Source organism: Anabaena sp. 54, assembly GCF_017355725.1.
Classification (GTDB): domain Bacteria; phylum Cyanobacteriota; class Cyanobacteriia; order Cyanobacteriales; family Nostocaceae; genus Dolichospermum; species Dolichospermum heterosporum.
Genome location: NZ_JAAVWA010000004.1, coordinates 173,015 through 230,685, shown reverse-complemented (window position 1 = coordinate 230,685; position 57,671 = coordinate 173,015). Strand labels below are relative to the sequence as shown.

The 57,671-nt window shown below is 38.2% G+C and carries 54 protein-coding genes and 2 pseudogenes (2 of these 56 running past the window's edge); 25 read left to right on the top strand and 31 right to left on the bottom strand.

Annotated features, from left to right (window positions below; genetic code table 11):
• The 5 genes and pseudogenes from HEQ36_RS07250 to HEQ36_RS07230 form a co-directional block, all read right to left on the bottom strand.
• Window positions 1-141: the start of a hypothetical protein gene (locus HEQ36_RS07250; protein WP_205748472.1), read on the bottom strand. It extends 1,521 nt beyond the left edge of the window; only the first 141 of its 1,662 coding nucleotides appear in the window; the start codon lies at window positions 139-141; its stop codon lies beyond the left edge, outside the window.
• Window positions 142-266: 125 nt separating this feature from the next.
• Entirely contained in the window at window positions 267-1,949 is a 1,683-nt protein-coding gene (locus tag HEQ36_RS07245) for an NACHT domain-containing NTPase (protein WP_205748471.1), read from the bottom strand.
• Between the two features lie 108 nt (window positions 1,950-2,057).
• A complete protein-coding gene (locus HEQ36_RS07240; protein WP_233455434.1) occupies window positions 2,058-2,480 on the bottom strand; it encodes a TniQ family protein in 423 nt (140 codons plus the stop codon).
• 99 nt (window positions 2,481-2,579) lie between these two features.
• Window positions 2,580-2,696, bottom strand: a pseudogene (locus HEQ36_RS07235) (helix-turn-helix domain-containing protein); the annotation flags it as partial.
• Window positions 2,697-2,699: 3 nt separating this feature from the next.
• Window positions 2,700-2,846 (bottom strand): hypothetical protein, encoded by a 147-nt coding sequence (locus HEQ36_RS07230; protein WP_168635599.1) that lies wholly within the window; start codon window positions 2,844-2,846, stop codon window positions 2,700-2,702.
• Window positions 2,847-3,099: 253 nt separating this feature from the next.
• Between HEQ36_RS07230 and HEQ36_RS07225 the strand changes: the two genes are divergently transcribed.
• The 6 genes from HEQ36_RS07225 (at window position 3,100) to HEQ36_RS07200 (ending at window position 5,593) form a co-directional block, all read left to right on the top strand.
• Window positions 3,100-3,264 (top strand): hypothetical protein, encoded by a 165-nt coding sequence (locus HEQ36_RS07225; protein ID WP_168635598.1) that lies wholly within the window; start codon window positions 3,100-3,102, stop codon window positions 3,262-3,264.
• Window positions 3,265-3,445: 181 nt separating this feature from the next.
• Window positions 3,446-3,721, top strand: coding sequence for a DUF2281 domain-containing protein (locus HEQ36_RS07220; RefSeq protein WP_168635597.1), 276 nt, complete (start codon window positions 3,446-3,448; stop codon window positions 3,719-3,721).
• Window positions 3,711-4,172, top strand: a complete 462-nt coding sequence (locus HEQ36_RS07215) for a PIN domain-containing protein (protein WP_053540466.1) — start codon at window positions 3,711-3,713, stop codon at window positions 4,170-4,172. The genes HEQ36_RS07220 and HEQ36_RS07215 overlap by 11 nt, the downstream gene beginning before the upstream one ends.
• Window positions 4,173-4,213: 41 nt before the next feature.
• On the top strand, window positions 4,214-4,624 hold the full coding sequence (locus HEQ36_RS07210; RefSeq protein WP_096663203.1) for a type I restriction-modification system subunit M N-terminal domain-containing protein: 411 nt from the start codon (window positions 4,214-4,216) through the stop codon (window positions 4,622-4,624).
• Window positions 4,625-4,749: 125 nt separating this feature from the next.
• Window positions 4,750-5,346 carry a hypothetical protein gene (locus tag HEQ36_RS07205; RefSeq protein WP_053540464.1) on the top strand — a complete coding sequence of 199 codons (597 nt, stop codon included), beginning with the start codon at window positions 4,750-4,752 and terminating at the stop codon, window positions 5,344-5,346.
• A 25-nt stretch (window positions 5,347-5,371) separates the two neighbouring features.
• Entirely contained in the window at window positions 5,372-5,593 is a 222-nt protein-coding gene (locus HEQ36_RS07200; protein ID WP_168635596.1) for a hypothetical protein, read from the top strand.
• Window positions 5,594-5,857: 264 nt separating this feature from the next.
• On the opposite strand, the gene HEQ36_RS07195 is transcribed toward HEQ36_RS07200, so the two are convergent.
• Window positions 5,858-6,307 carry a hypothetical protein gene (locus HEQ36_RS07195; RefSeq protein ID WP_290707176.1) on the bottom strand — a complete coding sequence of 150 codons (450 nt, stop codon included), beginning with the start codon at window positions 6,305-6,307 and terminating at the stop codon, window positions 5,858-5,860.
• A 329-nt stretch (window positions 6,308-6,636) separates the two neighbouring features.
• Here HEQ36_RS07195 and HEQ36_RS07190 point away from each other — a divergent pair, with 329 nt between their 5' ends.
• Together HEQ36_RS07190 and HEQ36_RS07185 are read left to right on the top strand one after the other, a co-directional pair.
• On the top strand, window positions 6,637-6,837 hold the full coding sequence (locus HEQ36_RS07190) for a type II toxin-antitoxin system HicB family antitoxin (protein WP_053540461.1): 201 nt from the start codon (window positions 6,637-6,639) through the stop codon (window positions 6,835-6,837).
• A 53-nt stretch (window positions 6,838-6,890) separates the two neighbouring features.
• Window positions 6,891-7,040, top strand: a pseudogene (locus HEQ36_RS07185) (type II toxin-antitoxin system HicA family toxin); the annotation flags it as partial.
• Window positions 7,041-7,109: 69 nt separating this feature from the next.
• Here the strand turns inward: HEQ36_RS07185 and HEQ36_RS07180 are convergent.
• Window positions 7,110-9,464: an arylsulfatase gene (locus tag HEQ36_RS07180; protein ID WP_168635595.1), complete on the bottom strand. Its 2,355-nt coding sequence runs from the start codon at window positions 9,462-9,464 to the stop codon at window positions 7,110-7,112.
• A 364-nt stretch (window positions 9,465-9,828) separates the two neighbouring features.
• Between HEQ36_RS07180 and HEQ36_RS07175 the strand changes: the two genes are divergently transcribed.
• The gene (locus HEQ36_RS07175) at window positions 9,829-9,957 is read left to right on the top strand and encodes a hypothetical protein (protein WP_267902167.1); all 129 of its coding nucleotides are present in this window, start codon (window positions 9,829-9,831) and stop codon (window positions 9,955-9,957) included.
• 40 nt (window positions 9,958-9,997) lie between these two features.
• Window positions 9,998-10,165: a hypothetical protein gene (locus HEQ36_RS07170; protein ID WP_168635594.1), complete on the top strand. Its 168-nt coding sequence runs from the start codon at window positions 9,998-10,000 to the stop codon at window positions 10,163-10,165.
• A 15-nt stretch (window positions 10,166-10,180) separates the two neighbouring features.
• Here the strand turns inward: HEQ36_RS07170 and HEQ36_RS07165 are convergent, their stop codons facing one another.
• The 7 genes from HEQ36_RS07165 to rimO all read right to left on the bottom strand — a co-directional run bounded on the left by HEQ36_RS07165 (window position 10,181) and on the right by rimO (window position 17,330).
• Window positions 10,181-10,426: a DUF4926 domain-containing protein gene (locus HEQ36_RS07165; protein WP_168635593.1), complete on the bottom strand. Its 246-nt coding sequence runs from the start codon at window positions 10,424-10,426 to the stop codon at window positions 10,181-10,183.
• A 33-nt stretch (window positions 10,427-10,459) separates the two neighbouring features.
• Window positions 10,460-11,527, bottom strand: a complete 1,068-nt coding sequence (locus tag HEQ36_RS07160; RefSeq protein ID WP_233455433.1) for a hypothetical protein — start codon at window positions 11,525-11,527, stop codon at window positions 10,460-10,462.
• 190 nt (window positions 11,528-11,717) lie between these two features.
• Complete coding sequence (locus tag HEQ36_RS07155; protein WP_168635590.1) at window positions 11,718-12,155, bottom strand: DUF202 domain-containing protein; 438 nt, start codon at window positions 12,153-12,155, stop codon at window positions 11,718-11,720.
• A gap of 42 nt (window positions 12,156-12,197) precedes the next feature.
• Window positions 12,198-12,539 (bottom strand): DUF1622 domain-containing protein, encoded by a 342-nt coding sequence (locus tag HEQ36_RS07150; RefSeq protein ID WP_053540456.1) that lies wholly within the window; start codon window positions 12,537-12,539, stop codon window positions 12,198-12,200.
• Window positions 12,540-12,762: 223 nt separating this feature from the next.
• Window positions 12,763-13,617, bottom strand: a complete 855-nt coding sequence (locus HEQ36_RS07145) for a bile acid:sodium symporter (protein ID WP_168635589.1) — start codon at window positions 13,615-13,617, stop codon at window positions 12,763-12,765.
• Window positions 13,618-14,349: 732 nt separating this feature from the next.
• Entirely contained in the window at window positions 14,350-15,909 is a 1,560-nt protein-coding gene (locus tag HEQ36_RS07140) for a DEAD/DEAH box helicase (RefSeq protein ID WP_053540454.1), read from the bottom strand.
• A 65-nt stretch (window positions 15,910-15,974) separates the two neighbouring features.
• The gene (gene rimO, locus HEQ36_RS07135) at window positions 15,975-17,330 is read right to left on the bottom strand and encodes a 30S ribosomal protein S12 methylthiotransferase RimO (protein ID WP_168635588.1); all 1,356 of its coding nucleotides are present in this window, start codon (window positions 17,328-17,330) and stop codon (window positions 15,975-15,977) included.
• 921 nt (window positions 17,331-18,251) lie between these two features.
• Between rimO and btpA the strand changes: the two genes are divergently transcribed.
• Both btpA and HEQ36_RS07125 read left to right on the top strand, forming a co-directional pair.
• Window positions 18,252-19,064 carry a photosystem I biogenesis protein BtpA gene (btpA, locus tag HEQ36_RS07130; protein WP_053540452.1) on the top strand — a complete coding sequence of 271 codons (813 nt, stop codon included), beginning with the start codon at window positions 18,252-18,254 and terminating at the stop codon, window positions 19,062-19,064.
• A gap of 190 nt (window positions 19,065-19,254) precedes the next feature.
• On the top strand, window positions 19,255-20,244 hold the full coding sequence (locus HEQ36_RS07125) for a vitamin K epoxide reductase family protein (RefSeq protein WP_168635719.1): 990 nt from the start codon (window positions 19,255-19,257) through the stop codon (window positions 20,242-20,244).
• Window positions 20,245-20,827: 583 nt separating this feature from the next.
• Here HEQ36_RS07125 and HEQ36_RS07120 read toward each other — a convergent pair.
• On the bottom strand, window positions 20,828-23,257 hold the full coding sequence (locus HEQ36_RS07120; RefSeq protein ID WP_168635587.1) for a tetratricopeptide repeat protein: 2,430 nt from the start codon (window positions 23,255-23,257) through the stop codon (window positions 20,828-20,830).
• 511 nt (window positions 23,258-23,768) lie between these two features.
• Here HEQ36_RS07120 and HEQ36_RS07115 point away from each other — a divergent pair.
• From HEQ36_RS07115 to HEQ36_RS07090, 6 genes are all read left to right on the top strand, one after another.
• Window positions 23,769-24,347 (top strand): hypothetical protein, encoded by a 579-nt coding sequence (locus HEQ36_RS07115; RefSeq protein ID WP_168635586.1) that lies wholly within the window; start codon window positions 23,769-23,771, stop codon window positions 24,345-24,347.
• 305 nt (window positions 24,348-24,652) lie between these two features.
• Complete coding sequence (locus HEQ36_RS07110; protein WP_015081144.1) at window positions 24,653-25,102, top strand: hypothetical protein; 450 nt, start codon at window positions 24,653-24,655, stop codon at window positions 25,100-25,102.
• Window positions 25,103-25,123: 21 nt separating this feature from the next.
• Window positions 25,124-25,930, top strand: coding sequence for a hypothetical protein (locus tag HEQ36_RS07105; RefSeq protein WP_168635585.1), 807 nt, complete (start codon window positions 25,124-25,126; stop codon window positions 25,928-25,930).
• A 270-nt stretch (window positions 25,931-26,200) separates the two neighbouring features.
• Window positions 26,201-26,764 (top strand): hypothetical protein, encoded by a 564-nt coding sequence (locus tag HEQ36_RS07100; protein WP_015081142.1) that lies wholly within the window; start codon window positions 26,201-26,203, stop codon window positions 26,762-26,764.
• Window positions 26,765-26,912: 148 nt separating this feature from the next.
• Entirely contained in the window at window positions 26,913-27,266 is a 354-nt protein-coding gene (locus HEQ36_RS07095) for a hypothetical protein (protein ID WP_051155206.1), read from the top strand.
• Between the two features lie 104 nt (window positions 27,267-27,370).
• Complete coding sequence (locus tag HEQ36_RS07090; RefSeq protein WP_234413233.1) at window positions 27,371-29,998, top strand: carboxypeptidase-like regulatory domain-containing protein; 2,628 nt, start codon at window positions 27,371-27,373, stop codon at window positions 29,996-29,998.
• A 182-nt stretch (window positions 29,999-30,180) separates the two neighbouring features.
• Here the strand turns inward: HEQ36_RS07090 and nadB are convergent, their stop codons facing one another.
• From nadB to HEQ36_RS07075, 3 genes are all read right to left on the bottom strand, one after another.
• Window positions 30,181-31,857 carry an L-aspartate oxidase gene (nadB, locus tag HEQ36_RS07085; RefSeq protein WP_053540444.1) on the bottom strand — a complete coding sequence of 559 codons (1,677 nt, stop codon included), beginning with the start codon at window positions 31,855-31,857 and terminating at the stop codon, window positions 30,181-30,183.
• A gap of 207 nt (window positions 31,858-32,064) precedes the next feature.
• Window positions 32,065-32,493 (bottom strand): photosystem II complex extrinsic protein PsbU, encoded by a 429-nt coding sequence (gene psbU / locus HEQ36_RS07080; RefSeq protein WP_168635583.1) that lies wholly within the window; start codon window positions 32,491-32,493, stop codon window positions 32,065-32,067.
• Between the two features lie 293 nt (window positions 32,494-32,786).
• On the bottom strand, window positions 32,787-33,518 hold the full coding sequence (locus tag HEQ36_RS07075; RefSeq protein ID WP_168635582.1) for a DUF3120 domain-containing protein: 732 nt from the start codon (window positions 33,516-33,518) through the stop codon (window positions 32,787-32,789).
• A gap of 1,047 nt (window positions 33,519-34,565) precedes the next feature.
• Here HEQ36_RS07075 and HEQ36_RS07070 point away from each other — a divergent pair.
• The 4 genes from HEQ36_RS07070 to HEQ36_RS07055 all read left to right on the top strand — a co-directional run bounded on the left by HEQ36_RS07070 (window position 34,566) and on the right by HEQ36_RS07055 (window position 41,275).
• On the top strand, window positions 34,566-35,474 hold the full coding sequence (locus tag HEQ36_RS07070) for an Rpn family recombination-promoting nuclease/putative transposase (RefSeq protein WP_168635581.1): 909 nt from the start codon (window positions 34,566-34,568) through the stop codon (window positions 35,472-35,474).
• A gap of 244 nt (window positions 35,475-35,718) precedes the next feature.
• On the top strand, window positions 35,719-36,630 hold the full coding sequence (locus tag HEQ36_RS07065; RefSeq protein WP_168635580.1) for an undecaprenyl-diphosphate phosphatase: 912 nt from the start codon (window positions 35,719-35,721) through the stop codon (window positions 36,628-36,630).
• Window positions 36,631-36,734: 104 nt separating this feature from the next.
• Window positions 36,735-38,066 (top strand): TIGR03279 family radical SAM protein, encoded by a 1,332-nt coding sequence (locus HEQ36_RS07060; RefSeq protein WP_039204619.1) that lies wholly within the window; start codon window positions 36,735-36,737, stop codon window positions 38,064-38,066.
• 299 nt (window positions 38,067-38,365) lie between these two features.
• Window positions 38,366-41,275 carry a family 10 glycosylhydrolase gene (locus HEQ36_RS07055; RefSeq protein WP_168635579.1) on the top strand — a complete coding sequence of 970 codons (2,910 nt, stop codon included), beginning with the start codon at window positions 38,366-38,368 and terminating at the stop codon, window positions 41,273-41,275.
• Window position 41,276: 1 nt separating this feature from the next.
• On the opposite strand, the gene HEQ36_RS07050 is transcribed toward HEQ36_RS07055, so the two are convergent.
• The 9 genes from HEQ36_RS07050 to dndC all read right to left on the bottom strand — a co-directional run bounded on the left by HEQ36_RS07050 (window position 41,277) and on the right by dndC (window position 49,486).
• Window positions 41,277-42,035 (bottom strand): HEAT repeat domain-containing protein, encoded by a 759-nt coding sequence (locus HEQ36_RS07050; protein WP_039204618.1) that lies wholly within the window; start codon window positions 42,033-42,035, stop codon window positions 41,277-41,279.
• A gap of 35 nt (window positions 42,036-42,070) precedes the next feature.
• The gene (locus tag HEQ36_RS07045) at window positions 42,071-42,673 is read right to left on the bottom strand and encodes an N-acetyltransferase (protein ID WP_290707151.1); all 603 of its coding nucleotides are present in this window, start codon (window positions 42,671-42,673) and stop codon (window positions 42,071-42,073) included.
• An 18-nt stretch (window positions 42,674-42,691) separates the two neighbouring features.
• Window positions 42,692-42,829, bottom strand: coding sequence for a hypothetical protein (locus HEQ36_RS07040; protein ID WP_168466401.1), 138 nt, complete (start codon window positions 42,827-42,829; stop codon window positions 42,692-42,694).
• Window positions 42,830-42,937: 108 nt separating this feature from the next.
• Window positions 42,938-43,339: an ABC transporter permease gene (locus HEQ36_RS07035; protein ID WP_168635578.1), complete on the bottom strand. Its 402-nt coding sequence runs from the start codon at window positions 43,337-43,339 to the stop codon at window positions 42,938-42,940.
• Entirely contained in the window at window positions 43,324-44,829 is a 1,506-nt protein-coding gene (locus tag HEQ36_RS07030) for an AmpG family muropeptide MFS transporter (RefSeq protein ID WP_168635577.1), read from the bottom strand. The genes HEQ36_RS07035 and HEQ36_RS07030 overlap by 16 nt, the downstream gene beginning before the upstream one ends.
• A 36-nt stretch (window positions 44,830-44,865) precedes the next feature.
• On the bottom strand, window positions 44,866-45,261 hold the full coding sequence (dndE, locus tag HEQ36_RS07025) for a DNA sulfur modification protein DndE (protein ID WP_168635576.1): 396 nt from the start codon (window positions 45,259-45,261) through the stop codon (window positions 44,866-44,868).
• Between the two features lie 91 nt (window positions 45,262-45,352).
• Window positions 45,353-45,631: a hypothetical protein gene (locus tag HEQ36_RS07020; RefSeq protein ID WP_168635575.1), complete on the bottom strand. Its 279-nt coding sequence runs from the start codon at window positions 45,629-45,631 to the stop codon at window positions 45,353-45,355.
• A gap of 30 nt (window positions 45,632-45,661) precedes the next feature.
• A complete protein-coding gene (dndD, locus tag HEQ36_RS07015; protein ID WP_168635717.1) occupies window positions 45,662-47,650 on the bottom strand; it encodes a DNA sulfur modification protein DndD in 1,989 nt (662 codons plus the stop codon).
• Window positions 47,651-47,860: 210 nt separating this feature from the next.
• Window positions 47,861-49,486, bottom strand: coding sequence for a DNA phosphorothioation system sulfurtransferase DndC (gene dndC / locus HEQ36_RS07010; protein WP_168635574.1), 1,626 nt, complete (start codon window positions 49,484-49,486; stop codon window positions 47,861-47,863).
• Window positions 49,487-49,666: 180 nt separating this feature from the next.
• Between dndC and HEQ36_RS07005 the strand changes: the two genes are divergently transcribed.
• Together HEQ36_RS07005 and HEQ36_RS07000 are read left to right on the top strand one after the other, a co-directional pair.
• A complete protein-coding gene (locus tag HEQ36_RS07005; RefSeq protein ID WP_168635573.1) occupies window positions 49,667-51,268 on the top strand; it encodes a DGQHR domain-containing protein in 1,602 nt (533 codons plus the stop codon).
• A gap of 102 nt (window positions 51,269-51,370) precedes the next feature.
• A complete protein-coding gene (locus tag HEQ36_RS07000) occupies window positions 51,371-52,561 on the top strand; it encodes a DNA sulfur modification protein DndB (RefSeq protein ID WP_168635572.1) in 1,191 nt (396 codons plus the stop codon).
• 28 nt (window positions 52,562-52,589) lie between these two features.
• On the opposite strand, the gene HEQ36_RS06995 is transcribed toward HEQ36_RS07000, so the two are convergent.
• From HEQ36_RS06995 to HEQ36_RS06980, 4 genes are all read right to left on the bottom strand, one after another.
• On the bottom strand, window positions 52,590-53,051 hold the full coding sequence (locus HEQ36_RS06995; protein WP_168635571.1) for a DNA phosphorothioation-associated protein 4: 462 nt from the start codon (window positions 53,049-53,051) through the stop codon (window positions 52,590-52,592).
• A 113-nt stretch (window positions 53,052-53,164) separates the two neighbouring features.
• Window positions 53,165-53,725 (bottom strand): Uma2 family endonuclease, encoded by a 561-nt coding sequence (locus tag HEQ36_RS06990; RefSeq protein WP_168635570.1) that lies wholly within the window; start codon window positions 53,723-53,725, stop codon window positions 53,165-53,167.
• Between the two features lie 56 nt (window positions 53,726-53,781).
• Entirely contained in the window at window positions 53,782-55,848 is a 2,067-nt protein-coding gene (locus HEQ36_RS06985) for an AAA family ATPase (protein ID WP_168635569.1), read from the bottom strand.
• On the bottom strand, window positions 55,845-56,018 hold the full coding sequence (locus tag HEQ36_RS06980; protein ID WP_015079891.1) for a hypothetical protein: 174 nt from the start codon (window positions 56,016-56,018) through the stop codon (window positions 55,845-55,847). Before HEQ36_RS06980 ends, HEQ36_RS06985 begins: the two co-directional genes overlap by 4 nt.
• A 442-nt stretch (window positions 56,019-56,460) precedes the next feature.
• On the opposite strand from HEQ36_RS06980, the gene uvrB reads away from it, so the two are divergent.
• Window positions 56,461-57,671 carry the 5' portion of an excinuclease ABC subunit UvrB gene (gene uvrB, locus HEQ36_RS06975; RefSeq protein WP_041457899.1) on the top strand. The gene runs 787 nt beyond the window's last position, so 1,211 of the gene's 1,998 nt are visible here — the first part of the coding sequence; the start codon lies at window positions 56,461-56,463; the stop codon falls past the right edge of the window.

The following is a 57,671-nucleotide window of genomic DNA, read 5'->3' as shown; positions in this document are numbered from 1 at the left end:
AAGTACCAACGGATTACCTGAACCAAGCCTACGACTATTTGAGGTTAGTAAGTATCTTAATCCAATACCATCTAAAATTACTTCTATAACTCTACGTACAGATTTAGGATGCTGGGTAAAAACCCAGTCTGAGAGTAACATAGCCGCTAATAGTCTTGGATAGCTAATAAGAGAATATCCTTCTTCTGAAATCAGTTCTTCAATACGATCAATTAAATCTGCCAGTTCTCCCTTGCTATAACATCCAGCATAAAACCTTGTAACATTTAGCCAGTAAAAATCACGCGCAATTGCATCAAATCGGTCTGGTTTTGTTCCTGACTTTTCATTGCCTGGTGGTGATTGTGGTGCGGTATCGTAGAGATATTTTGCAGCAAAATATTCCCGAAGAGGTTGAACCTCAAACTCATAAGTACCTTAATTTGTTGTGGATCTAGCTTTCGAGCTTTCATCCACTTTTGTGAATATTCATCAATAAGTGGACGAGTAACTGGACCTAAATGGTAGTAAGGAAATGAATCCTCTGGAAAACTTGGTGAATCTGCAAATGCAGCCGGACGGCTAGTTACTATAACTTGTAGAGAAGCTGCATTTACTCTAATGCGTTTAATTCCGGCAGTAATTTCTTTAACTACATCTTTTCTTGTTTCTATATCAGCGACTTCATCCAACCCATCAAAAACAAAAAGAATAGAACTTACTTTTGCTACAGCGTGCAAATCAGCTACATCAAATTCAAAGCCACCAGAATCATTTTCTATCTGAGCAGCAAGAAAAGACTCTAAAGATTTATTCCATTTGGGATGTGGTTCATTATAGTTTTCGGCTGAGAAAGGATTTTGTTTTGCCAGCCAAGAAGCTAAATCTCGAAGATCAACTCTAAATGGTAACCGGACAGATGAAAACCTATGCTCCTTTGGTAGTTTTTCAAAAGTTTCATCTCCTCTGTACTGCTCTGGAATTAGTTGATCTATCTGCTCTTTACCAAGGACTTGCATCCTATGTACTTGACAAACATACTGGGTTATAGTGGATTTTCCTTGTCCAGGTGCGCCTTCAATTACTATATAAGGAATATGCTCTTGCAAAAGTGGGTGAAGCAACATGGAGGCTGAACCTACAAGCATTTGCTCATCTCTTATCCCATTAACTAGGTCAAAGGGGGAAGATAAATCTTCAGGAAAAACAACTTTTTTACTGGCTTGGCGGCGATTGTAAATTGTATCACGAGCTATAGACCTATGAATAAATTGGTAAAGATAAAGTTGTTTTTTTGTAGTTGCGGTATTGGGTGGTACAACAGGTACATCTATAAATAAATCAAGAAGCCTATTATCAAGCTCAACCTGTTTAAATTTAACTTTTTGATCTATATCAAATTGATGTGTTATGTAAGCTCGAATTGCTGAAGCTCTTCTCTCCTTATTTTCTGATAGTCCAGACTCAAGGACAGACCTAATTAAATCTTGACCTATCATCAATTGAGGATATACCCACTTGAGATCCCAAGCATTATCTAAACGTCGATTTAAATCATCACGCCACCAACATTGTGATGGAACACCAAGTTCGCTATTCAATAATTGATTTACTTGATCAATTGAGCCAGAATCAGGATGTGCTGTTCCTTTAATATTTGTAAGTAGAATATATTTTTTTGCTCCCTTTGGAATTTGCTTTTTAAGTTTTACTGCTTCCCCTTTTTCGCCCTTGAGAGTGTCTAATAACCATTTATGGGGGTCAGGTACTGCCAAAGGATCTCTTACGAACTTAACTTGATACATAATGAACCCACGCTCATCATCATCACTTATGGGACTTAGTGCATCTCTACCACCATCAGGCTGTCCCACTGGGAAACATTGAACACCAGAAAATTCTTTCGTAAGTAAAGCTTGGCAGAATTTTTGAAAGGTTTCTGGATCTAGATTCTCAAAGGGATAATTCATATGTTTTCCTTATGCTGGCTTATTTACACAACAACTAAAAAATTTTGTTCAATATTTAACATTTTTAAGGTAATTATACAATTTTTGAAAAAAAATATACAACCGCACTTAATATAGCTTCTGGAAGTCAATCATCTCCCCAAAGATTGTAAAACACCGATGACACCAACCATCAACCCACAAAGCCGGAACTTTAAACCTAGCCCCACAATTAGGACACTCAGACAACAAACTTAAATGATGATGCTGACACCCCTGAGTTACCTTAAACTGCCACTCAATCCGGTGACAAGGGGAATCCACATAACAAGCAGCACAAAGCCGAATAGGTTCAAGATTCATTCCCACCCCGGCAGGTGCTAACATCTGCTCTAACCTATCAGCATCAACCCCCACAACCTTAGCCAAAGCCTCCAACTGTTGCCCAGAAGGAGGGGGATTAAAACGAAATTTTTCCCAACGAGCGATCGCACCCCCAACCCCAGCAGCCTTGCTAATTTCTTTACCTGCTTGGCGAATCCTGCGACTCATGGCTTTAGCCTCATCCAGAGATAATTCCTCTGTCTCCAAATCTTGAGCATAAGCACGAGCTAAAAATTCTTCGCGGTGTTTACCTTTGTCAGCACGTTGAGTGGTTTGAAGTCCGGCTAAACCTTGTTCTTCCCATTTTTTAACCAGTCTGCGGACTGTTCGGACTGATTTACCTAGTTTTGCTGCTACCTCCCTTTGTCTTTCTCCATAGGTAATGCGTTAGCGAAGCTTACCGAAGGTATCGCATGGTTCAAGTAATTTCTGGATTAGTTCCAATAGTTCTTTATCACCTGTGGATAGTTGAGTGATAATCTCGCTATCTTCTACTTCATCGTTATTGGGTTTATCATCTTGTGTTTCTAGCATATATGTTTATTACAAACATAGTTGAATTATACTCTATCGGAGGACAATTAATTTGTCAAGTAAAGTAAAGATTGGAAAAATAGAGATTTTCAATAGAGGACAATTAATTTGTCAAGTATTTAAACTCGGACAGCTATTTTGTCAATTGATGTTGAAGAGGCTAAATATAGGCTAAAATAGCAAAACCCTTACTATATAAGGGTTTAGGGTTTAATATTTTTGTGGACATTAATTTGTCAAGTGGTCATTTAATTTGGCAAGCGACATTAGTCCTTCCCCATTTGTAGATATTAGTGAGAAGTTTGTACATCGTGAAATTGGTGATATTTTAGCAGATTTAGCAGCAGCAAGACAAGCGAGGGAATGGGCTGATAAGGATTTAGATGAGGTTTTGGTTAAGTTGAATTTAGGTAAATGATTTAATCATATCTCGTTCCCAGTCTTCGACTGGGAATGTTCTACAGAGGCTCTGCCTCTAATGTCATTGAAGGCAGAGCCTTCTAGAATTCATTCCCATACAGAGTATGGGAACGAGAAAGATTTTGGGAAGTTTATCCAGTGGTGTAAAATAATTTTAGGAGTTATGAGGTTTTTTAGTTATGACTCAAGCTGTGGAAAAACAAGAATCTATTTTAGATAGAGTCCAGAATTTAACACCGGAACAACGGGAAGAGGTATTAAATTTTATTGATTTTTTGCAATTTAAGAGACAAAAGCAGGATGTAGAGCCAAAAAAACGCCGTAAATGGGGAGATATTAAAGGTAAAGCACCTTATCGTTTAGTTGGTGAAGATGCTCAAATTTGGGTGTCAAGAAATAGAAGAGAGGAGACGGAAAATAGAGAATTACATTTAAGAAGTAACTATGAAGATTGAAGATTATTTAATTCAGGGTAAAAAGTTATTTCTGGATACTGCACCAGTAATTTATTATGTTGAGAATAATCCTCAATATCAATCGTTAGTTAATTATGTATTTGAGAATCTTGATTCAGGTTTGCTGAGTGCTGTTACTTCTCCTATCACTTTATCTGAGTGTTTAGTTTATCCTTATCGTTTAGGATTAACTGAACTAAAAGAGGATTTTATTGATTTGATTGTTTCTGGTGTAAATGTTGAGTTTATTCAAATTGATGAATTAATTGCTAAACAAGCCTCTCAATTACGAGCTAAATATAATTTGGCTTTATTAGATTCTTTACAAATTTCTGTGGCTATTGTGGCTAAGTGTGATGTATTTTTAACGAATGATATTCAATTGAAACGAGTAACAGAATTACCAATTTTAGTTTTGAGTGATTTTTTGGCAGGTGGTAAAAATGGATAAAATAGAATTACCTCCTGGTTGGAAATCTACGGCGTAAGTGAATGAACCATTTTCAAGCCTTGCAATCTATCAAATTTTCGGAGCTTTTAATGGTCATGTCATTTACGCCAACCTGTACTAGATACTATATTCCTCAACAATATAATTGGGAGAAAATTCGTTTTCATCCTAAAGAGGGTTTAGGAGAATTTATAACTACAGCTATGCGAAAAATAGCTGGTTTTAATAAGAATTTATCGGGTATATTGACCCTAAAAGACTACAACGAAAAACAACATGATCAGCGTGTTTTAGATGATGATAGATTATCGGATTTAATTGAAGTTATCAGTCCTCATCATTTGGGGTTGAAAAATGCCAATGCTGATCGTGAAATTGGTGATATTTTAGCAGATTTAGCAGGTAACTGTTCACCCCCCCTATCTTTAACGAGAGATCAAGGGTTTCGATAATTTTAGAGGGGGGAGTGAATAACTACTTTAGCAGCAGTAAGACAAGCAAGAGAATGGGCTGATAAGGATTTAGATGAGGTTTTGGTTAAGTTGAATTTAGGTTATTAAGTTGAGGAGGACAATATATGTCTTATAGTGATTTTACTTTAGAAACTGTTAAGAAAAATCTACATCTGAATATTTCTAGCAGAGACAATATTTTTTCTGAAGTTGCACCATTACCAGTTAGTGAATATTTACAGGAAACTTTAGCCTATAATGTACCGGTTGCTTTGGCTAGTAATACGGAAAAATCTCGTTCTGAGATGATTATTACCCCGATTTTATTAGAATTAACTAAAAAGTTTGCTAATCAAATTAGTTTGTTTTCGGGTGTGGAATTTAATATTGAACCTAGTCAGGGTTTAAATGGAAATTGTGATTTTTTAATTAGTCGTTCTCCTGAGTTTTTATTGATTAATACACCTGTGATTATTATTGTGGAAGCGAAGAAGGAAAATATTAAAGGAGGTTTGGGACAATGTATCGCTGAAATGTATGCAGCTAGGTTATTTAATGAACGGGAGGAAAATCAAATTACAGAAATTTATGGGGTGGTAACTACAGGAGAAATTTGGAAGTTTTTAAGGTTATCAGGTGAATTGGTGCAGATTGATTTGGCTGAATATTTTTTAAATGATGTCAATAAGATTTTGGGAATTTTGTCTAGTGGTGTAAAATAATTTTAGCAAAGCATTATTTAAAGATGTGGAGGATAAAAGTCGAAAATCACTTTTTTTAATTTTCATAGGCGATCGCGCTGAAAAAATTCGCCAGCAGTTTGAAGATAGGCAAATTGAAGCAACAGAAGCATTAGCGAAACTCGAAGAAATTGCCAAGGAACGTATTCAAGCGGAAAGAGAACGGGAAAATCTCCAAATTGATGAAAATACCTATGCTATTTATACTCAAAACTGCTTGATTGTTTGATTCTAAACGAGGGGTAAAGCAAGAGGTTCATTGGTGTCAACTTAAGGTAAAACATCTATCCCGCAAAGAACTCAAGTCGTCTCATTCCCAGTCTCAGACTGGGAATGAATTCTAGAAGGCTCTGCCTTCAATGATATTAGAAGCAGAGCCTCATCAACTGCATTCCTAGTCAGAGACTAGGAACGAGATGTGGTAGGGATTTGATTTTATTGAATTCTATCCCGCCTTGCGCTCGGACACAAAGATATAAGTCTATTGTCTTTGTTAACCTTTCAAGTGTTTCTTTTTGATTTCATATGCAATTATCACACCAATGTAAAAGACAATATCTGCAGTAATTTTACCAGCCATAATTCCTAATACAAAATTATCTAGTGCTTTTGGAAAAAAATACATACAGAATGGTCTGATTAGGCTACTATCGAGCCACTCAGGAATACCAAACTCAAGAACCAAATTTCGGATATTTATGAAGCATGAAGTGATTCCATATCTTGTATTTTCCTTCTTATACTGGCTCATGCTAGTTCTAAGTTCTTGAAATAAAAAGAAACCGTAATAGCCAACAAATTCTCCCCATGTGCCAGCAAAAGAGGAAACTAAGGCGGAATGAGTGAATGAATTAGCTATAATTGCAGACGTTAATGCCGTAATTGTACCCACTATCTCTGCTGGTAAGTATCTCCATATCCAATCTTTTAGTTTTAGTTTCATCATTTAAGGAAATAAAGTAAGTTAATAGGTGAAGTAGTAACAACTCTTGAAGAAGGAGAAGCTTTATTTAATCGCAAAGTAGAGGCTGAGAAAGGATGGAGAGAGCGTAATAGTCCTCCTATTTAATACAGATATATACGTAGGGTAGGCAATACCCACCTTACGAAAAAGTCATTTTTTATACTTAATAGGAGGATAAATATCAATTAATTCTTGTGAATTTTTAGACACCAATAACTTTTAAAAAAGTTGTATTAAAAAAATTAATACTATTAAGATATAATTGTTCTTAATCATCATAGATCACCTAAAAAATTAAACTTCTAAGCATGAAAATAAAAGTCATTATTCACAAAGAAGAAACAGGTTACTGGGCAGAAGTTCCTGCTATCCCAGGTTGTGCTACCCAGGGCGATACTTTTGAAGAATTACTACAAAATATATATGAAGCCGTTGAAGGTTGCCTACTCGTTGATGTTGATTCATTAGAACTTGATGAATCTGCTCAAATATTAGAAATTGCCGTATGAAATCAATTTCAGGGAAAAATTTTGCTAAAGTATTATAGTCTCAAGGATGGCAACTTCTCCGCATTAACGGTAGTCATCATATTTACGGTAAATCCGATAATCCAGCCAGAATTTCTGTTCCTATTCATGGAAATCAATCACTAAAACCTGGACTGTTACGGCATTTTCTCAAAGTTGCTAATCTCAGTGAAGACGATATTTAATATTCTCAGTAAATATGAATAATTTGATTAATGGTGGGTCAGATAACCCACCCTGAGAAATATTTCTGTTTACTGTCGCGCCATAATAGTCCGCATTTCAGCTTCCCGATCTTGAATCAAATCACCACTAACATCCACCATCACACTATAAATCTTACCCGTAAACTTAAAAGGCGGTTCATAATCCGGCGTAACAGGCGCACCGGGGGCAATTCCACAGGTGACACCACTGGTCAAACCTAGTGCTAAAGGAGTAGTTACAGGCACATCAATTTGCCCGACCAATCTCTCATCAATATACAATTGGCCGCGTCCTGGCGTTCCTTTTCCCTTGGCTAAATCTGGTTGACCCGTGACTTTAAACTCAAAGCGCAACTGGTGACGACCTACCGGCACAGATGACCCAGATTCCACATGATAGAGCGATCGCCCCACATAATTATGAACCCAGTGCAGTTTGCCATTTTGGACATAGAAAGAATAGCCACTATCATTACCCCCATGAGCCAGTAATATCCCTTCTGCGCCACCTGGGGGAATCTCCACATCAGCGGTAATACTGTGGGGACGATTTAACACCCTCACTGCACTACCGGCGGGAATCGCTTGAGTATCAGGATAGTAAACATAGCGGCTACGATTGACAGCAATTTGCGGGCGTTCCTCCGCGAATCGTTGCACGCCACGTCCATCCACAGGCAACACATTATACTTGCCAGCCTCAATATACCAAGTAGCAATCATCTCAATCAACTTAGGACGATTATCAGCCGCAATATTGTGATTTTCCGCAAAATCTGAAGCAACGTGATACAGTTCCCAATGATGAGTATCCAAATCCGTCAAAGTTTCCGCCGAAATCGCCTCACCAAAAAATTGCCCTGCTTCTGTAAATGAAGGCCCCGGCCAAGGACAAACCGCCCGCCAACCATCATAGTAAAGAGAACGATGTCCCATCATCTCAAAATACTGGGTAAGATGCTTAGTAGGGGCGGTACTATGATTAAAAGTATGGGCAAAACTGACACCTTCAATTGCAGATTGAGTCACACCCTTAATCGTTGTCGGTGGTTCAATTTCCAGTAATTCCAGCACCGTCGGCACTAGGTCAATAGCATGAGCGTACTGAGTCCGAATTTCCCCTTTAGCCTCAATACCTTGACTCCAATGCACAATTAAAGGGTCGCTGATTCCCCCGCGATAGGTTTCCCGTTTCCACCGCCGGAAAGGTGTATTCCCTGCCCAAGTCCAGCCCCAAGCATAATGGTTAAAGGTTTCGGCACTACCTAGTTTATCCAGTGCTTTGAGATTTTCCTCTAGGGATTCTGGCACATTGTTAAAAAACAGGTTCTCATTCACTGAACCAGTCGGTCCCCCTTCCGAACTTGCACCATTGTCCGAGATCACCATAATTACAGTATTCTCGAATTCACCGATAGATTTGAGGAAATCGAGTAAACGACCGATATGGTAGTCAGTATGGGTTAAAAAACCAGCATATACTTCCATCATCCGGGCATAAAGCCGTTTTTCGGCTGCTGGGAGGGAATCCCAGTGAGGGACATCGGGATCATGGCGAGAAAGTTCGGCATCTGTGGGAACAATCCCCATTTCTTGCTGACGGGCAAAAACCTTTTCCCTGTAAGCTTCCCAACCATCATCAAATTGTCCAGCATAGGCATCAGCCCATTCTTTTGGCACATGATGGGGAGCGTGCATTGCCCCCGGACAAAAATACATGAAAAAGGGCTTATTTGGGGCAACCTGCTTGGCATCAGCGATAAAGCTAATGGCTTTGTCTGCTAAGTCTTCGGTTAAATGATAGCCTTCTGCGGGGGTCTTTTCTGGCTTGACGGTGTGGTTATCATAAACCAAATCTGGATAATACTGGTGGGTTTCTCCGCCCAAAAAGCCATAAAAACGCTCAAATCCGCGACCGAGAGGCCAGCGATCATAGGGGCCTGCGGCTGAAAGTTGGTCTGAGGGGGTTAAATGCCATTTTCCTAACGCATAGGTGTTATAACCCTTCTGGAGTAATACTTCTGAGAGAAAGCCATTTTCAAAGGGAATATTCCCATTACCTCCGGGATAACCCGTAGACCCTTCTGTAATGCAGGACATGGCGTTAGAATGGTGATTGCGCCCAGTTAGCAGACAAGAACGAGTGGGTGAACACAGTGCCGTTGTGTGTAAGTTGTTGTAGCGTAAACCGTTAGCGGCTAGTGTATCTAGGTTGGGTGTTTTGATGGGACTTCCGTAACTTCCAAATTGTCCAAATCCTGTATCATCAAAGACGATAAATAGGACGTTTGGTGTGTTTTCTTTTGCTCGCAACGGTTCTGGCCAAGCTGGACTGGATTTATCAACTGTCCGGCCAATGACTCCGGGGAAGGTAGTTCCAGGTTTGTATTCACGCAGAGACATAAATCTAAACTCTTGAGAATATTTAATTTTTAACAAAAACCCTGAAATTCTATATCCTCTTTAGGAGGGGTTAATTGATAAATTCATGGACTGAATTACCATACTGAGAAAACTAATTAAGGGACTTCTAGTAAATTCCCAATAAATAAATGAACAAACGAACCACAGAGGCACAGAGAACACAGAGAGAGAAGAAATAGAGAGGGTTCTTGGCAAAAAGGGCTATTTAGTTATGAAAAACATCACTCAATTAACTCAGCTATAATTTGTTTTACTAAAATTAGTTGAGAAAGGAAAAGGTCAATGGAGTTGGTATGAATTAGGGAATGCGCTTTCCCGTCAAGATATTCCGAGAGAACCTGATATGATGGAGGTTTTAAAAAATCTTGCCCATCGCGGGTTAGTCAACCGTTATGTAGAACAAGATTCACCACGCGATCGCAGGGAATTAACGTTAGAAGGAATTGTCGTTCTAGAGGCTACAAACCTGTAATCATTTGTACTCCTGAAGAACTGATATAGAGGTAAAATTTATGTGGAAAGATCCAATTGTGGAAGAAATTCGTCAGACGAGAGAGGCACATTCTCGACAATTTAATTACGATTTAAAGGCAATTTATCAAGATTTAGAAGCACAAGAAAAGAAAAGCAAGAGACAATTTGTATCTTATACTCAGTTGTTAAAGAACGGATTAGGATGATTTTGACTGTGTAAACTAGGCAATATTAGCCATTAATCTGATTGCGGGTCTATCGGCACAAGTTGGCAAGCGAAAACAACTCATTGGCAATGTGACAATCGCCACAGTATTGCCAAGCATATCGAAAAACTCAACGCTGTAGCCTGTTTCTAGTCCGGGAACATCATGTTTTTCAACTACTGTGCCAATGTCCCCAGCATATACATTATCTTCGGGAAGATCACGCAATAAGATTACATCTGAGCAAAGGGTAAAATTCATTAATTTACGAGATTTGCGATCGCACTAGGACGGTTATTTCTCTATTGGGTAAGGTAAAGTCTTTGTTAACACTACTGGACGATTAGCACCAGTTGGCAGAATAGAAATTGATATACGAACATTACAATTTTTTGCATCTTCCGCTAAAGAAGGTATTTCTGCTGTTGCACAAAGTGACAGTCTACCAGGTCCATCAATTATGATTTCATATGCTGTACTTTCAATTGTTAAAGAGCCAGGTTTAGTTATTCCTACATCACTTCTTCCTGATCCATATCTTCCTAATCCATAGTCAAAGAACTTACTAATAGCAGGACGTAGACTAATTGGAGTAATCGGATCATACTTAAATACTACTGAAATTTCTGGAATTTCAAACTCTACTTGGCATCTATGAAAAGGAATGATCACACGCTCCCTACTCTTAGGAACAATGTACAACTCTGAAAATAGGTGCAATTTGTAAGGGTAATAATTTCCTACAGAATCTTCTCCTGCAATCGTTGCTTTCAGGTTAATATCAAGAATTTCAATTTCCGGTAAAAGTTCGAGTGGTGCAAGTAATCGAATAAGATCAGAACGACGTGCGGATCTTATAGCCGTATTTTCACGCCAAGGAACTTCAAGTTCAACAGCAACTCCTTTTACAGAGCCGAAAGCTTGATTTTTAACAACAAAAGGAGCGCGATCAGTTTCAAATACCAAAGCTACAACCGTTTTGTCATCAACAGGAATGTTCAATGAAGAAATCATTCTTGGTACAAGCTCATTAAAAAATGACTCTACAGTAGGATACCAACTGGCGATATCAGCAGCATTAGCTCCAATAACACAATCAACACCTTTTGCTTCATCAACGCCTATTAACCAAAGTATATTCTCTCCTCGCGCAGCATTAGCATGACCGGCAATTCGACGAGCAGCTTTCTCTTCAGATATCCAGGTTGCCTTTAATTCAACCAAAAAATCTTCGTTAGGTTGACCACTTTTTACACAATCAATAACTCTCAATGCCCAACTTTCGATTTGTCTAGGATTCATATCAATCTTCAATAATGCTCCATCAACAATTTTAAAATAATCTAACGCAAAATTAACCAATAAATTCTAAATTATTTTGCCTTATCAATAATAACGTAAGTTGCTATATATCTTAAATCCAGGACTTACGCAAGTGTCACACCTAAAATCTGTTTTAGGGTGCGTCAGATATCAAAAATCTGTTTATTTGAAGGATTTATGCTGTCTGACGCACCCTGCCAATGTGCCAGTTGCGTAAGTCCTAAAATCTTTAAAAATTCATTGCCCGAATTACCACACCAAGAAAACTAACTAAGCCAATTACAAGTAAAGCCACTCCGATAATTTCCGCACTGTGAGAGGTTTCGTAGGTATAGCGATCGCTTTGAATTTGTTTAAGTAACTTACGGTGTTCTCTTAACCCTAAAACCATTCCCAACATTCCCGTCACAATAAAAGACAGTCCCACAATTACCGAAAATCTGACTGGGTTGAGGTGATGACTCAGACGAGTATTTTCAATCGCTCTGACAATTGTGGGAATACCAAAACCAAAACCAATTAACGATAGACAGGTGCGTATCCACGCCATTAATGTGCGGTCTGCTGCCGCTCGACTGCGGTATTTAGCTAGTTCTGTCCGATCTGCGGCTAAATCGTTGGTAGACAATTGTTCAGGTGTTTCTGATTTGATAAGTGGCTGATTCATTGTGGTAAAATGTGCCTGTAAATTACCTCTGAATAATTACTTTTATTGTTGTTTATTGAGTTCTTGATTCAGAAAATAATTGAGGAAAGTTCTAATTAAGGCAACAATTCCTAATTTTCCTAGAGACTCAAAGGTTGAATGGTAGGTTGTAGAAAGAATATCTGCTCCTAATTGAAATTCTAATGCCAGCACTAGCCAAATGCCAAAGTTGAGCCGGATTTGCAGAAATCTGTTTTGACTATGATGATGGTTCAGAGAAATTGCTATTTTTCCGCTTTTTAATACACCCAATAAAATACAAAAAACAGAAATAGATTCTAGTAAAAATTTCAGCAAAGTCACAACAAATGATAACCAGCTCTCTAGCTGTTCAAATAATGCCATAATTTAGATTTTTACACGCAGAGACGCAGAGGCACGGAGAGGAATTGAAAACCGCATTTAGAGGATGTTTGAAAAGTTTTTAATGTATAAATAAACCCCTCTCCAAACCTCTCCCCGACGCGGGGAGAGGCTTTGAAACCCCCATTCCCTTGTAGGGAAGGGGGGAAGGGGGGTTAGGTTTCTGGAGATTATCGGTTTCATCTAATACTTTTCAAACAACCTCTTAGCTAGGTTGTTTCTCTAATTTGCGTTTATTCCAAATTGAGTAAAAACCACCTAGAACTGCTCCTACAATTACATAAGCTATGATTGTGGGAATTACCTGTTGTTGTACGTCATTCAAAATAGCGATAAACAAAGCTAAACCGACATTACGAGCAATACAGGAAATTGCTAAAATTGGTTGTGTATCATCATTATGATCTCCTAAACTGTGTCCTATTGCTAGAGAAACAATTATCATGATTGTAATCACAACCATTGGTAATCCCCAAACTTTAAAAAATAGGGGAATCCCTAAAATACCAGCCAAAATAACCAGCAGTAATAAAAGAATATCAGCAATAAAATTTAAAGGTTGGGCGATATTTTCGGCAAATTTAGGAGTAAATTTTTGCAGCAACAGACCGATACTGACAGGCAACAACTGTACCATGATCACCTGTCTAGCGACTTCTAAAATTGTCACTTTTTCTACAAGATGCTGAAATAGGGTGAAAAAAATGCCCAATGTGACGGGAGTAACGCAGACTGCAAGTATGGCGAGGGTTAATTGAAGACTGGCTGCGTAACAGAATCTGCCTCCAGCCTTTTGCGATCGCTTTGTGGTCAGAGGCGCACCTGGAGAAGCCGCTAACAAGGCTAATCCTGTGATTACTTCTGGGGGTAAGTGAAACAGTTTTAGCAGGACAATAACCACTAAAGGAACTAGCACGACAACGGCTAAAAGCGCACGGAATAGTAAAGCAGGTTTTCGCCACAGGGAGAGCATTTCTTCAAAACAGAGATTGCTGCCTATGGCTAACATTAGAGAAAAAATCGTGATTTTAACGAAAATCAGCAATAAAGGATGGTGCATGGCTTTCACTACATAACTTGCTCCCTAGAAAGATATGAAACGAAATAAAGCGATCGCCAGGGTTTAGGAACTTCCAAGAAAAAAATTATCCCAATAAATGAACAAAAGAACCACAGAGGCACAGAGAACACAGAGAGAGAAGAAATAGAGAGAGTTTTTGCGTTAGTTTTGGGACATATTTTTATTTGGAAGTCCCTTAAAAAGCGGTTAAAACCGCACGAGTCGTTTTCCTCTCAGCACTAAAGTGACTGAGTTTCCCACTTACCACAAGGTCTTATGATATCTCTAAACACAACCCCCTATTACTATCTCTGGTAATAAGCTTTATTGCTCCCAACTTCCTACCTGACATCTTGCACCAACAAAAACTGCTGTAAGTAGTGAGACAGAATTAATTACACAATAGACATCTCCGAAAATTAAATATGCGTGACATGAAACCCCTGTAGAGACGTTCCATGGAACGTCTCTACAATCTTTACCGGAGATGTCTATTGTCATTGCGTAAGCGTTGCGTGGCGTTAGCCATAGGGAACGAAGTGAAATGAAGCGCTGCTGCAAGCAGTTCGCAAGGGTTGTGATTGCTTCCCTTCCCTCGCAATGACTGTAAATATTTTTGTCCAATTACTTAATAAAGCCACCTTCAAACCCGCAGGTTTTAATCTGTAGGTGAAAGTGGCTTTAAAAATCAGCTTATTAACAGGTTGTTATGGCGATGCACTGACAACCCATCTATTCTCTACCTGTCGGTAAACCTAACTTGTGGTTACTAGGACTAGGAGAAGATTCATGGTGAGTGATTTTCAACTTGGGTTTAGGACTACCGCCACCGCTGCTGCGTCTGTCGTCGTTGCCTTTACCTTCTTTTGACCAAGAGGAACGACCACCGCGACCACCACCGGAACTGCGTTCACGTTCGCCACTATCACCACGTTTGTTGATTCTGGGTTTGGGAGTTGGGCTTTCTTCAACAGGTAGGTCTACTCCTGATAGTAACCAAGCGGGGCGGGTTTGATCGTAGGCGATTTGTAAAGCAGCAGCAGCGATCGCATGAGCATCATATTCCTCAATCATCTCGCTGATAATCGGCAAGAAGGAAGCTAACCGTTCCCCAGTTAAAGCTTCAGCAACTTGTCCTCTTAACTTCTGGATATGTTGGGCTTCAATCTGTGCCTTGGTAGGAATAGACAGAATCTGCCAAGTTTGACGGTTATGGCGTTCAAATGCCTGTTGTTTGCGGCGTTCAAATGCCTGAACTAAGGAAATTGCCGTTCCTTCTTTTCCAGCCCGACCAGTCCGACCAATCCGGTGAACGTATGTTTCCACGCTATCGGGTAAATCAAAGTTGATAACGTGGGAAAGCTGGTCAACATCTAAACCACGCGCTGCAATATCAGTAGCTACCACCCAACGTACTTGACGGTTACGGAAACGGATTAATAGGCGTTCCCGGGCTTGTTGGGACAAATCACCATGATATTCATCCACACTATGACCAGCAGATTGTAATTGACTGGTTAATTCTGCGGCTGTGCGGCGGGTGCGAACAAAGATTAAAGCTGTTTCTGGATCTTCCATTTCCAGAATTGGTTGTAAAGCTTTAGCTTTTGTCCAATGACGGGGAATCATGTAAGCCACTTGATTGATTTTATTCGGTGCGGCTTTGGGTTGTTCAACGGTGACAGTTACCGGTGAGTTCAAAAATTTATTTACCAACATCCGAATTGACGGTGGCATTGTCGCTGAAAATAAGGCTGTTTGGCGTTCTTCGGGGGCTTGAGAAAGAATTCTCTCTACATCGTCAATGAAGCCCATGCTTAACATTTCATCAGCTTCATCCAAAACAAACCATCTGACTTGATCTAATTTCAAGTTACCACGATCTAGCAAGTCTATGACCCGTCCTGGTGTACCGACAACGATTTGCGCCCCACGTCTGAGTTGCATAATTTGACGGTCAATTGATTGACCACCGTAAATAGCCGCTGCTTTCAAGTAACTGTTACCAATAAATTGGGAAACAGCCGCATGAACTTGAATTGCTAACTCACGAGTTGGGGTTAAAACTATGGCTTGGACAGCTTTTAAGCTGGGATCTAATCTTTCTAAAATTGGTAGAGAAAAAGCTGCGGTTTTACCTGTTCCTGTTTGGGATTGACCAACTACATCCCGACCATTTAATAGTTGAGGAATTGCTTGGGTTTGAATATTTGTAGGTTCAGAAAAACCCATGTTTGCTAACAGTTCAGCTCGTTCTTGAGAAATGCCTAATTCTTGAAATGATAAATTCATTAATGCTCCTAGATTTGATTGTGAATTTTGAACTTGTGAACCGATACTTATTTGTAAATTAAGTCTTATACAACAGCAGATAGCAGATAGGAAGATAATCTATCACTATTGATAACTCGACCATAGAGGTCATAGGCATCGGCACTTTGAATTGCTACTTTAACGATGGTTCCTAGCCTAGCCTCTCCTTTAACATAGACTTGACCATCAACTTCGGGAGAAAATCTGCCGGAACGACCGATTAATTCTCCACCTTCAGGATTTTCTTGCTCAATCAGGACATCAACTACTTTGCCGATTTCCTGTTGATTTTTCTGGAAGGAAATTGGCTGTTGTAATTCCATTAGTTGATTACGGCGTTCCGTCATCACTTCTGCGGGAATTTGATTGGGTAGATTGTAGGCGGGAGTTCCTTCTTCTGGTGAGAAGGTGAAGACACCAACATGATCAAATTTATGTCGTTGGGTAAACTCTAATAAATGTTGAAAATGTGCTTCCGTCTCTCCAGGAAAACCAACTATAAATGTGGTTCTTAGCACTGCTGATGGTAGGGCAATTTTCAGCCGTTCCATAATCCCATCATTGATTTGCCCTTGCCAAGGACGATTCATGGCGCGGAGAATTTCTGGATGGGAATGCTGTAGAGGCAAATCCAAATATGGTAAACAGTTGGGGGTTTCTTGGATGGCCGCAATTACATCGGGTGTGAGTCCGGTGGGATAGGCGTAGTGCATCCTAATCCAAGGGATATCTACTTTGCCTAATGCCCGTAGCAATTCGGCTAATTTGGGTTTCCCGTAAATATCTAAGCCGTAATTGGTGGTGATTTGGGAAATGAGAATTATTTCTTTGACACCTTGACTTGCCAGTTGTTGGGCTTCGGCGACTATTGATTCAATGGTACGCGATCGCTGGTTTCCTCGCAAATGGGGAATAATACAAAATGCACACCGATAATCACAGCCTTCTGCCACCCGTAGGTAAGCTACCCCTTCAGTGGTTGTCCGATAACGGGGTGTGGTTTCATCGGCAATATAGGTAGGTTCGGCAGTAATTTCTTTAACTCGCTCTCCCTGTTCTACTCGCTCGATGACATCAACGATTTTGTGATAATCGCCTGTCCCTACTACCGCTACTGCTTCCGGCAATTCTTCCAATAATTGTTCTTGAAAGTGTTGCGCCATGCAGCCAGTAATGACGATTTTTTTATTGGCTTCCGCTAGTTCTACTAGGGTTTTTACTGATTCCTGTCGAGCCGCTTCAATAAAACTACAGGTATTGACAATTACGTAATCTGCTAATTCTTCGTTACTATCTACACCATAGCCTGCATTTACTAGCAGCCCTAGCATATGTTCTGTATCAATTCGATTTTTCTCGCAGCCCAGGTGAGAAATGGCAATCGTTGGCTTTTCACCCATATTTTGAATAGATCTTCCGTTTTTCCTTGTTAATTAACATTCAAGCGTTGGCTTAGGAATATGCAAACACCAAAAGACAGCAGGTAAATGAAGCACGAAACTTCAATCAAAAATTAATCGGGTTTTACTCGGTGATTTCTGACTGGGCGCAGGCCCTGCGCCCCTACCTCCTGAATTCTGTTGTCTTTTCCACCCAACTACCCGCTACTAATTACCAGATTTAACCTATATAACTAGCAACTTTAACTAGTAAAAGCCAAATTACGACCTTCAGCTATCATGTTGATAGGATCATGGCATGATACTTCTACTAATTTGTTTCCCAGGGTAATCTTAAGTGTCTTTGGGTAAGTCCGACACTCATTATATTTTTAACAATTCGCTTAATGGTATTTTGCATTACCGCAGCGTGGGCGTTGTTAATTTACCCGTTGGGAAGCCGACCAAGAGGTCTGTTGTGAGAAGCCGCTACCCAACTGGGGAAATCGCATGGGCGACTACGCCTATCAAGCAGTAATGCTACTCGGACATTTGCAATTAAATGCCGGGAAGCTGCCTTGCATCTTGTGAGTGGCAAACTCCTCTTGTCATCAGATTCTATCTTAACATATCTTATGGAAGGTTGAAAGTTAATTTATATCTTCAGGAGGAGGCAATAATTTGACCATGAAAAAGGTGGGATCAGGGTCCGGGAGATGGGAAAAATTACTAATTACCCATTCCTAATCATCCATTTCCTGTTTTCTGTTCCCTAAAGCAACTTATATTATTAGTATAAAAGGCGGAAGGCTGTAATGCCTAGAGAATCTGCATTTTTTTGTGTGATTCTTCCTGTCTAGTTATTGATGCCATTTTGTTACCCCCTCGTCTGGAGAGTGGGGATAGACAAGAACTCCAGACTGTGACAAGTAAATTAAAGACGTGGACTTATATCAGTTATTTAAAACCCGAACGCCAATTATTGGCGTAGTACATCTGCTCCCTCTTCCGACTTCAGCCCGTTGGGGAGGTAGTCTCAAAGCAGTGATTGACCGCGCCGAACAAGAAGCCACAGCCCTTGCCAGTGGAGGGGTAGATGGGATTATCGTTGAGAATTTTTTTGATGCCCCATTTACGAAAAATCAAGTTGACCCCGCAGTTGTGAGCGCTATGACTGTGGTTGTGCAACGCATCCAGAATTTGGTGACTGTGCCTTTGGGATTAAATGTGTTACGCAATGATGGTAGAAGTGCGATCGCTATTGCTAGTTGCGTTAATGCCCAATTTGTCAGAATTAATGTTCTTACGGGTGTGATGGCAACGGATCAAGGTTTAATTGAAGGGGACGCTCATCAATTATTACGATATCGTCGGGAATTAGGATCTGATGTGAAAATTTTTGCTGATGTTTTGGTAAAACACGCCCGTCCTTTGAGTTCTCCTAATCTGACGGTTGCTGTTAAAGATACCATTGAAAGAGGTTTGGCTGATGCGGTAATTTTATCTGGTTGGGCTACTGGTAGTCCTCCTGACCAAGAGGATTTGGAACTGGCTAGTAATGCGGCTGCTGGTACTCCTGTGTTTATTGGTAGTGGTGCAAGTTGGGAAAATGTGGGGACTTTGTTACAAGCCGCAGATGGGGTGATTGTTTCTAGTTCTCTCAAACGTCATGGTCAAATTCAGCAACCAATAGATCCGATTCGCGTCAGCCAATTTGTAGAAGCTGCCCGCAGACCTCTATTGTCTAAACTATGATTCTTTTGATTCTCTTGATTAGAAATTGTCTAAACTATGATTCTTTTGATTTTCTTGATTAGAAATTGTCTAAACTATGATTCTTTTGATTTTCTTGATTTAGATGATTAGGAGGATCTTTAGATTCTATTCCCCAATTACCAATTACCCATTACCCATTACCCATTACCCATTACCCATTACCAATATTATGATTCGTCGTCGTTCTACTCCTTGGATTCATAAATGGTCGCGTTCGGCGATCGCAACTATTGCTGGTTTTGGTATCCTAAATACAGGTTATCTCACCTATGAAAAGCTGACCGGTAGCACTCCGGTTTGTACTACCCCAGAAAATGTTAAAGGTTGTGTGGATGTCCTTTCTAGTCCTTGGGCTACGGTTTTAGGTCAACCATTACCTGTATTTGGTTTATTGGCATACATGGGGATGTTGATATTGGCTTTAGCTCCCTTAGCATTGAACGCAGGGGAAAATCACAAAAGTCAGAAACAACTAGAAAATTTGACTTGGTGGTTGCTGTTTGTGGGAGCGATCGCTATGTCAGTCTTTAGTGGATACTTAATGTATGTCCTGGCATTTCAACTCAAAGCTATTTGTCTGTACTGTATTGCCTCTGCCTTGTTTGCATTAACTATGTTAGTGTTAACTGTCACGGGTAGAGATTGGGAAGATATCGGACAACTTTTATTCACTGCTTTGATTGTGGCAATGGTGACGCTAATTGGGACTTTAGGGGTTTATTCTCAAATAAATCCATCAGGTAACATTACCGAATCAAATGATGGCAAACCAACCGCAATTACCTTTACTCCTAAAGAACAACCAAATCCTCAATTTGGCTGGGAAATTACCACTAAATCTGGTGAAGCCGAAATAGCCCTAGCCCAACATCTTGTCAAATCTGGTGCTAAGGAATATGTAGCCTATTGGTGTCCGCACTGTCACGAACAAAAGCTACTTTTTGGTAAAGAAGCTTATACAATCATGAGTGAAAGTTCTGCGGTAGAGTGCGCTAGTGATAGTCCTAAAGGTAAACCAGAATTATGTAAAGCTGCAAAAATTGAAGGTTTTCCAAGTTGGATTATTAATGGTAAAACCTATAGCGGAGTTCAAACCCTAGAGGAACTAGGAAAAATCACAGGTTATACAGGTCCTAAAAACTTTAAATATTTCCGCTAGAGATTCAGACTAAGTAGGTGAACACAATAAAACCAAACTGTGTAAAGAAATGTAAAATCGCCTAAACCCTCTTCACTCTTGCCTCTTGCCTCTTGCCTTTTGCCTTGCCATAACGACAATTTTCAACGCCAACCTACTTACATCCAAAAAATCATTAATCAATCATCGAGTGTAGGGGTTTAGCAATAGCAATGCGCTTTACCCCTACTGGATATTTATGTAAATCATTCACAAAGCCTCCTTTTTGTCAAGCTGCATCCCAATTATTGGATTTAAAGCCCCGGTAGTATGTAGTGTGTTAATTTTGATGAAATTTCCTCGTTTTTCGTTCATGCAAATTTTGTGTTTATATGAACGCAGAGCCTATGTAACATAGGCTTTTGCCCCAAATAGACATCTAGTAGAAATTAAATGTGTGTATCCTAGAACCCTTGTAGAGACGTTCCATGGAACGTCTCTACATTCTTTTTTTGAGATGTCTAATAAACACCAGAGATTTTGCATGAATTTTTACCCCCTCAAAAGACACAGAATTAACACACTAGGTAGTATGTAAATTAGTTGTCCACTTAACTCGAATAACCTACAGTCCTCCTGATTTGAGGTTTTTTTTCTCTCTTTCAACTTTCTCAACTTGCTGGGGAGCTGCCGCTACTGTAAATAATATTATGGCTTCATGAAAATTGATCTGACTATTTTTAAAGTCACCCATTTTCTGATATGTTAAACCTAGTTGAAAGTAAGCTTCTGCTAAATCACATCTGTTACCACTGATTTTATGGAATATTTCTATTGATTGTGAATGTTTGAAAAGTGCTTCTTCAAAATTATCTTGGATTCGATACAGTTCTGCTAAACCAGTTAAAACTTTAGCTACAAGCGGATTATAGTGAGAATTATAGTTAAGTTCTTGAGCAGATTCTATCCATCCATAGGAACTTTCTGCTTGAGAAAATTCTATCGCTGCATTATATATTTTAAAAGATTTTTTAATGTTTCCTAAATTTTTGTAAATTAGACCTAACTTTAATAAAGCATATATTTTACGCCATCTGCAAAAATTCACTTCAGTTTCCAAGCCTGCATTAATTAGTAAAGTTTCTAAATTAAGTATAATATAATATACTATTTCCGCAAAAATTCCCGTGAAAAGCGAATAATATACTTTTTTAGCCAAAGATTGAGGAAGAATGTATTTTTCTTCTGTATTAAAGTACGAGTATAACAAAGCTAAATGTAGCCACACGGTTACTTGATATTTTTCTATTTTTAACTTTAAATTTTTATCTCCTTTTTGGATTATATTTTCTATCCATGATTTGGTCGGTTCTAAAATATTTATGGCTGCTTCCAGTTCCCAGATGTCTATATAGTAAAAGGATAAATGGATTTGATTTTTGACTATCAATAATACAATCTCGTCATAACTTATGTCTATTTGATGATTTTCAAAATTATTTAAAATACAATTTGCCATTGCTAGTGATTGATGCAAATAATTAATCGCTATATTCATATTTCCTGACACTAAATTTATTATGCCTTCAATACTATAAATACTTGCTAGTAGATATTCAGATTTTATCTTTTCTTTCAGGAAATTCAGTATAGATATTACTTGTGTTAATGCTCCCATTCGATAGTAAGAAAAAGCCAGCATTTCATCAAATGACCAGCAACCATTTCTTCGTTGAATAATTATATATCCAGCTTGTTCAAAGTCATGAATACATTCATAATGATAATAAGCTTCAAAAGCTTTCTTCGCATCCTCCATGGTGCGAATACTTTTCACACTACCTCTCCAAAATTCGGCTGCTTTTCGGTTAACTTCCTCCCATTCTTGACTTGATTTTAACCTTTTTATGCTCTCTTCTTTAATCACTGTATGCAGCCAATACTTGCCCTTGGCAAATTCAAACAAACGCAAATTTTTTAAAGATCTAATTATATAGATACACTTTTGCTGGTCAGGAATATCCCACAGCAAAGCTAGTAAGGCATCTTCAGTCACTTGTGGTATATCCTGATAGCGATAACATCCTAACCGACACAGTAACTTATAAGCATTTGGATTTAAATTTTGCAATCGGTTAAATTGATTAACAACTAAATTTTTTAATCCTGGTTCCACCAAAGTACAATTTTCTTGCCAATAAGCAGTTGTATCCCCTTCATAATCTGTTTCTATTGACCCAAGCAAGATATTCATAGCTTTGGCATTACCCCCATATTTTATGTGCATTTCTTCTAGTAAAGAAATATCAATCTTAACTTCGTGAAATGCCAAAAATTCTTGCCACGCTGATACACCTAATTCACTTAAATAATAATGATAAATTATATCAATACGGTCATCAAATAAACGTTCTCTACTAGTAATTATCGTAAATGACTGCACAGTTGCATCAGCTAAAACCCTGAATAATTCTAGATAACGACTATGATTTTGAATGAACCTACCATGTTTATCTAGTGCAGATTCTAAGCTATCAATTAATATCCCGACTTGGCGATTTTGCAAGTGTTTTTTTAATCTTGCGAGTGTAATACCAAATTCCCTGCCTGGTTCTTCTTCAAAGTATTGTTTCAGCCATTCTTCAACTACGCTTTCAACGCTAGTGATGTTCTCTGCCTCCCTAGCCATTTCTAGGGATAAAACTAAATCAAACCCTTGATTATCTAAGTATTGCCTAGCTAAAGTTGTTTTACCTAGTCCTCCTGGTGCCTGAATAACAATCATTTTTTGATGTTGATTGATTAGAGTATTAAGTCTTGCTAAGTCATCGTCTCTCCCAAAAAAATTAGGACTTTTGTTTTCAAAAGACAAGAAGTTTTGATAGCAACTCTTCGCACTACTTGTATCTTTTACAGCTAGAATAACATCTACGTTGTGCTTGTATGGGATGTTTAATGTCTTAAATAGTAATTTAATTGCATACTCTTCAACATTCTGCTTTGTTAAAATTCTACGAATCGTATTAATACTTATACTTTCACCAGTGTTTTCCATCTGTTTCTGCATCCACGTAATTCTATTACGTGGGTTCACGTGGTTTTCACTAAGAGTATTAATTATTTTTTCCTCACCTAACTCCGTTAATAAGTATGTCTGGCGATTTCTGGGGATTTTCATAATTCCTGGAGTTTAAACTAAATCGGTAATTCAACTGAAAAAAATCATGAATTTAAGGAATTTAAGAAAGTCAAAGACTATTATACTAAGTTTATTTTTTCTTTGTAAATAGCTACAACCAAATTATCAAGCGATTTCCAGAATTATTATTAATGAACTTTACTTAACTTGCTTAAATATACACATACCATGCAGAAAAAATTATATATTGAGGTTACGTGATGTTACGGGTAATGCCTCCGGCACAATACCGCAAAAGCCACACGATAGCTAACGCCTCCCGTCAGAATAATATGTAAGCGTACCATTGCTCCGCAACGCTAACGCGAACAAATCAAGACTCTTATTTTGGCTAAGGTATTGTCTATTAAACAAAGTAGGAAAGAAAATGAAAGAAACATCCAAGAAAGTGTTAAAAGCCGCTGCTATTGCTTCTTTATTAACGGGTAGTGTAATTGCTTCCACCGGTTCTATCTTTGCTGATAAAGCTAATGCTGTTACTCCTATCACAGCTAGTTCTACTACTGGTTTTACTGGGACTATAGATCCATCCTGTGCCGTTGCTACTGGTTTCGCTAGCAGTACATCCAACGCCTACGCGAAAACTACATATTCATCCTCTGGCGCTGGTGGTGTTTTAAGGCTGGAGACAAGTGACACGGCCCAATTTAACTGCAACAGTGATACAGTTAACGTATCAGCAGCTGTAACCGCAACCCCACCTACTGCGCCAGTCAACGCAACTTCTCTTGCAGGGGTGCATACTACTACACTTTCCAGTGATACTGCAAATGCTAATGCAACTGGAACTGGTTCTACTACTGTAGCTCCCACAAATTGGAAAACAAACCTCCAAGGTAACATTGGGATTACAGTTAGGTCTACTTGGAACCCAACCGTTGATGGACAAGAATTGTTAGATGGGACTTATACTGCTGTTGCTATTGTTACCGTCACACCTAACTAGTACAGGCAAAAACTCCCTAATTTTACCGCTCTTTGATTTTTTAGCTTATACTCAAAACGGTTGGGACATAGACTTTTGTAAAATCACGAAAAACCTAGATTTGTAGGAGTTTAGCAATGCTAAACTCCTGCCCGCAGAGTCAAATAATTAAGCCCTGTTGAGTATAAATAGTATTCACCTCATCACTTACCCTATCGGGTAGGTGATTATTCTTGGCTTAAATTTAATCACTTTATATTACAGTGTTAATGCTTAAGTCCTATAATCGTGCTGCTTGCTGTCGTAAATGACTAGAAAAAAGATCCATGAAAAAACTAATTTTAGTAGCTTTAACGATTATAACTATTCTCAATCCTACTCAAGTATTAGCACAATTAAGTCTAACCTGCCCTACTCAGGGTAGCTTAACATTAACCAATCAATATAATCTTGCTACTACACAACCTGCCCAGTGTAGTTTTGTAGTTGATAATACTGTTTCTAATATTGATGTTACTATCACCCTATCTGAACCAACTTTAAATCACCAGGCAACTACTGGGAAAATAGATCCTGCTGGTACAAGTAGAACCGCACAATTAACCTATACAAATAACAGTAGTAGTAAGACCATTCATCAAAATTCTAGTACAACTGATACCTTTTCCGGTTCAAGTACCACTCCTATGGCAGTAAGTATTCAAATCCAAAGACCACAGAAATTTTTTGCTGGCTTTTATACTTATGAACTCATGATCAATATCACTTCACCTTGAATTTTTACGAAGGAGTAAATAATGCTGAAATCAAGATTTATTAAAAAAAGTATTGTTGCAATAACAAGTATGGGGTTTTGTGGATCATTACTATTCCATAAACCGGCAAATGCTCAAGTAAATGTATCTCCCCTAGTTATGTTCACACAAACAAAACAAGGAACAGCTACAGGCTTTATTACCCTAATAAATGGAGGAAATGAAGCAGTAAAAATGAATTTATATGCTTTACCGTTTACGTATAATTCCAATGGTTTCCAAGTTTTAGAATCTAGTCCCAATGATTTATCACCCTATCTCATTTTTTCTCCTTCAGAAATAGTTTTAGAGCCAAAACAAACCCGTAGAGTTAGATTATTAGCTCGTCTCTTACCCAGTATGAAATCAGGAGAATATCGAGCCGTCATTTTTTCTCAACCTTTTAAGCCAAAAAATACCAGTGGTTTGACTGTAAATAATCGACTGGGAACAGTGGTTTATGTTAGTCATGGTGAGATTCGAGAAAGTTTAATTCCCAAGGAAACTAACTATGATATCAAAAAGGAAGAACTCTATTTGTTAGTTAAAAATGAAGGAAACGTGACTATTCGTTCTGAAGGTAGATGGGAATTAAAACAAGCCGGACAACTAGGATTTCAAGGGGAAATTTCTAAGATTACTATTATTGCAGAAGGAACAAGAAATGTTCCCATCACTATTGAAAAAGACCAAACAAAAACGTTAATTCCAGCAGGAAATTATCAGCTTACAGGAGAATTGTTTTGGGGAGATCCTCGAAATCCTACAAAAGTACCTTTTAGTTTACCAGTGACTATTCCATCAAGATGAAACTTCTACAATTCAACGTTTAGGCTACACGCCAACAAATAATTCTAATTTTTCCTATGGAGGTGTTAATCTGGGCTGATTCATCGTTTAAAGTTATTGATTTAAGTTTCTAAATAGGTTTTTTAAAAGAAAACTTTTTGATTTTGAGGGATCGGGTAACTTTTGGGGTATTATCATAAGTATATTCAGTGAATGTACAATTGCATATCAATAGTAATCCGAACAAATCAAGACTTTTTGTAAGTTCTATGAAACAAAACAGGAAAGGAAATGAAAGAAACATTTAAGAAAGTGTTAAAAGCCGCTGCTATTGCTTCTTTATTAACAGGTGGTGTAATTGCGTCCACTAGTTCTATCTTTGCCGGTAAAGCTAATGCTAACCCTGTCGGTTTTGGTGGGAATGTAGATCCATCCTGTGCCGTTACTACAAATTTCCCTAGCACTACAAACGCCTACACTAAAACTCTCTATACAGGCTCTGGTGGTGTTTCAAAGCTGGAGAAAAGTGACCAAGCCTCATTTAACTGCAACCTAGATCAACTTGATATAACAGCAGAGGTCACCGTAACCCGACCTACTGCGCCAACCCAAGCAACTCTTCTTCAAGGGGTGCATACTACTACACTTTCCAGTAATACTGCAAATACTGCTATATTTGCAGTATTGCCAGCATCATCGAACAGTTTAACTTTCAGTGCCACTGATTGGAATCCAAGTACCGCAGGTGACATTACCATTACAGTTAAGTCTACTTGGGAGCCAACCACTACTGGAGAAGAATTGTTAGATGGGAATTATACTGCTGTTGTTGTTATTACCTTGGCACCTTCATAAACCGGCAAATGCTCAAGTAAATGTATCTTCCCTAGTTATCTCCACACAAACAAAACAAGGAACAGCTACAGGTTTTATTACCCTAATAAATGGAAGGATTTACCCCGGATTATTGAGCTGTTACTTTTAGAATCTATAGCACTCCTATTTGATTCTTGAACATTCAGGAATCAAACAGGATTCCTATAGTCCCAATGATTTATCACCCTACAAAAATAAAGAACTCTATTTGTTAGTTAAAAATGAAGGAAACGTGACTATTTGTTCTGAAGGTAGATGGGAATTAAAACAAGCCGGACAACTAGGATTTCAAGGGGAAATTTCTAAGATTACTATTATTGCAGAAGGAACAAGAAATGTTCCCATCACTATTGAAAAAGACCAAACAAAAACGTTAATTCCAGCAGGAAATTATCAGCTTACAGGAGAATTGTTTTGGGGAGATCCTCGAAATCCTACAAAAGTACCTTTTAGTTTACCAGTGACTATTCCATCAAGATGAAATTTCTACCTATCAACTGTGCAGGGCTTAAATTGGTAAGCTTAATTGTAGCAAACTCTAGTATGATCGGTGGGGTGATGACAATTTTCATCAGGTACCCACCAGTGAATGCTCAGGACTTTAACAATCTATATTTAACTGACAATTCTACTGTTTTAGAACCTAATCAAGCTCCTGCTGCTAGTAAAATACCATTATCAGGAAAATTTACGATTCTCCCGCTGGGAATTAATGTCGGTGGGAATAATGTAATTCCTTCCACCACAGTCAAGGGTTTAGAGAATGGCAAAGAAGCCATTGATTTTAACAACTGGCTAGTTCCTTTTGCTGATGTCATTAAAGCCTTAAAATTCAACGTCACCAAAAAAGATGATGGTCAATTAGAATTACGTTCTGTTGGTTTAATCATCAAGTTTGATCCAAGTCTATTAGTTAATGACCCTGATATCGGTCAAGCTATTTCTGTAGAACAGATTAAAAATATTTTAAATATTCCTGCTGAATTTAGTATAGCAGAATATGCTCTTGTTTTCAATCCATCATGGTTAACAAAAAATGTTAATGATAAACAATACCAAGAAAAAGAACAACCAGTCATCTTAGCAGGCTTACCTCAAATCAATCCTCCTTTTTTGAGCTTGACTGGTATTTCTCAACGAACAAATTTGAGTCAAACTCAGGGAACAAATTTTAGTAATAATAATTTAAATTACAACTCAGAATTTAAAACATTAGGAAGTGTTGTTGGGGGAAGCTTATTTTCAAGAATTCAACAAATTAATAGTAATGTAGGCAGCAACTGGCAAATAAACGAACTGCAATATTTTCATCCTAGTCCTTATACAGACTATCTTATCGGCACTCAAGCACCTTTTTGGGGACGATTTGATCGCAATCAAGGTGAGTATTTTGGCACTACAATAATTCAACGTTTAGGCTACACGCCAGCAAATAATTCTAGTTTTTCCTATGGAGGTGTTAATCCTCTAGACAAACTTAATACTAATGAAGTTTTACGAACCATAACGGGAAAAGCTGCTCCTGGAACTTTAGTACAATTAGTTACCCAAAATAGTAATTTGATAGTTGGGGAGCAACTTGTAGATAATTCAGCAAAATACCGCTTTGAAAATGTGGTGACAGCTAGTAATTCTTTGACAGGGAATGCAGAAAGTCAGAATTATAAACTTCTGCTTTATCCAGGAGGAAATTTGAGTGGTAAACCAGAAGAAATTCCTCTAAATTATCGCAATTTACAAGGTCAAATCAATAAAGGAAAATCAGCTTTTGTTATCAGCGCAGGTACACAAAGAAATCGCACAAATCAAAGCTTTTTCGGGAATCTTGGTGATTTTCAAGGTGGAGCTACTTATTATTTTGGACTTTCTAATGAAATTACTTTAGGTACTGGGGTAGTTTATGATGGTTCTACTCAACCATACAGCGAAATATTGTATCAACCAGTAAATTCTCCTCTAACCTTTAAACTTGGGGCATTAACTGGTAATAAAATTAGTTTTAACGCAGATATTAGCTACAGAACTAATAATTTTAGCTTAGGTTTTGGCGGTGATGAAAAATCTTATAATGCCAATTTATTTTGGGCTTTAAACCGAAAAGTTAGTTTATTTTCTAATTTGTATTCTAGTGGAACAAATAATCGCTTAGAAACCGGGTTTAACTTCAACTTACAACCAGTTTTTTTGAGTTTGAGCTATGATTATAAAAATGGTATTAATGGTGCTTTGAATGCTAGTTTAGATCCTTTTTTGATTGGCATTCGTAAATATAACCAAAATATTTCTTCTGAATTAATCTATAATCTTTCTGGCAGTCGGCTTTTTGGCTCTACAGGCAATGCAATTAGCCTAAAATATGATACCGATGATAAAAACTATTTAGGCAGCCTGAATTTGATTTATCGAACTCCTTGGAAAAGTAAAGATGGTAGGAGTTTATTAGACTTAGAATTTGGCTATGGTAATGGTTCTCAAGGTCATGGTATCATCACATCTGCTTCTACAACTCTAGTTCCTGGTTTAGGATTAAGATTAACTTATAGTGCAGTCAGTAATAATAGTTCTTCTTTAAGTCTCAATTTATTTACCAGTTTGTTATTACAACCTAGTATGAATTTCAGCGGTGACGAGACAAAATTAGAAAAGTTACGCACTCAAGGGGGAATCTTACTTCAACCATTTCTGGATAAAAATAATAATGGTCGTCATGATCATGGAGAAGATTTTTATACTGAAGATATAGAATCACTATTCTTAATTAATAATCAACCTTTGAATAAACTAGGTGTCTCTCGTCCAAAAAATGTCAGCAAAGGGGCATTATTTGAGCTTCCACCAGGTAATTATCGTTTGGATATAGATCCAGCGGGTTTTCCCCTTGGTTGGAAAGCTATCCAACCAGCCTATGCAGTTAAAGTTTCTCCTGGAAGTTATACGACTGTTTTAATACCTCTGATTCCAGCTTATGTTGTGACGGGAAGAGTGATAGATAAAGAAGGGAAAGCGATAACAGGAGTTAGTGTAGAATTTGTTTCTCGTAGTCATCCAGAAAAACGAGTTACTTCAGTAACTAACAGTGCTGGAATTTACTATTTAGAAGATTTAAATGTAAGCACTTATAATGTACTTATTGATGGTAAACTAGCCCAACCAAATACTTTAGAAATTAATACAAATTCTAAGACTTTCTTGGAATTAAATTTACAGCCATAACATCAAAATGAGGTGCGGAATTTTGGTTTATAAAGGATAAAAAATCTTTGCTACTTAACAATACCTTGTCCATTTTCTGTAGGTTGGGTTGAAGCATGAAACCCAACATGAGCGTCGGGTTGTGCTGTCGCCAGTAAAACTTGGCAATTATCAGGGTAAAAGGTGTTTAACCGGAGATAATATCACCTATTACCTATCCACCATTCCTGATTTTGGACAAGAGTATGCACTTGCCAATTAGGATCAGTTTGAGGGTAATCTAAACGGTAATGTCCACCCCGACTTTCGGTTCTAAAAACAGCACTTTTCAGAATTAATTCGGCAATATCTAATAAATTACGAGTTTCTGCCCAAAGCCGTAATTCCTTTTCAATTTGTGGCTGTTGAAAATTAACTGATTGTGTCGGTTTTAAACTCAATAATAATTGACTTAAAGGTAAAGCAGCAAAGTCTTCTTGCCAAGATGCAACTTGAGAAATGGCATTTTCTAAACTTAATTTTTCTCGACAAATACCTGCACTTTGCCAAACTACACGGGGTAAATTTTGGCGAATTTCTGCTAATTGTCTTTGTTGATTTTCCCACTCAATTAGAGATGGGTTAACTGCCAAACTTTCAGTTTCAATAATATTAGCAGATTCCTGTTTTCCCAGTTGCAATTTTTCATAGTCAACATTAGCCATTTGCGCCCCAAAGACAATACATTCCAACAACGAATTACTGGCTAAACGATTAGCACCATGTACTCCCGTACTGGCAGTTTCTCCAATGGCGTATAAACCGGGAATATTCGTGGCATTCATGACATCTGTGAGAATACCACCCATCCAATAATGGGCAGCAGGTGACACAGGAATGGGTTGAGTAAAGACATCAATGCCCCAATGTTGACAAACATTAATGATATTCGGGAAACGATGGCGAATTTTGTCAGCGGGAATGGGGCGCATATCTAACCAGACATTCGCTGTAGCCATATCAGCAGCCGTTTTTTGTAAATGACTGAAAATAGCCCGACTCACCACATCACGGGGTGCTAGTTCCCCTGCTGGGTGGTAATCAAAGGCAAAACGTCGCCCGGTGTCATCCACCAAATGCGCCCCTTCTCCACGCACAGCCTCACTAATCAGAAAACGCCCCGGTTTACTCAAGGCTGTGGGGTGAAACTGCACAAATTCTAAATCACGGAGAATTGCACCCGCCCGCCATGCAATAGCTACACCATCACCTGTACTCACTGCTGGGTTAGTGGTTTGGGCAAATACTTGACCACCGCCACCAGTAGCTAAAATGACAGCCCCGGCTCTAATCCAAGTAATTTTCCCTTGATAAAATAGGCTAGTTCCCAAACATTGACCGGTTTGGGGTTCTATCCATAAACTCAAAGCCAAGGCTTGCTGAATGACTTTGATATTCTCACGACGCAGGACTTGATCTGTCAGGGTGGTGGTAACTTCTCTACCAGTAGTATCGGCTGCATGAAGCACGCGAGGACGAGAATGGGCTGCTTCTAGGGTTAAAGCTAAGTTACTGTCATGACGATCAAAAGCTACGCCCAGGTCAACCAGGGACTGAATACAACTGGGGGCTTGTTCGGCTAGGAATTTGACAGCGGCGATATCACATAAACCAGCCCCTGCTTTTAATGTGTCTTCAATATGCAGTTTTGGCGAATCTTCTGGGGCTACAGCTGCGGCTATGCCACCTTGCGCCCAATCACTGGCAGAGAGTGAGACTGTTTCTTTAGTAATTAAGCCGACTCGTAAGGATGTGGGTAGACATAGGGCTGTATATAGTCCTGCTGCACCGGCACCGACTACTAAAACATCGAATTGGTTAGGAATATTTATATCGGGCAAGGTATAACTATGATTTTTGTGATTTGGATGATTTTTGGGATTTACAGCCAGGAATAGGGAACAAGGGCTAACTATGATTTTTGTGATTTGGATGATTTTTGGGATTTACAGCCCAAAATTTAAAATCTCAACTTAGGGTATGGGTAATTGGGAATATGTTTTCAATTCCCAGTCCCCAGTCCCCAGTCCCCAATCCCCAATCCTTAGTTATCTGTAGATACCGTTGTTAATGCGATCGTCGCCTTCGTTGAAGTTAGGCTCCAATTCTGTCACGGTGAAATTATCCAAGTTAGCTTGCAAACGTTCTTTTTGGCGATCGCTCAATCCTGGTAGATTTAATACATCTTCTACTTTTTCGTAGGGAGCATTAGCGATGATCTTTTTCGCCAATGTAGGATACAGTCCTGGATATTGTTGGAAAGCAGCGATATTGGTATTGTTCAAATCAATTTTCTTACCAAACTCTGTTCCTAGCTTCTGATCTGCTCTATTTTGACGAGCGATCGCTAAAACTGGAACTTGATTTCCCAGAAAGCTATTGAAACTAACAGCTTGGGCTGTCTGGGTAGTTCCCAGTATTCCCCAGCAACCTAGCAACAATGTAAACACAGTAAATAAACGCACCAATCCTTTCACGATTTTTACCTCTTTTTTTCCAGGAATAATAAAATTTTGCAGCCAAAAGCTATGAACTGTAGGGCATAAGCCGGAAGTTTAAGGGTGTTAGAGCAGTTTCTTTTCTAACTTGATCCTAGCTTCTTCATGGTTTAAGCTTGAGAGCTTGCACAACAGTCATCAAAAACTAATATACAGCGTATCAATATCCATAATATTTACGACTATTTGGTTTGATTTGACTTTTGCCAAAAATCTGACCTCATAGCACCTTTGCGCCCATTTTTCGGTGTTTACCTGAATTGATGGGAATTTCACGCCAGGACTGCTGCTAACAAGAAGAGACTGTCTACTAGAATTGTACTCAAAACCGCCCCCCCAAAGGCATACCAATGGGATTGCTTATGGAGTAAAGAGACTGTTCCTACTGTCATCAGCATCAGGGCAAGAATGACTGCCCAGCCTTCTCCCCAAGGGGTTTGGACTTGTGCTAGGGCATTTTGTAAGATTTGTGAAGCACCTGATGGATCTGTTCTCATAATTTGTCGCCAATAAGGCATTAAATCCACCAAATAAAAATAAATATCGGTTAAAACCGTTCCTAGTAAAGAACCGAGGTAAAACCAATTGCCAACCTTACCCCAATTTTTCGCTAAACACCACACAGCAAAAGGTAATCCTAATGCTTCTATTGGTATATGCCAGATTGGTTCATATCTTAACCAACCCCAATAAATCGCTCCTGTTAACCAAGTCCAGCTAAAGCCAAAGAGTAAATCTCCCCACAGGTAGGTTTGGGGACGTGACATTAATCTCATACTGATCCATACCCAAAAGCTTGTCATTAATACACTAAGAATGGGAGAAGATCGCACCAATGGAGCTTCTATGAACACTGGTACTGATACTAAGAATACTGATGCTAAAAATATTAACCAATTTTGTCGGGAAGATAGAAAATTTGGTAAATGATGATTTTTCAGGCTGTGATTGATATCTACAGTGGGGTTAGTAGCTGTGTAGGCAGAGAATGTATGATTAATCAAAGTTTTTAATATTTGTTACTAAACTTTACTTATTTCACAATATCATAACTGAAAATCCCCCAGGGGGGCATCTTGATTATACATGATATTTATAGAGGTATGCACTCAATCGGCAAAGGAATATGACCATGACCTTGGCTAAGTTTTCAGAAGTGATCACTTTGGTGACTTGGTATTGATAAATGACCAGATTAATCAGAGAAATTGCGAATTTTGTGATTGAATTATAAGTTATTTGTATAGGATTCTAGTAAAAAAGGACTTTCTCAATTATTGGGGGTCTATTCTCAATAATAATGAGAATTTTATCAATAATCAAACGATTTTTGGTGATTTCAGCTAGGGGGCTTGACAGTGTTCCGAGTTTTTGCTATACTTATGTTAAAGTAAGGGAAGTGTGCGCCCATATATAAAGCTTTTATTTATCAAGATAATTATTTCCCATATAAATTCCAGAACTAGGGAAATAAAAAAATCATATTTGTCTTCATAGCCAAAATACCAAGACGTTATCTTGTATCTTACGGTTTGCTGATAGCGTAGCGTAAGCCATAAAAGTTGTCTGTGAGGGCAGGGAACTCTTAACAGGGAACAGGAAACAGGGAACAGAAAAAACTCATGTTTAAAAACATGAGATTGAAATAATGATACTGTTTTTTTCCTGCTACGCATCTTGTAAAAACATCTCTTTTTTGACTGAAGATCTAAACTCTGAAACTTTAGTTTTTTAGGCTCTTGAGTACATAGGCGTAGCCATATTGAGGTATGAAATTCCCAAATTGAACCTTTAAAACTCAAACCTCAGTGCGTCTACTCTTCGAGATCACGAAGCGTGATTGCGCCTTTGCGTGAGACTAAAATTCATACCCTTAATCAGCAACGCCAGTACATAATATGCAAAATCTGAACAAAAAATCTCATAAAGCTTGCCATGTATAAGAAATGAGCCATATTTTGAATATTATGGCAAAATATTCCCTCTTTCCCCCGTTCCCTGTTCCCTGTTCCCTTTTTTTTGTAATATAAGAAATATTAAAATCAGGAATAATGCACACAGACACGATATTCTACCAAATCTTCCTCACTTTCCACACCCTATTATTTGAAATCCTGGGAGAACCTACAGAAAATGCCACAGATTATAAATTTACTTCTGTGGAAGTGAAAGAAAAAGCATTTCGATTTGATGGAATTTTCACAGCAGATAGTGTGAAGAAACCCATCTATTTTGTGGAAGTGCAATTTCAACAAAAACCAGATTTTTACTGGGAATTAATCGCCGAAATCAACATTTATCTCAATCAATTCAAACCTGTACAAGATTGGCAAGCCGTAGCTTTATTTCCGAAACGGAGTTTAGATGTGGGAGAATTGACTGCTTATCAACAAGAACTGATTAATAGTGGGAGAATTAAACGAATTTATTTAGATGAATTACCACCGGGTTCAATTGGTATGGGGTTAATTGAGTTAATTGTTAGTAAGGAAGCACAAGCACTGGAATTAGTTAAAACCCTTATGGCAAGAACTAAGACGGAGATTGATAATGACAGAGAAAAACAAGGTATTATAGAGTTGTTGGAGACTGTTTTATTGTCCAAATTTTCACAATTAAGCCGTCAGGAGATAGAAGCAATGTTTTTAGTGAGTGATATTAAGCAAACACGGGTATATCAAGAAGCAAAGCAGGAAGGGATACAGGAAGGCAGACAGGAAGGCAGACAGGAAGGCAGACAGGAAGGCAGACAGGAAGGCAGACAGGAAGGTAAAAAAGATGCAGCAACAAACCTATTGCTAAGGATATTATCTAAACGGTTTGGAAAGCTGGAAGATAGTTATACTCAAAATATCAAAAGTTTGAACATAGAACAATTAGAAAGGCTAGGAGAAACATTATTAGATTTTACAGATATTAATGATTTGAAAATATGGTTAAAATCTGAGATAAACAAGTAATTTGGGTGCATGGTTTATTTAAGAGTTAAGTAGGTGAACACAATAAAACCAAACTGTGTAAAGAAACGTAAAATCGCTGAAAACTTCTTCACTCTTGCCTCTTGCCTTTTGCCTTGCCATAACGACAATTTTCAACGCCAACCTACTTACTGCGCTGATAAGATTTTGTCTAAACAGACTGACAACAACCAAGTAAAGTTGGATAGTTTGCTAGAATTACGCATTGATTTTGGGAGTTTTGTTAATGACAACAATCTTAGAAGTGAATAGTATAAATTTACTATCATGGCAACTGTTACAGGTAGGAGTACCGGAAGGGAATCTGATTCAGTTAATTTTTCAGGCTTTTATTTTGGGTATAGTTCAAGGGATTACAGAGTTTTTACCCATTAGCAGCACGGCTCATTTAGAGGTGTTTACCAAGGCTTTTCATTGGCAGGAATTGAGTTCAAAAGCTTTTCTGGCAACAATTCAATTTGGTAGTGTCATAGCGGTATTAATTTATTTTTGGACAGATATTAAACAGATATTAACTGGAGGTTTCAAGGCTTTTCAACAAAAAGACTGGGAACAGGAAGAATGGAAATTGTTAGTAGGCATAGCTATAGGAACTTTACCTGCTGTAATCGGCGGATTTGTCCTGAAAAAAGCATTAAATAGCGAAGATTCAGCTATTAACAGTATGACTTCTATTGCAATAGTATCAATTGTTATGTCGCTGTTATTAGGTGCATCGGAAAAACTGGGCAGTCATAAGCGAGATTTTAGCACCCTAACAATTCGTGATGGTTTGTTGATTGGGATCGGACAAATGATGGCTTTAGCCCCTGGTGCGTCTCGTTCGGGTTCAACTTTAACTACAGCCTTGTTTCTCGGCTTAGAAAGGCAAACAGCCGCTAGATTTTCTTTTCTTTTAGGTATTCCGACTTTAACACTTGCTACCGTGTATCAGTTTTTGAAGGAGGCATTGGGGAAAATTGACCTAGTTGTGGTAGGTGTAGGGACATTATCTGCGTTTGTTTTTTCTTATATCTCTATTGCTTGGCTGTTGCGTTATCTGCAAACCAAGAATACTTGGATATTTGTTTGGTATCGGTTGGCATTTGGAGCAACAATATTAAGTGCGATCGCTGCGGGAATGTTAAAAAATAGTTAGAGTAGTTAAAATCTGGAAAATAGGGGACAAGGGACTTCCAAATAAATTCCTTCTGTCCTCCAACCTTTCCTGACAACTGAGAACTGACAACTGACAACTGACTAATGACTACCATTCAACCTGCGAAAATTACCAAGGTGCTACCTGACTCAATTGCGGAGGAAATTGGCTTTACAGCCGGTGATGCGATTGTGGCTATTAATGGCACACAACCCCGTGATTTAATTGATTATCAATTTTTATGTGCTGATGAAATTCTCGAATTAGAAGTTTTAGATGCGACGGGGAAAACCCATCATGTCGAAATTGAAAAGGATTATGATGATGATTTAGGACTGGAATTTGCTACAGCTTTATTTGATGGGTTGATTCAGTGCAATAACCGTTGTCCCTTTTGCTTTATTGATCAACAACCACCAGGAAAACGAACTAGTTTATATTTAAAAGATGATGATTATCGCCTAAGCTTTTTATATGGTTCTTATCTAACTTTAACGAATTTAACCGCGAGAGAATGGCAAAGAATTGAACAAATGCGGTTATCACCTCTCTATGTTTCCGTGCATTCCACGGAACCAGATGTGAGAATTAGACTTTTAAAAAATAATCGTGCCGGGGAAATATTATCACAAATTAAATGGTTTCAAGAACGAAGATTGCAAATTCATGCTCAAGTTGTTGTCTGTCCTGGTATAAATGATGGTGAACATTTAGAGAGGACATTGCGGGATTTAACATCTTTTCATACTGGAGAATTACCAACGGTAGCATCAATAGCAGTTGTCCCGGTGGGTTTGACGCGGTTTCGTCCCCAGGAAGATGAACTCATACCTGTGACGCGGGAAAAAGCCCAAGAGGTAATCTATCAAGTTAAATTACTCTCCCAGGAATTTCGCCAAGAATATAATTCTAGTGTCGTCTGGTTAGCTGATGAATGGTTTTTAATTGCTGGGGAGGAATTACCTACTGAAGCTGAATATGAAGAATATCCGCAAATTGATAATGGTGTAGGTTCAATTCGCTTATTTATTAAACAGTTTACCCAAACTGCAACTGAGTTATTACCACCAAAAATTACCAATCAACGCAGATTAACTTGGGTTGTCGGTAATGCAGTGGAAACAGCATTTCAACCCTTGGTAGAACAGTTAAATACTGTCACGGGTTTAGAAGTGAATATGCGAGCTTTATCTAGCGATTATTGGGGACAAAGTATCAGTGTGACTGGTTTATTAACCGGACATGATTTACTTTTAAACTTAAAAGGGCAAGATTTAGGAGAGGGAATTTTATTACCTAGCGTCATGCTGAAGCATGGAGAATTGGTATTTTTAGATGATATGACGGTTGCAGAAGTATCTCAAAAATTAAATGTCAGTATTTTCCCTGTAGCGGGAGTTGAGGAATTAATCAATACTTGTCTTCAAGCGGACTAATAATTAACAAAATTCTTTCCTATCCTTAGCAACTAACAACTAAGTAGGTGAACACAATAAAACCAAACTGTGTAAAGAAACGTAAAATCGCTGAAAACTTCTTTACTCTTGCCTCTTGCCTCTTGCCTTGCTATAACGATAATTTTCAACGCCAACCTACTTATACTAAACACGGTTAGGACATGGACTTTTACGAAATTACGAAAAACCTAGATTTGTAGGGGTTTAGCACTGCTAAACCCTTACCCACCGAATCAAATGAATAAGCCGTGTTGAGTATAACAACTGACAACTGACTAATGAATAAAAAGACAGTCGGATTCGTTATTTTAAATATTAACTTGTTCCTGTTTAATATCTGGGGAGTATTGCCTGTAAAAGCTATTAATGATTCTCCTGTATTCAGTGTAGTTAATAGCCAGAATAATCCTGAAGAATGGCAAAGAATTAGCAACCGCTTACAGAAGCTAAATGTGAAATATTGTGTGATTCCGCTGAGTCAAGTTAAAGATAAGACTGATTGGGGTAAACCATCGGTATTATTTTTGCCCAATGTAGAGGTATTGACAACGGAACAGGCGATCGCCTTAGATCAATGGGTAAGTCAAGGTGGATATTTAATAGCTAGTGGACCAGTGGGTAATTTATCCACACCAGGAGTTCGTCAATTATTACGAAAACTTCTAGGAGGTTATTGGGGATTTAGCTTCAACACCATTGAAAATTTGCAACCCACAAATACGAATATTCCTGATTGGATAAATCAAAAAGAATTATTTGGTGCAATTCGAGGTGGTGTGATTATTCCTAATAATTCTACTAGTCAAACTCCTGTAAGTTGGGACTCCCAAGATCATCCACCAGCAATATTAACAACTGAAAAATCTACCTTATTAGGTTGGTATTGGGGAAAAGATACATCTGTAGGATTAGACATTGCTTGGTTAAAAGCATCCTTAAATCGTTATTTAAGATTACCAGTTAATAGCAAAAGTAAACTTACAAATCCTGCTTCAAACTGTCAGCCAACAATAGCTACTGAACCCACGCAACCGCAAATTCTAGAAAAATTACCGATTGTTTCCGAATCCCCACCTCCTAAAAAAATTACCAAAAAACCCATTGCTACCTCCAAGTTAAAACCCACCAAAAAAATCTTCAAAAAAAGCACCCTTACCTCCCAATCCAAACCTCTTAAAAAAACCACTATTAATTCTCATGTAAAACCTGCTAAAAAGATTGCTAAAAAAACCACAGTTATTTCCCGGCTAAAACCTGCTACAAAAATAACTGTTACTTCCCAATTACAACCAAATCCAAAAAATACAGGATCATTAGTAGTTTCTAAAATTACTAATGAAAATTTTATTGATCCAATTAATCAACTAGAAGAAAATGTCCGCTTAGATGTTATACCTAATTCTAATCAGCCGATTGATCAAAAAGAAGGTATAGCCCTGCAAAAAGAATTAGAAAGTCTGATTGGTAGATTAGAAAGTACCCATATAGCAGTATTAGCTTATAATTCTGCCAAAAATATCAACAATAATGGCACTAATTCCCCACTGGAAAAAGCAGAATCAATCAAAACAGCATCTTCCAACCCAGAAACATCAGCATCAAACTTAGCAGAAACATTAGTACAAGCGAGAGAAACAGTTAAAAGTATCCCCTTATTAATTCAACAAAAAAACTATGTAACAGTTAGACAGAAATGGTTACAAGCTAAAGCAAATCTATGGCAGCAATTTCCCGTCAATCAACGATTAGCACAACCAGAAATTCGGGCAATGTGGTTAGATAGAGGCACTATTGTCAAAGCCGGCAATGAAGTCGAATTAGCCAAAATTTTTGATAAACTAGCAAAAGCCGGAATTAATACCATTTTTTTGGAAACCGTCAATGCCAGTTATCCCATTTATCCTAGTCAGGTAGCACCTCAACAAAACCCCCTGATTCGTGACTGGGACCCCCTAGAGAGTGCGGTGAAACTAGCTCATGCACGGGGAATGGAATTGCACGCTTGGGTGTGGGTATTCGCCGCTGGAAATAACCGTCATAATGAAATTATTAATGTTAGTCCTGATTATTTGGGACCAGTATTAGCCGTAAATCCCGATTGGGCTAATTATGACAATCGAGGTAATATTATTCCCATTGGTCAAACTAAACCTTTTTTAGATCCAGCTAATCCCCAGGTAAGAGAATATTTAACTAAATTATATACCGAAATTGTTACTCGCTATCAAGTAGATGGTATTCATTTGGATTATATTCGTTATCCTTTTCAAGACTCTCTTGTTGGTCGTAGCTATGGTTATGGTAAAGCTGCAAGGGAGCAATTTAAACAGCAGACTGGTATTGACCCCTTGGATATTTCTCCCAGTCAACGGGATTTGTGGCAACAATGGACAGCATTCCGCACCCAAAAGGTGGATAGCTTTGTGGCTGAATTATCACAGACCTTGCGACAAAAACGAAACACCCTGATTTTGTCAGTAGCTGTTTTTCCCTTACCAGAATATGAACGCGTAGAAAAAATTCAGCAACATTGGGAAGTATGGGCAAGAAGAGGAGATATAGATTTAATTGTGCCGATGACCTATGCTTTGGATACACCTCGGTTTCAAGGATTAGCTCAACCGTGGATTACTTCTACAAAATTAGGTGCTACCCTATTAGTTCCAGGAATCCGTCTGAAGTCATTACCAACTATGGGTGCATTTGATCAATTGCAACTTTTGCGAGACTTGCCAGTGAACGGTTATGCGTTGTTTGCAGCGGAAAATTTTCATCCTGAACTAGAACAAATATTTAATAGTACCCAAGGAATTAAAAACGAACCGATACCCCAGCGTCAACCTTTTCGCACGGCGGCGTTTCGTTATGCAGCTTTGCAGAGAGAATGGCGCGTGGTGGAAAAAAATAGTCAGTTACATAAGTCTGCAATCACCAATGCTGAGTTTGAGAAATTAGATCAGGAGTTAAAAGATGCGTTGAATCAACTAGCATCTGTACCGTCTGCTCTTAATTTAATTACAGCCAGAAAAGCCCTCAACCAGGTTCAATTGCAATTTTCACAGATACCGGGGAAAAATCAAGCCAATCTCTATCAAGTTAAAGTTTGGGAAAACCGTCTTCTGGCTATTGAACGACTCATCCGTTTTGGCGAAAGAAGATTAAATATGCGTCAAAGGAATGGTATTTAAGCTAAAACCATCCTTCTTGTTCTAGGGTTTCGATTAATTGTAAACCACGAGGATCTCCTACGCCCAGTAGTGAGGCTTTGGTGTCTGCTCTCACTCCTAAGTCTTTATCTTCGGCAAAAGCTTGGATTAATGCGTCTATAGCTGTGGCATAGACGACGTTAGATGGTAGTTCTTTACAAAGCTGGCCAATTGTCCAAGCGGAGTTACTTCGTACAGCGGCGATGGGGTCTGTAACTAAGGCTTCAATTAGGGCGGGAATTGCGCCGACGATGGCTTCATAACCTACTTCTGTCATCTGTGCTAGGGCGCTGGCTGCCCAGAGACGGACGGCGGGAATATCGGTTCTCAGGGCATTAGTGAGGGGTGCTAAGGAACGGCGATCGCGGCAATTACCTAAAGCCCAGACTATGCCTTTGCGAACATAACCATTAAAATCGCGGTTGAGTTGCATAATTAATGGTTCTACGGCTTCTTTGGCTGGGTTACGTCCGATACCATAAGCAGCACTAACTCGCACTAGGGGACAATTATCTGTTAAAAGATGGATAAGATGAGGTGTTGCTCGTTCATCTTGAATATCACAAAAAGCACGCGCTGCTAACATCCGTTGTTGAGGCTGGGTGTTTTCTAAGAGTACCAGCATTAATTCCGCATCAGGTTTTTCCACTTCTGACTCATCAGTAAGTGGTTCTATTTTATCTAATGGGCTTTCTAGCTCAACTTCAGCATCGAGTAGGCTTAGTTCGTATTCGTCGTACATAATTATTCAACTGTAACCTGTTCCCTGTTCCCTAATTAGAGTGATTTTACCATCCAGAGGGATTGTTCTTGATAACCAAGTTGATGATAAAGATTTAATGCGGGTGTGTTGGAGAGAAATACTTGTAGTCCAATTTGGCGATAGCTGGGCTTGCCGGAGACATCACGTTTTTGTGTAGCCCAATTTTCTACATAAGCCATTAATCCTTTACCAATGCCTTTGCGCCTATATTCTGGGATGACGTACAGGAGAAAGATGTACGGATGGCGATCGCCACTAACCTGATCTATAGCATTCCCCACCCATAAACAAGCTACGGGTGATTGGTAATCGGTGATTGGTAATTGGTGAAGAATTTCCTCCCCCACCTCCCCTACCTCCCCTACCTCCCCCACCTCCCCCACCTCCCCCACCTCCCCTACCGCCCCTACCTCCCCCACCTCCCCCACCTCCCCTACCTCTTTATAGACCCACCATAGGGGGGTATCACGACAGAAGTATTGCTCAACTGTATGTGCTAAGTGGGAAAAGTCTTGATCAGGGAATTGTTCTTGGTAAGTGCGCTGCATGAACTTGACCAAGAGGGCTTTATCGAGGGTAGAACCTTGGCGAAGAGAATAGCCGGGAATGAAATTCAAAATAGACTTATGCCTCAATTACCTAATGATCATGCCAATGGGAGCGGGAGCTACCATATCCGAGGGTAAAAAGATGCGAGCGCTGACTGCTACCAAAGCCAGGGTAAATATCAACACTGCAATCAAAGGGGCAATATATTGACGAAAAATAGCCATGTTTTTGTTTATGAATAAATAGCAACAGTATTAATTCTAGCGAATTCTCAACAATAAATTAGCCAACTTGCACTAAGCAAAATGAATTTGTCTTTTTCTGCCCTAATATTAAGGCTGATCCTGGTCTAATTCATTTAAGACTTTTTCACAGTACCAATTTTCGGGCATTCCCGGAACGTTTTGTTTGGCTTGTTCAATTAGTCTTTCCGCTGCCGCTACGTCCCCAGATAATCTAGCGATGAGGCGATTTTTGAGGTAGTTGCCGGTCACTTCTTCATCTGGTTGGTTGGGGATGCTGGGATTGAGTGCTTGCAGGGGTTCGCGTCGCAGTTGCCAAAATAGGACGTAATAAAGTGTCCCAAAAATTAGGATCAGGCTGATAGTTCCCAGGAGTGTGAGGAAACTAAAAGCCAGATTTTGCAGAACTAATTGTGAGAGGACATAGCCCAGTAATAGACCTGTAACTATTAGAACTAATGTACCGACAATAATAACTACTTGTGTTCCCATATATCTTCTTCTAGTCCTGGTCTGGTGGCTGCTAATACCTTGGGATGCCAAGGGGCAACCATAGGTAATAGTAGCAAACCAGGTAACGCCGCTACAAGAGAGAGTAAGAAAAATGTCGGCCAACCTGTGGCTGTAGCCCAACTACCTGCGGGGGCGGAAAGTACGTCTCGACTGATGGCCATGAGGCTGGAGAATAAAGCAAACTGGGTGGTTGTGAATCGGTGGTTACAGAGACTCATTAAAAAGGCAACTGTAGCGACTGTGACTAATCCAGCAGAGAAGTTTTCGATGTTTACGGCGATGACTAGTAGGGAATAATCTTTTTTATTAGCCACAGCTAGGGCATAATAACCCAAGTTACTGAGTAATTGCAGCGCTCCAAATACCCACAAACTGCGATTTAAGTTAATTTTGGTCATGATTACACCCCCAGCTAATACGCCGACGGTGGTGGCAAGAAATCCCATTCCTGCTTGGATTGCGCCGATTTCGGTTTTTGTAAAGTCTATTTCTCGTAAAAATAAGTTGGCTGTAATGCCGACGAGGGAATCACCTAGTTTATAGAGGAGAATAAAACTGAGTGTTAAGCTGGCTTGTTTGATGCCAAAGCGGTGAAAAAATTCTTTAAAGGGTAGGAAAATAGCTGTTTGTAAGTTTTCAGGCGGACTATCTTCGCTAACTTCATTTAATAGGGAGTTTGGTAATAATACGGATGCAGTTATCCAAGCTACTAATAATCCTGCTAATAACCAATAAAATATAGGTTGGGGAATGAAGCCGACAAAAACGCCAGCTATTAACCCTGCTACTAGTAACGTGATCATGACTATAAAAATCACGTCTTTGCCAGAAATGGGGGCTAGTTGTGTTTTATTTTGTAGTTTGTGTTCTGCGGGCGACCACAAAGTAGTAAATATACTTCCCGCCATAATCACTGCCATGAGCAAATATACGACATTCCAAGGTAAGTAATCTGCTAAGACTAAGGCGAGGGAACTGGTAATAAATAGGGCGATCCGGTAGCCTAATACCCACACAGATGCCCCTGGCTGCGCCTCTAGGGGGTTTAAAATGTCGGTACGGTAGGCATCACCAGCGATATCCTGGGTGGCACTGAGGAAGGTAATAATCAGGCAGTTGATGGCGAGGATTTGTAATATTTGCTCGCTTTGGGCTGGTTGTTGAATGGCAAGGGCAGCGATCGCTAATACTAACCCAATTTGGGTAATAATTAACCACCCTCTTCTGCCACCTAGCAATGGTGGTGTAAATCTATCTAATAGGGGCGACCACAGGAATTTTAAGGAATAAGGTAAACTTAATAACCCAAATAAGGTGATTTTGGCAATATCAACTTTGGCATCTTGCATCCATAGTTGTAGGGTTCTACTGGTCAGGAATAGTGGTAAACCTGATGCAAAACCTAGTAATAATAAAGCACCCATTTTCTGGCTTTGGAATGCCTGTCGGAGTGCTTGAATTTCTTTCATAGAGAATCTTGCCATGTTGGCACAAGAAGTGCAAAATCAGGATTTTACTTTCTTTGTGGCTAGTTCAATTAAATCTTCAATTTTCTTAATATTCTGATCTCCAGCTAGATAACCAATACCGCGATGTAAATGTAAGCGAAATTGCGTAATTAGGGTTTCTCTATCGGTATCTAATCCGTCGTTGTAGCAGCGTTGTTTGAGTGCTAAAAGCAAAATATCGGACATTTCTCCGCCAAAAACCCGCCATGTCAGTTCGACGTTACTATCTTGGGGAATAGGTACGGGGGAAGGTGCGGCGGCTTCTGCAAGGGAACGACAAAACGCCCACCGGCATAATATGTTCCATTGTTCGATTTTGGTGCTGCGTTTGAGTTTTAGGAGTTGTTCTTTGGCTGTTTGGGAAAGTTTGATTCTTTCTATTGGTGATTCCATTTTGGTGATTGGTGATAATAAATTTAAGTCTCACGCAAAGGCGCAAAGACGCAAAGGAAGAAATAAATCAAAAGTTTGAATTTTGCTAATTTTATATAGTTTGTTTATTTTGATTTTGGGCTAGATTACGGACTATGCGATTTAGAAAACTCAGATAATCATCTATTTCTTCATAACTATTTAATTCGTTTTCTTCTTCTGGTGTGAGTTGAGAATTTTGTTGTTTAAAAAGTAATGTTTCAATGCGATTCTGGACATTACTAGAAGCACGAAAGATAGGTGTTCCTTCTTGTAACTCGATTGTGACAGCACCTTCTAAGGGTAAGGTAGCAGGTAAATTATGTAAAGTTGGTAGTAGAGGAATTGTCATATTTAAATCCATGAAATACTAAATAACATTTTACCAAAAATAACCAGGTTTTATTGTGGTTTCTCTTTTGTTGGAGTTATATTGGAGTAGGTATTCGCGGGCTATGGCTTCGGTTTCTTGCAGGTTTTGATATTCTTTTTTGCCGATTTCGGTGTCGGTGGAAAGGAGGATTACTTGATGGCTGGCTGAGGGAAAGTATCTTTCTACTAGGTTGTTTCGGTGGGAGGAGTCGAGTCTTCCTAATGGGGTGTCTATGGCTATGGGTAAGCGTCTTCCTGATACTTTGGCTAATCCCCACAAAAATGCGATCGCTAATAGTTGTTTTTCACCGGCGGAAAGCCGATGTTTGGGGACTTGTTTTCCGTTTAAATCATATAATGATAAGCCGAAGGTTTTACTATCAATAGCTATGCGATGTACTAAGTCTGATTTGTGTAATAAATATAGAAAACAGTTTTTGACTTCTTCTTCTAATTTATTTAATTTTCTCAAAGTCAATCTTTCTCGAAATACTTTTAATGTTTGTTGAACTTTTAATGCAGAATCAATAATATGTTCACTATTTTGATATTTGATATTTTGTACAGTATATTCATTTAGTTCTTGTCTCAATTTTTTGGTTTCTGTATCTAATTCTATCAGTTTTTGAGTCATTATGTCTGACTGAGATTTAATTTTATTAAATTCAGTTTGTGCTTCTTTTACTGCTTTTTGTAGTTTTGTATATTCTTCGGGTGCAGCCGCAGTTTGTACTTGTCTTTCTAAGGTGAGGATTTCTTCTTCATAATTAGTTAATTCATCTAATTGCTTTTGGGCGTTATTTTGGGAAACTTGTAAACGATAGGTTATATTGTCAAGTAAACTTAAACTTTCTTCATCTCCATTTAACCAAGTATTTTCTGTTGATAAGTTATTAGTATATAAGTTATTGATATCTTCAGCTAAAAAAGATTGAATATTAGTAACTTTATTATTTTCCAGATTTAATTGTTGTAGCCAATTTAGTAATCTTTCATCTCTAGCAATTAAGACATCTTTCGCTAATTGAATTTGTTGAGTTTTCAGTTCTTTTTCTCCCTGTCTTTGCACTTGAGATAATAAAGGACTAATTAAGGCTAAAGGTAAAACATCAGCAGCTAGTTCACACAAAGATTCACGAACGTTATTAGCAACTTTAATTTTCTCTTCCTTTTGTTGTTCTAACTGACTACGTTCAGCAGCAATTTTACCACCTTCATTCACAAATCTGTCTAAAGCCTCTTCATGAACTTTTTCTAATTCTGTAACTTGAGTATTTATATCTGCTAGTTTTATCTGATTGTTTTTGTATTCTTCCTGTTTTTCATGGATTCGGGTTTCAATTACTTCTAATTTTGCTAAATCTTTAGTATCTGCAAATTCTCGTCTTTTACGATTTACTAATATTTCTAAATCAATTGCTAATTTATCGGCTAATTCTAAACCCAAAAGTCCGTTAATCGCATCTACAACTATGGGCGGGGGTATTTCCTGTTCTGCAAGTTCTTTAACTTGTTCACCGTCAAAGAGAAATAAATTAGAAATACCTAAAGGTAAAATATTTTCTATATATTCATCCCAAATATTTACTAATGAATCAATTGGCCATGTTTCATCATCTCCTAATATTCCTAAATGGTCTTTTCCATCTTTAGGATTTTTTTCCCAAGTCCGCACAACCCGATATTTTATTGGTCTATCTTCTTCGATATGTTCAAAAACTAATTCTATTCTGGTTTTTTCTGTGGGGGTACTTTTACTATTCACGCATTGGGTGAGAAAATCACTATAACTCAAATTTCCCCTGGTTGAACATTGGGCGCGTTGTCCATATAATGCTAGGCGAATGGCATCCATAAGGGTGGTTTTTCCGCCGCCATTCATTCCCCCTAATAAAATAATTGGGCGGGTGTTGTCTTCGTCAATTTGGGGGTTGAGGTTGATGATTTGTTTACCAGCATAAGGACCGAAGTTTTGCAGGACTAATTCTAGGAAGATCATGGGTTTTTGGGTTGGGTATTCTAGTTTTTTTAAACGAACCACAGAGGCACAGAGGACACAGAGAAAGAGAGAAGGGAGATATTTATCTCGTTCCCTGTCTCTGACAGGGAATGCTGTCAAGAGGCTCTGCCTCGGTTATAATGAGTTGAGGTAGAACCTCAAGATTGGCATTCCCAGCCAGAGGCTAGGAACGAGGGTGGGGAGGATATTCTATTGGTCTGGGTTATCATCTGGGTTCTTTTGTGCATATTTGAAGTTAGCCCAAGTTTGTGGTTTACTCTCTTGTTTTTCGGCGGTATCTCCTAAACTTAATTGTTTGAATTTTTCCCGAATTGTCGCAACATCACCTTCTAATGCTGCTTGTCGTAAATCCCGTTTTAAATGGGCATTTGCGATCGCTTGTTCTGGTGAACGGGAACTTGTATCAAAGCATTTTTCTAGGCTTTCGTAGATACCCACACGGCGAGTTTTTTTCTTGAATTGTCTTTCTGTATCTAATAGTCTGGCCATTAATTCTAGGTGCATTCCGTCACCTTCACAGATTTCTTCTAATACTCCCCATTCATCACTACCAAGTATGCTTTGATCTGCACCAGGACGAGGATCTTTAAATACTTCTCCTGTAACTTCTTCATATATACGGGGTAAACTATCATCAAATTCGTGTTTGTCTTCTAACCATATTCGGCGGATAGCACTTAATTCTTCCATACTAATTAGAGTAATATCACCCATATTTTTAGGTGCTGTTTGCCGGACTTGTATTTGCGCTTTTAGTAATTTTGTCAACCAATATTCTCGCCAATATTTTGTATATGGACCCGGTACTGGTACAACATCTTTTTCTCCTTTTATTTCACGTTCAAATAATTGAACTTGTCCCCAAATTCTTCTAAAATCTCTTTTATCTCTATCATCTTTAACATCTAATTCATTACGAATATCTAGTAGTATCTGCATCCACTCTTTTTCTTCATCATTTTGAATCATTGCCTCCATTGATTTATCTTTATTTACCAATGTACAAACCCAGCATCCAAACCGAGAATCACCACAGCTAGGTGTAGAAGTATCAACAACTAGAGGACATTCATTATCTGCTGTAGCTCCTCTATACATATTAAATAAATCTTTATTATTTCCTCCCCAGGGATTTTTATATTGATTTAGGTATATCCAAACATCGTTATTACCCCAGTCTTCAACGGGGGTATAAATTAGAGAATTTGGTAAACTTGCATTAGGACTAAGCCTATCTCTAACTCTACCTACCTGATGTTTATTCATGGTAGCTGCACGTTTGGAACTTTCCGCTTTACGTGTACCTAAAACAAGAATTGTTTCACCATTAGCCCTCACTATTTGACGAATAAATTGATTAGCCGGATTTATTTTTAAACGTGAAGTACACCAACGAAACTGATTACGAGGTGCTGGGTATCCTTTACCAATAAGATTTACCCAAAAAGAATCTTCAACTACTGGCTCTAGAAGATGCGCTTCAATTGGCATATTCTGTTCTTGAGCAGCTAACCGAATATTGTTGATAGATTTACGAACCCAAGCGGCTACTATAGGATTTTCTACCCCTGTATCAGTTGTAATAACATAGATAGTCTTAGTTCTTTTATTTAGAGGAAGTGAATAGATAGCATTCCAAACAAGCTGCAAGACTGTACTAGAATCTTTGCCCCAAGATACACCTATAATCCAAGGTATCTGATCTAAACAATACAATTCTTGAATTTCTGTAGTCAAAGCTTGAATATCTTCGATTAACTCTGGTACAGTACGATGCGGCTGATTTTTATTTTCTGGCTGTTGTGTTGTAGTCATTTTCCCTTACCTGTGGATACATGAACATAGAATCAATACTTCCCTTTGGGGGCATGAAATCATCTAGTATATAAATAAATCTAAGCTATGCGTGCAGCATATTTTTAAAAATCGCATCCCTAGTATCCATCTTTTTGGACAATAAAGCAAGATTTAGTCACCAAGTTTTCAAAAATTAACATGAATGATAATACAGATACACTCAATAATCAACTCGCTAACGAGTATTTAGAACGGGAAAATCAGGATAAACAGGTATTAGCTTTACTGCTAGACAGGTTTTTAGAGAAAAAAGACCAAATTCTTGTCCAAAAAACAGAAATGGGTGGTACGGAGGCTTATGTAGGTTCTGTGACATTGGAATGGTTCGCGGGACGGGTACATTTTGCGTCTGGTTTACCCCTGCTGCAAAAAAAGTACAACCCAGAGACAGAGAATATTGAAATTGACGCTGATAGTATTGATGAAATTCAACAACGCCCTGTTGATTGGTCGCGTCAAGCACCGTTAGTACAGTATTTAGCAGCGAGGAAAAATCATAAATTTCCGGCTGTGTTGGTGGTAATTAATCAACCTTGGGTAGATAACCCCAAAGCAGCGGAGTGGGATAGTCAAGGACGGGCTAAAAAAGCGACTACTGATTTTATACCTTTAGATAAAGATGGTAAAGTCGGTTTACTGAATATTTCTGAAGACAATGTGACAATTTATGCTTTAGATGGTCAGCATAGATTAATGGGTGTCCAAGGTTTAATGGAGTTAATTAAATCAGGTAAACTCCAACGTTATAAAAAGGATAAAACTGCGGATGATAGTTTTATTACCTTATCTGATTTGATTGAGAAATATCAAGTAGAACCTGCTTATTTACAAAGTTTATCTAAAGAAAAAATTGGCATTGAATTTATTTGTGCGGTGAATACTGGAGAAACTCATACAGAAGCAAAACGACGGGTAAGATCAATTTTTGTTCATGTGAATTTGATGGCTGCACCTTTAACTAAAGGTCAGTTAGCACAATTAAATGAAGATGATGGTTTTGCTATTGTAGCGCGAAAAATTGCCGTTACACATCCACTTTTAGAACAAAAACCAAATCGCAATCCCCGTGTTAATTGGAATAGTGCCACAGTAGCCGCTAATTCTACAGTTTTAACCACTCTGCAAGCCTTACAAGATATGTCTGAAAGATATTTGGGGCAAAAGTTCCCCCATTGGAAACCTTTGGAAAAAGGGTTAATTCCCATGCGTCCAGAAAATGAAGAAATTCAGGAAGGAATTGCAGATTTTAGACTACTTTTTGATCATTTAGCTAATCTTCCCAGTTATAAAATATTGGAACACGAAGATACAACTGTTTTGCGGCGCTTCCATTTTGAAAAAGACGGAGGTGAGGGAAATATGTTATTTCGTCCAGTTTCTCAAGTTGCTTTAGCGCAAGCTTTGGGAACTTTGGTGTTTAAAAAAGATTTTGCTTTGACGGATATTTTTAAGAAGTTGGAGAAATTTGACCGTCAAGGGGGTTTTAGTAGTATGGAATATCCTCACTCTTTATGGTATGGGGTTTTATATGACCCCAATAAAAAGCGGGTACAGGTAGTAGGAAAAGATTTAGCTGTGAAGTTATTTATTTATATGTTGGGAGGAATGACTGAAAAAATGGAAGTTACGGCTTTACGTAAAGCTTTAGCTAATGCTAGGACAATGGAGGAACAAACTATAGGTTTTGATGGAAAGTTGGTAAAACCCCAGGATGTAGGACTTCCAGTTATACTGAGTTAGACAAGTTAGCGAGTAATATCACTCTGTGGTTTTTACGGATGTTCAATACCACCGATCTTGTTTACTATGTTTTTTAACATCGCTAAGTGTATCAACATTTATATGACTCAATTGAACGAAGAAAACAACAACGATATTACTCCTGAAGTGAAAGCTCAGTTTAGCTCATTTATAGCTCCATTCTTCTCTAAATACCATCGTGATAGGTGCTATTTAGGACTGAGATTGACACATGGAAACAGGACTATGCTACAAATTAATGTCCCTGCTGGTGACTTTTCTGGACTTTTGCAAGCTAAACCTTCAAGTGGTAATGATCCTGATTCTGGTAAGAATCGTCCAGAAGTTAAAGGCCATGCAGAAGAAATTAAAAAATACATTATCGAACGTGCTAAAAAACAAAAACCTTGGATTGTGGGAACATTAACAGCAAATGTTTCCCCAAAAGAGATCACTTTTTTAGAATTTGATAGAGATTTTGGCTTAGTTGTTATTCGCAGAGGAGTGAAGCTAGACATTACTGATGGACAACATCGAAAACGTGCAATTCATGAATTAATAGAAAGTGCTGATAGTTACTTAATTAAAGATGACAATTTTTCAATAACTTTAGTTTTAGAAGGAGATTTTCAACAGTGTCAGGCAGATTTTAGAGATATGGCACAAACTAGACAGCTTGATAAATCTTTATTGCTGTCATTTGGTGAATTTTCTGGTAGAGTCGGCATTAGTAAAGAGTTAGTAAGCCGGGTGTCATTATTTAAGGGGAAAACAGAGAAAATTAAAGCATCACCTTCAACTAAAAATAATCTAATTTACACAATGAACTACATCGCTAAATTTGTAAGTTGTGTATTTAGTAATGATATGATGAACCAATTAAAAGAGATAGATGTAGATAGCACATCTGATACTTTGGTTACTTGCCTAAATCAGTTTTTCTCAGAATGTAGTAATACAGAATATATAGCTTCACTCAGTGTATCTGAATTAACAAATGATGAAGTTGCTGCATTTAAAGACGATTGTTTATTGGGTGTAAGTGTAGGATTAGAAGTTTTAGGTCGCTTACTATACTGGTCTTATGATGCTGAAGAAAATTATTTTGATTCAGAAAAAATTTCTCAACTAGCAAGTTTAAACTGGTCAAGAGAAGATGAAGTTTGGAGAGATAATATAGTTAGAATTGAATCCCAACCCAAAAATTCAAGCAAGCCTTATAAAATATCAGCGACTGCTGGTGCTGTTACAGACGCAGTAAAGGCAGTAAAAAATAAATTGGGATGGGTATGAATGATTAACTATTTACTTTAGAAAAGGCTTAGGAGAGGAATTTACTTAAATCAAATTCCTCCGTTTCTTCATGAGTATTTATTTTTTGATACTTGAGAAATAATAAAATTCGTTCTGAATAATCTACCGCACCTCTCAACTCATTTTGTAATATTTCTAGTCCACCATTAGCATATTCTTCAAAAGTATGAATACGTTGATCATCAGATGTTTCATCATCACCTAAAATTTTTATATCTTGTATTTCGGTGATAGCTAATAAATTAATTAGCATAGTGAAGCTACTAGGAAAATAATCCTGTCGTAAAGGGGATAAATCCTTAGAACTTCCTTCTAACGGAACTCGCTTTTTATACTTGACTCCTAATGATGCTGCAAATACCATCACTTCTACATAAGTCTGAAAAATCCCACTTGTATCTTTGGAAGCTACTAACGACTTCACCAACTCAGCCTTATCTTGAGCAATTTTGATTCTATTTGCAGCCATAATTATAAAATATACACCCTTAACATCATAAACCAAAGCTAACTTACTAATACCACAATCTTATCTTCTTCTTTGCGTCTTTGCTCTTTAGCGTCTCTGCGCGAAACAAAAAATCAAAAAACATCCTCATAAACCAAAGAAAGAGGAAAAGTAAAATCAACACTAACTAAATGTACATTATCACCTTCAACAAAAGGATGTAACTCCCATAAACCCCTATCATTCAACCGAAAACAATCCAAACCGATTTTATCAGCACTAATTAAAACATATTCTTGCAAAGATTCAATCCGTCTATACTGCTGAAACTTTCCCCCCCTATCATAAGCTTCCGTACTAGGAGAAAGCACCTCAACAATTAAGCAAGGAAATTGAATAAACTTAATAGCTTGTTTATCCCGTTCATCACAACTTACCATGACATCAGGATAATGAAACGGACCATTTTGCGATATACCCACTTTAGCATCTGCCATAAAAGGACGACAATTACCACCCCGCAAATGATTTTTTAACCCAGAAGCCAAATTTAAAGCAATAGTAGTATGGGGAATAGTTCCCCCAGTCATAGCAAAAACTTCACCATTGATATATTCATATTTAATATCCTGTTGTTCCTCCCATTCCAAATACTCCAGAGGACTCATATAACTTTTCTCAAAATTAAAAACCATTTCTTTCTTCCTTTGCGCCTTTGCTTCTTAGCGACTTTGCGCGAAACAAAAATTATTTATTCAACCTCAACAATTTCCGTATATTCAAAACCATTCAAACTCTGTCGAACCAAAGCATATCTTTCTCTCCCCAACTCAATAAAATCCTGTTCACAATTAGGCTTAGAAGAATAATAAACCAAAACATATTCCTTCCCAATCTTATCAGCAATTTCCTCCTCAACCTCAACCCGCCACTGAGTCTTAGTCACCAACACAACCAACTGATTTGCTAACTTAGGAATAGTTCGCGCAATGTGACGACGAGAATTAGCATCTAAACTCCCAAAAGGAGAATCCATAACAATAGGAAAAGTGCTACTATCAGGAACCATCATCATTTTCCGCTTCTCACTCCAGTCACGCACCTTATCAATAATACTAGCGATAAAAGATAAACTGAGAATTTGATTTTCTCCCGTAGAAGCTGCGACTGGTGCTTCAAATCCCGTCGTATTTTCCACCAAACTCAACTCATACTTTTCGCTAATTTTGGGAACATAAGGAGTAAAAGAAATATCTGAGAAAATTTCCTGTACCCGCTGTTCCAATTGGAGACGAAATTGATTTTCTTGACGGTTTTTAACTTCCGATAATCTGTCAATTGCATCTTGAGTAGCATTAATGCGACGCTGTGCTAAAGATTGTTTTTCCTCATTTTGTTTTTGCTTAGATATTTGTTTTATCAAAGCATCAATAGCTGTTTTTAGATGAGAAACTTCCTGTTGATTTGCACCTTGTTCTCGATTTAAGTCATCAATTTTAGCTTCAATTTCATCAAGACGTTTTTGTAAACTACTAATTTCCTCATTGGGATCTTTTCGGAGTTGTTCTTGAATAGTTGCTAATTCCAATTCAACTTGATTAAGATTTTCTCGTAACTGTTGAATTCGTACTTGTTCCCTGTCCGCTTCTTCCCAAAAAGCAACTGCTTGTTTATCAATTTCATCAACTTGCGCGCTCATTCTAATTGCGGTTTCTTCTACAGTCGAAGAACCAGATTTTCTCATTAAATTCTTGACATGAAAATGGGTGTGAGTTCCTTCCCTTAAATCTGCACCACAAATACAACGTCCAGTATTGAGTAAATCATTGATAAATTCCCGCGAAATTCCCGCAGTTAATTCACCTTTTTGTTTTAAATCTGTAAATATTTCCCGAAACTTAGCGGTAGTTTCCGATAACAGAACAGTATAACCCCGTGCGGAAATAACCTTTTTCAAATTCTCCCGTGTTTTTTTCAACTCTTCCCGCAAACTATCTTTTTGAGATTCTAAACTTTGCTTTCTTTCCTGTAATTCTTTAACAGCACTCAATTCTCGTAACTTATTACTAACTTCCTTTTTGAAAGTCTGTTGATATTCCAACTCTTGATTTATTTCCGTTTGACGTTTATTAATATTGTCAATTTCCAGTTCTTGCTTTTCTTGCTGATTCAACAACTGTTTAGTTTCCGCGTCACCAATATGTTTTAACTCAGTTTCTAAACTCTTCTTAGCATCTTTCAAGTGTTTAATCGAAAGTTCAATAACTTCCACACCCAAAAAAGTTCTAATGGCTTCAGAAATTTCCGCTTTATTATCAGAACGGACAATTTCTTCAATGCGTTCACCGTCAAAGAAAAAATATTGATGTAAACTTGCTGGTAAAATCTGAGTAATAATTTCCTCAGCTTGTTGAAGAGGAAAATACCATTTTCCATCATCTCCAGCAACTTGAATTTTCAACTGAGTTTTCCCAGCTTCAATCACATCACTTTCATTTTTATAAACCCGACAACCACGAGTAGCGCGATAACGATTACCTTCATGTTCCCAACCAACTTCCACCCAACATTCCACAGGTTGACTAGGTTGAGATTCTGAAATTGCGCGTTTATTTACTAACTGTTCCGTTGACGCAAAAGCCGCACTAAATTTTTCATATAAAACCCAAGTAAACGCATTCAAAATACTAGTTTTACCTGCGCCATTACTACCATAAATCATAGTAGTATTGCGAACATCTCCACCAGCTAAAGTTATCTCTGGGGTTTTCCCATAAAAAGAACGAAAATTACATAATTTAATCGAAGTTAGCTTCATTGTACCGCTTCCTTCACAATAGTGAGAATATCATCATTAATATGACCCTTACTCTTTCTATCTAATCGGCTTTTCTCCAACCTCCATACCTTCTCAATAATTTGCTTCACCTCCGGTGGTGCGCTGGTAATTGGTTCTTGAACATCTTCAATATTTGCTTCTGGTATCATTTCAAAACAGCAATAGATTTATTTTCTATTTTAACCAGTTCTGATACTATAGATATAACCCACGCAAAAATTCTCTAAAACCTTTATTCCTTAGGGACAGAATAACAATCATCCATATTTATCTGCGTTTATCTGCGTTTATCTGCGTTCAATTATTCCAAAAATCTTAATTTGCTATCATTCCTATGTAATTACAAGTATAAATTGATATTTAAGTAAAAAAATTTTCTTTTTTTAAAGTTTTGGGGGTTGACTTGCGCCGCTAGGGGTGATATTTTGATAATGGGAATGTGTGCCTCAATAAAAATTTTATCACCACTCCATTATATTAATATAGCACATCGCCGGCGATGTTGCAAGCCAAACCCCGAAAAAAAAAATTTCGCGCCAAACGTAAAACTGAGAAATTGTGTAGAATTGCTAGGTGTAACGTTGAAGCTAGATAATGGATTTTAATCTGCAAGCGCCTTTTGTCCCGACCGGTGATCAACCACAAGCGATCGCACAACTTTCTGCTAGTATTCAAACAGGAAATCATTATCAAACATTACTGGGTGCGACAGGAACCGGTAAAACATTTTCCATAGCCGCAGTCATTGAAAAAGTCGGTAGACCTACCTTAGTATTAGCCCATAATAAGACATTAGCCGCCCAGTTGTGTAACGAACTGCGGGAGTTTTTTCCTCATAATGCAGTTGAGTATTTTGTCAGTTATTACGATTACTATCAACCCGAAGCATATCTACCCGTTACTGATACTTATATAGAGAAAACATCAGCGATAAATGAAGAAATAGATATGTTACGACATTCCGCCACTCGTTCCTTATTTGAACGCAAAGATGTGATTGTTGTGGCTTCAATTAGTTGTATTTACGGTTTAGGAATGCCGGCGGAATACCTGAAAGCCGCAATTCGATTACAATTGGGAATGGAAATTGATCCACGTCAAGTTTTACGAGATTTAACCGCAGTTCAATATACTCGGAATGATATCGAAATGGGGAGAGGAAAATTTCGAGTTCGTGGTGATGTTTTAGAAATTTCTCCTGCTTATGAAGATAGAATTATTAGAGTTGAATTCTTTGGGGATGAAATTGATGCAATTAGATATGTAGATCCTGTTAGTGGGGAAATTCTCCACAGTTTAGAAGCAGTAAATATCTACCCAGCGCGTCACTTTGTTACTCCTAAAGAAAGAGTAGAAATAGCTTGTGAAGATATAGCCACCGAATTAAAACAGCAACAATTAACATTAGAATCAATGGGTAAATTAGTGGAAGCACAACGCATTGATCAACGCACCCGTTATGATTTAGAAATGTTAAGAGAAGTGGGATATTGTAACGGTGTAGAAAATTATTCTCGCCATTTAGCCGGAAGACAAGCAGGAGAACCACCAGAATGTTTAATTGACTATTTTCCTAAAGATTGGTTATTAGTGATAGATGAATCTCATGTTACTGTTCCCCAAATTCGCGGAATGTATAATGGAGATCAAGCGAGGAAAAAAGTATTAATAGATCATGGTTTCCGGCTTCCCAGTGCTGCGGATAATCGTCCTTTACAAGCCGAAGAATTTTGGCAAAAAGTCAATCAATGTATTTTCGTTTCTGCGACTCCAGGAAATTGGGAATTAGAAATTTCGGAAGA

Excerpts from the sequence above, each read along its gene's own strand:
- HEQ36_RS07245 (WP_205748471.1), bottom strand. The coding sequence starts at position 1,949 with ATGAATTATCCCTTTGAGAATCTAGATCCAGAAACCTTTCAAAAATTC.
- HEQ36_RS07240 (WP_233455434.1), bottom strand. The coding sequence starts at position 2,480 with ATGAGTCGCAGGATTCGCCAAGCAGGTAAAGAAATTAGCAAGGCTGCT.
- HEQ36_RS07230 (WP_168635599.1), bottom strand. The coding sequence starts at position 2,846 with ATGCTAGAAACACAAGATGATAAACCCAATAACGATGAAGTAGAAGAT.
- HEQ36_RS07220 (WP_168635597.1), top strand. The coding sequence starts at position 3,446 with ATGACTCAAGCTGTGGAAAAACAAGAATCTATTTTAGATAGAGTCCAG.
- HEQ36_RS07215 (WP_053540466.1), top strand. The coding sequence starts at position 3,711 with ATGAAGATTGAAGATTATTTAATTCAGGGTAAAAAGTTATTTCTGGAT.
- HEQ36_RS07210 (WP_096663203.1), top strand. The coding sequence starts at position 4,214 with ATGAACCATTTTCAAGCCTTGCAATCTATCAAATTTTCGGAGCTTTTA.
- HEQ36_RS07205 (WP_053540464.1), top strand. The coding sequence starts at position 4,750 with ATGTCTTATAGTGATTTTACTTTAGAAACTGTTAAGAAAAATCTACAT.
- HEQ36_RS07195 (WP_290707176.1), bottom strand. The coding sequence starts at position 6,307 with ATGAAACTAAAACTAAAAGATTGGATATGGAGATACTTACCAGCAGAG.
- HEQ36_RS07190 (WP_053540461.1), top strand. The coding sequence starts at position 6,637 with ATGAAAATAAAAGTCATTATTCACAAAGAAGAAACAGGTTACTGGGCA.
- HEQ36_RS07180 (WP_168635595.1), bottom strand. The coding sequence starts at position 9,464 with ATGTCTCTGCGTGAATACAAACCTGGAACTACCTTCCCCGGAGTCATT.
- HEQ36_RS07175 (WP_267902167.1), top strand. The coding sequence starts at position 9,829 with ATGATGGAGGTTTTAAAAAATCTTGCCCATCGCGGGTTAGTCAACCGT.
- HEQ36_RS07170 (WP_168635594.1), top strand. The coding sequence starts at position 9,998 with ATGTGGAAAGATCCAATTGTGGAAGAAATTCGTCAGACGAGAGAGGCA.
- HEQ36_RS07165 (WP_168635593.1), bottom strand. The coding sequence starts at position 10,426 with ATGAATTTTACCCTTTGCTCAGATGTAATCTTATTGCGTGATCTTCCC.
- HEQ36_RS07155 (WP_168635590.1), bottom strand. The coding sequence starts at position 12,155 with ATGAATCAGCCACTTATCAAATCAGAAACACCTGAACAATTGTCTACC.
- HEQ36_RS07150 (WP_053540456.1), bottom strand. The coding sequence starts at position 12,539 with ATGGCATTATTTGAACAGCTAGAGAGCTGGTTATCATTTGTTGTGACT.
- HEQ36_RS07145 (WP_168635589.1), bottom strand. The coding sequence starts at position 13,617 with ATGCACCATCCTTTATTGCTGATTTTCGTTAAAATCACGATTTTTTCT.
- HEQ36_RS07140 (WP_053540454.1), bottom strand. The coding sequence starts at position 15,909 with ATGAATTTATCATTTCAAGAATTAGGCATTTCTCAAGAACGAGCTGAA.
- rimO (WP_168635588.1), bottom strand. The coding sequence starts at position 17,330 with ATGGGTGAAAAGCCAACGATTGCCATTTCTCACCTGGGCTGCGAGAAA.
- HEQ36_RS07125 (WP_168635719.1), top strand. The coding sequence starts at position 19,255 with ATGATTCGTCGTCGTTCTACTCCTTGGATTCATAAATGGTCGCGTTCG.
- HEQ36_RS07120 (WP_168635587.1), bottom strand. The coding sequence starts at position 23,257 with ATGGAAAACACTGGTGAAAGTATAAGTATTAATACGATTCGTAGAATT.
- HEQ36_RS07115 (WP_168635586.1), top strand. The coding sequence starts at position 23,769 with ATGAAAGAAACATCCAAGAAAGTGTTAAAAGCCGCTGCTATTGCTTCT.
- HEQ36_RS07110 (WP_015081144.1), top strand. The coding sequence starts at position 24,653 with ATGAAAAAACTAATTTTAGTAGCTTTAACGATTATAACTATTCTCAAT.
- HEQ36_RS07105 (WP_168635585.1), top strand. The coding sequence starts at position 25,124 with ATGCTGAAATCAAGATTTATTAAAAAAAGTATTGTTGCAATAACAAGT.
- HEQ36_RS07100 (WP_015081142.1), top strand. The coding sequence starts at position 26,201 with ATGAAAGAAACATTTAAGAAAGTGTTAAAAGCCGCTGCTATTGCTTCT.
- HEQ36_RS07070 (WP_168635581.1), top strand. The coding sequence starts at position 34,566 with ATGCACACAGACACGATATTCTACCAAATCTTCCTCACTTTCCACACC.
- HEQ36_RS07065 (WP_168635580.1), top strand. The coding sequence starts at position 35,719 with ATGACAACAATCTTAGAAGTGAATAGTATAAATTTACTATCATGGCAA.
- HEQ36_RS07060 (WP_039204619.1), top strand. The coding sequence starts at position 36,735 with ATGACTACCATTCAACCTGCGAAAATTACCAAGGTGCTACCTGACTCA.
- HEQ36_RS07055 (WP_168635579.1), top strand. The coding sequence starts at position 38,366 with ATGAATAAAAAGACAGTCGGATTCGTTATTTTAAATATTAACTTGTTC.
- HEQ36_RS07050 (WP_039204618.1), bottom strand. The coding sequence starts at position 42,035 with ATGTACGACGAATACGAACTAAGCCTACTCGATGCTGAAGTTGAGCTA.
- HEQ36_RS07040 (WP_168466401.1), bottom strand. The coding sequence starts at position 42,829 with ATGGCTATTTTTCGTCAATATATTGCCCCTTTGATTGCAGTGTTGATA.
- HEQ36_RS07035 (WP_168635578.1), bottom strand. The coding sequence starts at position 43,339 with ATGGGAACACAAGTAGTTATTATTGTCGGTACATTAGTTCTAATAGTT.
- HEQ36_RS07030 (WP_168635577.1), bottom strand. The coding sequence starts at position 44,829 with ATGAAAGAAATTCAAGCACTCCGACAGGCATTCCAAAGCCAGAAAATG.
- dndE (WP_168635576.1), bottom strand. The coding sequence starts at position 45,261 with ATGGAATCACCAATAGAAAGAATCAAACTTTCCCAAACAGCCAAAGAA.
- HEQ36_RS07020 (WP_168635575.1), bottom strand. The coding sequence starts at position 45,631 with ATGACAATTCCTCTACTACCAACTTTACATAATTTACCTGCTACCTTA.
- dndD (WP_168635717.1), bottom strand. The coding sequence starts at position 47,650 with ATGATCTTCCTAGAATTAGTCCTGCAAAACTTCGGTCCTTATGCTGGT.
- dndC (WP_168635574.1), bottom strand. The coding sequence starts at position 49,486 with ATGACTACAACACAACAGCCAGAAAATAAAAATCAGCCGCATCGTACT.
- HEQ36_RS07005 (WP_168635573.1), top strand. The coding sequence starts at position 49,667 with ATGAATGATAATACAGATACACTCAATAATCAACTCGCTAACGAGTAT.
- HEQ36_RS07000 (WP_168635572.1), top strand. The coding sequence starts at position 51,371 with ATGACTCAATTGAACGAAGAAAACAACAACGATATTACTCCTGAAGTG.
- HEQ36_RS06995 (WP_168635571.1), bottom strand. The coding sequence starts at position 53,051 with ATGGCTGCAAATAGAATCAAAATTGCTCAAGATAAGGCTGAGTTGGTG.
- HEQ36_RS06990 (WP_168635570.1), bottom strand. The coding sequence starts at position 53,725 with ATGGTTTTTAATTTTGAGAAAAGTTATATGAGTCCTCTGGAGTATTTG.
- HEQ36_RS06985 (WP_168635569.1), bottom strand. The coding sequence starts at position 55,848 with ATGAAGCTAACTTCGATTAAATTATGTAATTTTCGTTCTTTTTATGGG.
- HEQ36_RS06980 (WP_015079891.1), bottom strand. The coding sequence starts at position 56,018 with ATGATACCAGAAGCAAATATTGAAGATGTTCAAGAACCAATTACCAGC.